The organism is Methylobacterium sp. 1A (genome assembly GCF_058072805.1).
In genome coordinates, this window is the sequence record NZ_JBYQVE010000001.1 from 2869442 (window position 1) to 2922602 (window position 53161).

62 protein-coding genes and 1 pseudogene are annotated in these 53161 nt (G+C 70.3%); 36 read left to right on the top strand and 27 right to left on the bottom strand.

From position 1 onward, the window contains the following. The first annotated feature begins 259 nt into the window (after positions 1 to 259). The 7 genes from flgB (at position 260) to ACX9MN_RS14040 (ending at position 6717) form a co-directional block, all read left to right on the top strand. Positions 260 to 661, top strand: a complete 402-nt coding sequence (gene flgB / locus ACX9MN_RS14010; RefSeq protein ID WP_489724733.1) for a flagellar basal body rod protein FlgB — start codon at positions 260 to 262, stop codon at positions 659 to 661. Between the two features lie 65 nt (positions 662 to 726). After that, positions 727 to 1134, top strand: a complete 408-nt coding sequence (flgC, locus tag ACX9MN_RS14015; protein WP_020094248.1) for a flagellar basal body rod protein FlgC — start codon at positions 727 to 729, stop codon at positions 1132 to 1134. A gap of 44 nt (positions 1135 to 1178) precedes the next feature. Further along, positions 1179 to 1493 (top strand): flagellar hook-basal body complex protein FliE, encoded by a 315-nt coding sequence (fliE, locus tag ACX9MN_RS14020; RefSeq protein ID WP_012319201.1) that lies wholly within the window; start codon positions 1179 to 1181, stop codon positions 1491 to 1493. A gap of 48 nt (positions 1494 to 1541) precedes the next feature. Next, on the top strand, positions 1542 to 1808 hold the full coding sequence (fliQ, locus tag ACX9MN_RS14025; protein ID WP_012319200.1) for a flagellar biosynthesis protein FliQ: 267 nt from the start codon (positions 1542 to 1544) through the stop codon (positions 1806 to 1808). Between the two features lie 51 nt (positions 1809 to 1859). Beyond that, positions 1860 to 2621, top strand: coding sequence for a flagellar biosynthetic protein FliR (fliR, locus tag ACX9MN_RS14030; protein WP_042675345.1), 762 nt, complete (start codon positions 1860 to 1862; stop codon positions 2619 to 2621). Between the two features lie 53 nt (positions 2622 to 2674). Then, positions 2675 to 3742, top strand: coding sequence for a flagellar biosynthesis protein FlhB (gene flhB / locus ACX9MN_RS14035; RefSeq protein WP_020094251.1), 1068 nt, complete (start codon positions 2675 to 2677; stop codon positions 3740 to 3742). Positions 3743 to 3921: 179 nt separating this feature from the next. Next, positions 3922 to 6717 (top strand): ATP-binding protein, encoded by a 2796-nt coding sequence (locus tag ACX9MN_RS14040; RefSeq protein ID WP_489724734.1) that lies wholly within the window; start codon positions 3922 to 3924, stop codon positions 6715 to 6717. A 123-nt stretch (positions 6718 to 6840) separates the two neighbouring features. Here the strand turns inward: ACX9MN_RS14040 and recA are convergent, their stop codons facing one another. The 16 genes from recA to rpsL form a co-directional block, all read right to left on the bottom strand. Then, positions 6841 to 7902: a recombinase RecA gene (gene recA / locus ACX9MN_RS14045; RefSeq protein ID WP_373866322.1), complete on the bottom strand. Its 1062-nt coding sequence runs from the start codon at positions 7900 to 7902 to the stop codon at positions 6841 to 6843. Between the two features lie 516 nt (positions 7903 to 8418). Beyond that, positions 8419 to 8682 (bottom strand): 30S ribosomal protein S17, encoded by a 264-nt coding sequence (gene rpsQ / locus ACX9MN_RS14050; RefSeq protein WP_020094254.1) that lies wholly within the window; start codon positions 8680 to 8682, stop codon positions 8419 to 8421. Positions 8683 to 8703: 21 nt separating this feature from the next. Then, positions 8704 to 8919: a 50S ribosomal protein L29 gene (rpmC, locus tag ACX9MN_RS14055; RefSeq protein WP_020094255.1), complete on the bottom strand. Its 216-nt coding sequence runs from the start codon at positions 8917 to 8919 to the stop codon at positions 8704 to 8706. Between the two features lie 12 nt (positions 8920 to 8931). Further along, positions 8932 to 9345, bottom strand: coding sequence for a 50S ribosomal protein L16 (gene rplP, locus ACX9MN_RS14060; RefSeq protein WP_012319193.1), 414 nt, complete (start codon positions 9343 to 9345; stop codon positions 8932 to 8934). Positions 9346 to 9356: 11 nt separating this feature from the next. Then, the gene (gene rpsC, locus ACX9MN_RS14065) at positions 9357 to 10103 is read right to left on the bottom strand and encodes a 30S ribosomal protein S3 (RefSeq protein WP_012319192.1); all 747 of its coding nucleotides are present in this window, start codon (positions 10101 to 10103) and stop codon (positions 9357 to 9359) included. 10 nt (positions 10104 to 10113) lie between these two features. After that, on the bottom strand, positions 10114 to 10500 hold the full coding sequence (rplV, locus tag ACX9MN_RS14070) for a 50S ribosomal protein L22 (RefSeq protein ID WP_012319191.1): 387 nt from the start codon (positions 10498 to 10500) through the stop codon (positions 10114 to 10116). Position 10501: 1 nt separating this feature from the next. Continuing rightward, positions 10502 to 10780 (bottom strand): 30S ribosomal protein S19, encoded by a 279-nt coding sequence (gene rpsS, locus ACX9MN_RS14075; RefSeq protein ID WP_012319190.1) that lies wholly within the window; start codon positions 10778 to 10780, stop codon positions 10502 to 10504. Positions 10781 to 10785: 5 nt separating this feature from the next. Then, positions 10786 to 11622, bottom strand: a complete 837-nt coding sequence (rplB, locus tag ACX9MN_RS14080) for a 50S ribosomal protein L2 (protein WP_020094256.1) — start codon at positions 11620 to 11622, stop codon at positions 10786 to 10788. 25 nt (positions 11623 to 11647) lie between these two features. After that, positions 11648 to 11944, bottom strand: a complete 297-nt coding sequence (locus tag ACX9MN_RS14085) for a 50S ribosomal protein L23 (RefSeq protein ID WP_020094257.1) — start codon at positions 11942 to 11944, stop codon at positions 11648 to 11650. Beyond that, positions 11941 to 12561: a 50S ribosomal protein L4 gene (gene rplD, locus ACX9MN_RS14090; protein WP_020094258.1), complete on the bottom strand. Its 621-nt coding sequence runs from the start codon at positions 12559 to 12561 to the stop codon at positions 11941 to 11943. Before rplD ends, ACX9MN_RS14085 begins: the two co-directional genes overlap by 4 nt. Then, positions 12561 to 13286 (bottom strand): 50S ribosomal protein L3, encoded by a 726-nt coding sequence (rplC, locus tag ACX9MN_RS14095; RefSeq protein ID WP_020094259.1) that lies wholly within the window; start codon positions 13284 to 13286, stop codon positions 12561 to 12563. The genes rplD and rplC overlap by 1 nt, the downstream gene beginning before the upstream one ends. 51 nt (positions 13287 to 13337) lie before the next feature. Beyond that, positions 13338 to 13646, bottom strand: coding sequence for a 30S ribosomal protein S10 (gene rpsJ, locus ACX9MN_RS14100; RefSeq protein WP_007569268.1), 309 nt, complete (start codon positions 13644 to 13646; stop codon positions 13338 to 13340). 80 nt (positions 13647 to 13726) lie between these two features. Continuing rightward, on the bottom strand, positions 13727 to 14917 hold the full coding sequence (tuf, locus tag ACX9MN_RS14105; RefSeq protein ID WP_020093754.1) for an elongation factor Tu: 1191 nt from the start codon (positions 14915 to 14917) through the stop codon (positions 13727 to 13729). A gap of 44 nt (positions 14918 to 14961) precedes the next feature. Then, positions 14962 to 17037, bottom strand: coding sequence for an elongation factor G (gene fusA, locus ACX9MN_RS14110; protein WP_020096272.1), 2076 nt, complete (start codon positions 17035 to 17037; stop codon positions 14962 to 14964). A 30-nt stretch (positions 17038 to 17067) separates the two neighbouring features. Beyond that, complete coding sequence (rpsG, locus tag ACX9MN_RS14115) at positions 17068 to 17538, bottom strand: 30S ribosomal protein S7 (protein ID WP_012319183.1); 471 nt, start codon at positions 17536 to 17538, stop codon at positions 17068 to 17070. 128 nt (positions 17539 to 17666) lie between these two features. Next, the gene (rpsL, locus tag ACX9MN_RS14120; RefSeq protein WP_007557568.1) at positions 17667 to 18038 is read right to left on the bottom strand and encodes a 30S ribosomal protein S12; all 372 of its coding nucleotides are present in this window, start codon (positions 18036 to 18038) and stop codon (positions 17667 to 17669) included. A gap of 774 nt (positions 18039 to 18812) precedes the next feature. Here rpsL and ACX9MN_RS14125 point away from each other — a divergent pair. From ACX9MN_RS14125 to ACX9MN_RS14205, 17 genes are all read left to right on the top strand, one after another. Then, complete coding sequence (locus ACX9MN_RS14125; protein ID WP_489724735.1) at positions 18813 to 19616, top strand: ABC transporter substrate-binding protein; 804 nt, start codon at positions 18813 to 18815, stop codon at positions 19614 to 19616. 19 nt (positions 19617 to 19635) lie between these two features. After that, on the top strand, positions 19636 to 20373 hold the full coding sequence (locus tag ACX9MN_RS14130) for an amino acid ABC transporter permease (protein WP_489724736.1): 738 nt from the start codon (positions 19636 to 19638) through the stop codon (positions 20371 to 20373). After that, a complete protein-coding gene (locus ACX9MN_RS14135; protein ID WP_489724737.1) occupies positions 20370 to 21065 on the top strand; it encodes an amino acid ABC transporter permease in 696 nt (231 codons plus the stop codon). The genes ACX9MN_RS14130 and ACX9MN_RS14135 overlap by 4 nt, the downstream gene beginning before the upstream one ends. Positions 21066 to 21258: 193 nt before the next feature. Next, positions 21259 to 21636, top strand: coding sequence for a hypothetical protein (locus ACX9MN_RS14140; protein WP_091683603.1), 378 nt, complete (start codon positions 21259 to 21261; stop codon positions 21634 to 21636). A gap of 402 nt (positions 21637 to 22038) precedes the next feature. Next, positions 22039 to 22407, top strand: a complete 369-nt coding sequence (rplN, locus tag ACX9MN_RS14145; RefSeq protein ID WP_010686182.1) for a 50S ribosomal protein L14 — start codon at positions 22039 to 22041, stop codon at positions 22405 to 22407. Beyond that, positions 22407 to 22721: a 50S ribosomal protein L24 gene (gene rplX, locus ACX9MN_RS14150; protein WP_012319178.1), complete on the top strand. Its 315-nt coding sequence runs from the start codon at positions 22407 to 22409 to the stop codon at positions 22719 to 22721. Before rplN ends, rplX begins: the two co-directional genes overlap by 1 nt. Then, the gene (rplE, locus tag ACX9MN_RS14155) at positions 22714 to 23280 is read left to right on the top strand and encodes a 50S ribosomal protein L5 (RefSeq protein WP_020096277.1); all 567 of its coding nucleotides are present in this window, start codon (positions 22714 to 22716) and stop codon (positions 23278 to 23280) included. The genes rplX and rplE overlap by 8 nt, the downstream gene beginning before the upstream one ends. 40 nt (positions 23281 to 23320) lie before the next feature. Next, on the top strand, positions 23321 to 23626 hold the full coding sequence (gene rpsN, locus ACX9MN_RS14160; protein ID WP_010686179.1) for a 30S ribosomal protein S14: 306 nt from the start codon (positions 23321 to 23323) through the stop codon (positions 23624 to 23626). A 10-nt stretch (positions 23627 to 23636) separates the two neighbouring features. After that, entirely contained in the window at positions 23637 to 24032 is a 396-nt protein-coding gene (gene rpsH, locus ACX9MN_RS14165; RefSeq protein WP_010686178.1) for a 30S ribosomal protein S8, read from the top strand. Between the two features lie 22 nt (positions 24033 to 24054). Next, positions 24055 to 24588 carry a 50S ribosomal protein L6 gene (gene rplF / locus ACX9MN_RS14170; protein WP_020096278.1) on the top strand — a complete coding sequence of 178 codons (534 nt, stop codon included), beginning with the start codon at positions 24055 to 24057 and terminating at the stop codon, positions 24586 to 24588. A gap of 10 nt (positions 24589 to 24598) precedes the next feature. Further along, positions 24599 to 24961 (top strand): 50S ribosomal protein L18, encoded by a 363-nt coding sequence (rplR, locus tag ACX9MN_RS14175; RefSeq protein WP_020096279.1) that lies wholly within the window; start codon positions 24599 to 24601, stop codon positions 24959 to 24961. A gap of 104 nt (positions 24962 to 25065) precedes the next feature. Next, positions 25066 to 25653 (top strand): 30S ribosomal protein S5, encoded by a 588-nt coding sequence (gene rpsE / locus ACX9MN_RS14180; RefSeq protein WP_012319173.1) that lies wholly within the window; start codon positions 25066 to 25068, stop codon positions 25651 to 25653. A gap of 11 nt (positions 25654 to 25664) precedes the next feature. After that, complete coding sequence (gene rpmD, locus ACX9MN_RS14185) at positions 25665 to 25856, top strand: 50S ribosomal protein L30 (RefSeq protein WP_056531230.1); 192 nt, start codon at positions 25665 to 25667, stop codon at positions 25854 to 25856. 10 nt (positions 25857 to 25866) lie between these two features. Further along, entirely contained in the window at positions 25867 to 26370 is a 504-nt protein-coding gene (rplO, locus tag ACX9MN_RS14190) for a 50S ribosomal protein L15 (protein ID WP_091683605.1), read from the top strand. 145 nt (positions 26371 to 26515) lie between these two features. Further along, the gene (gene secY / locus ACX9MN_RS14195; RefSeq protein ID WP_020096282.1) at positions 26516 to 27862 is read left to right on the top strand and encodes a preprotein translocase subunit SecY; all 1347 of its coding nucleotides are present in this window, start codon (positions 26516 to 26518) and stop codon (positions 27860 to 27862) included. 170 nt (positions 27863 to 28032) lie between these two features. Further along, positions 28033 to 28635 carry an adenylate kinase gene (locus ACX9MN_RS14200; protein ID WP_020096283.1) on the top strand — a complete coding sequence of 201 codons (603 nt, stop codon included), beginning with the start codon at positions 28033 to 28035 and terminating at the stop codon, positions 28633 to 28635. Between the two features lie 95 nt (positions 28636 to 28730). Beyond that, positions 28731 to 28961, top strand: a complete 231-nt coding sequence (locus tag ACX9MN_RS14205) for a hypothetical protein (RefSeq protein ID WP_020096284.1) — start codon at positions 28731 to 28733, stop codon at positions 28959 to 28961. A gap of 31 nt (positions 28962 to 28992) precedes the next feature. On the opposite strand, the gene ACX9MN_RS14210 is transcribed toward ACX9MN_RS14205, so the two are convergent. Next, on the bottom strand, positions 28993 to 29349 hold the full coding sequence (locus ACX9MN_RS14210; protein WP_489724738.1) for a hypothetical protein: 357 nt from the start codon (positions 29347 to 29349) through the stop codon (positions 28993 to 28995). Positions 29350 to 29599: 250 nt separating this feature from the next. On the opposite strand from ACX9MN_RS14210, the gene rpsM reads away from it, so the two are divergent. From rpsM to rplQ, 5 genes are all read left to right on the top strand, one after another. Further along, positions 29600 to 29968, top strand: coding sequence for a 30S ribosomal protein S13 (gene rpsM, locus ACX9MN_RS14215; protein ID WP_010686168.1), 369 nt, complete (start codon positions 29600 to 29602; stop codon positions 29966 to 29968). 173 nt (positions 29969 to 30141) lie between these two features. Then, a complete protein-coding gene (rpsK, locus tag ACX9MN_RS14220) occupies positions 30142 to 30531 on the top strand; it encodes a 30S ribosomal protein S11 (RefSeq protein WP_010686167.1) in 390 nt (129 codons plus the stop codon). Between the two features lie 25 nt (positions 30532 to 30556). Continuing rightward, a complete protein-coding gene (locus ACX9MN_RS14225; RefSeq protein WP_427510831.1) occupies positions 30557 to 31429 on the top strand; it encodes an MBL fold metallo-hydrolase in 873 nt (290 codons plus the stop codon). Positions 31430 to 31538: 109 nt separating this feature from the next. Further along, positions 31539 to 32558, top strand: coding sequence for a DNA-directed RNA polymerase subunit alpha (locus ACX9MN_RS14230; protein WP_010686165.1), 1020 nt, complete (start codon positions 31539 to 31541; stop codon positions 32556 to 32558). A 200-nt stretch (positions 32559 to 32758) separates the two neighbouring features. Beyond that, the gene (rplQ, locus tag ACX9MN_RS14235; protein WP_020096288.1) at positions 32759 to 33169 is read left to right on the top strand and encodes a 50S ribosomal protein L17; all 411 of its coding nucleotides are present in this window, start codon (positions 32759 to 32761) and stop codon (positions 33167 to 33169) included. A 411-nt stretch (positions 33170 to 33580) separates the two neighbouring features. On the opposite strand, the gene ACX9MN_RS14240 is transcribed toward rplQ, so the two are convergent. The 8 genes from ACX9MN_RS14240 to ACX9MN_RS14275 are packed head-to-tail and all read right to left on the bottom strand — an operon-like array spanning position 33581 to position 44846. After that, the gene (locus ACX9MN_RS14240) at positions 33581 to 35467 is read right to left on the bottom strand and encodes a response regulator (protein ID WP_489724739.1); all 1887 of its coding nucleotides are present in this window, start codon (positions 35465 to 35467) and stop codon (positions 33581 to 33583) included. Beyond that, positions 35464 to 37182, bottom strand: a complete 1719-nt coding sequence (locus ACX9MN_RS14245) for a response regulator (protein ID WP_091683613.1) — start codon at positions 37180 to 37182, stop codon at positions 35464 to 35466. The genes ACX9MN_RS14240 and ACX9MN_RS14245 overlap by 4 nt, the downstream gene beginning before the upstream one ends. Next, a complete protein-coding gene (gene cheB, locus ACX9MN_RS14250; RefSeq protein ID WP_026605430.1) occupies positions 37179 to 38246 on the bottom strand; it encodes a chemotaxis-specific protein-glutamate methyltransferase CheB in 1068 nt (355 codons plus the stop codon). The genes ACX9MN_RS14245 and cheB overlap by 4 nt, the downstream gene beginning before the upstream one ends. Next, on the bottom strand, positions 38243 to 40513 hold the full coding sequence (locus ACX9MN_RS14255) for a hybrid sensor histidine kinase/response regulator (RefSeq protein ID WP_489724740.1): 2271 nt from the start codon (positions 40511 to 40513) through the stop codon (positions 38243 to 38245). The genes cheB and ACX9MN_RS14255 overlap by 4 nt, the downstream gene beginning before the upstream one ends. 13 nt (positions 40514 to 40526) lie before the next feature. Beyond that, on the bottom strand, positions 40527 to 42200 hold the full coding sequence (locus tag ACX9MN_RS14260; RefSeq protein WP_489724741.1) for a methyl-accepting chemotaxis protein: 1674 nt from the start codon (positions 42198 to 42200) through the stop codon (positions 40527 to 40529). Positions 42201 to 42236: 36 nt separating this feature from the next. Further along, complete coding sequence (locus ACX9MN_RS14265) at positions 42237 to 42812, bottom strand: chemotaxis protein CheW (RefSeq protein ID WP_091684002.1); 576 nt, start codon at positions 42810 to 42812, stop codon at positions 42237 to 42239. Beyond that, positions 42812 to 44344 carry a CheR family methyltransferase gene (locus ACX9MN_RS14270; protein ID WP_489724742.1) on the bottom strand — a complete coding sequence of 511 codons (1533 nt, stop codon included), beginning with the start codon at positions 44342 to 44344 and terminating at the stop codon, positions 42812 to 42814. Before ACX9MN_RS14270 ends, ACX9MN_RS14265 begins: the two co-directional genes overlap by 1 nt. Positions 44345 to 44351: 7 nt before the next feature. Continuing rightward, a complete protein-coding gene (locus tag ACX9MN_RS14275) occupies positions 44352 to 44846 on the bottom strand; it encodes a chemotaxis protein CheW (protein WP_489724743.1) in 495 nt (164 codons plus the stop codon). A gap of 207 nt (positions 44847 to 45053) precedes the next feature. Here ACX9MN_RS14275 and ACX9MN_RS14280 point away from each other — a divergent pair, with 207 nt between their 5' ends. The 7 genes from ACX9MN_RS14280 to ACX9MN_RS14310 all read left to right on the top strand — a co-directional run bounded on the left by ACX9MN_RS14280 (position 45054) and on the right by ACX9MN_RS14310 (position 52156). Then, the gene (locus ACX9MN_RS14280) at positions 45054 to 45296 is read left to right on the top strand and encodes a hypothetical protein (protein ID WP_026605287.1); all 243 of its coding nucleotides are present in this window, start codon (positions 45054 to 45056) and stop codon (positions 45294 to 45296) included. Positions 45297 to 45574: 278 nt separating this feature from the next. Continuing rightward, positions 45575 to 46396, top strand: a complete 822-nt coding sequence (locus ACX9MN_RS14285) for a DeoR/GlpR family DNA-binding transcription regulator (protein ID WP_489724744.1) — start codon at positions 45575 to 45577, stop codon at positions 46394 to 46396. A gap of 83 nt (positions 46397 to 46479) precedes the next feature. Beyond that, positions 46480 to 48012, top strand: a complete 1533-nt coding sequence (gene glpD / locus ACX9MN_RS14290; protein ID WP_489724745.1) for a glycerol-3-phosphate dehydrogenase — start codon at positions 46480 to 46482, stop codon at positions 48010 to 48012. 55 nt (positions 48013 to 48067) lie between these two features. Beyond that, positions 48068 to 49573 carry a glycerol kinase GlpK gene (glpK, locus tag ACX9MN_RS14295; RefSeq protein WP_100252358.1) on the top strand — a complete coding sequence of 502 codons (1506 nt, stop codon included), beginning with the start codon at positions 48068 to 48070 and terminating at the stop codon, positions 49571 to 49573. Positions 49574 to 49832: 259 nt separating this feature from the next. Continuing rightward, positions 49833 to 50564 (top strand): MIP/aquaporin family protein, encoded by a 732-nt coding sequence (locus ACX9MN_RS14300; protein ID WP_020095417.1) that lies wholly within the window; start codon positions 49833 to 49835, stop codon positions 50562 to 50564. A 134-nt stretch (positions 50565 to 50698) separates the two neighbouring features. Further along, the gene (gene lipA / locus ACX9MN_RS14305) at positions 50699 to 51682 is read left to right on the top strand and encodes a lipoyl synthase (protein ID WP_489724746.1); all 984 of its coding nucleotides are present in this window, start codon (positions 50699 to 50701) and stop codon (positions 51680 to 51682) included. Positions 51683 to 51697: 15 nt separating this feature from the next. Beyond that, positions 51698 to 52156 (top strand): type II toxin-antitoxin system RatA family toxin, encoded by a 459-nt coding sequence (locus ACX9MN_RS14310; RefSeq protein ID WP_020095415.1) that lies wholly within the window; start codon positions 51698 to 51700, stop codon positions 52154 to 52156. 278 nt (positions 52157 to 52434) lie between these two features. Here the strand turns inward: ACX9MN_RS14310 and ACX9MN_RS14315 are convergent. Beyond that, positions 52435 to 52583 (bottom strand): annotated as a pseudogene (locus tag ACX9MN_RS14315) (FAD-dependent oxidoreductase); the annotation flags it as partial. Between the two features lie 77 nt (positions 52584 to 52660). Beyond that, positions 52661 to 53158 carry a CinA family protein gene (locus tag ACX9MN_RS14320; RefSeq protein ID WP_331298866.1) on the bottom strand — a complete coding sequence of 166 codons (498 nt, stop codon included), beginning with the start codon at positions 53156 to 53158 and terminating at the stop codon, positions 52661 to 52663. Between the last annotated feature and the right edge of the window lie 3 nt (positions 53159 to 53161).

Here is a 53161-nt window from a genome sequence, read left to right on the forward strand (position 1 = left end):
TCCATACCACGCCGGAGGGGCGGCAAGGCAAACGACGTTAAGAGTTCGTTAACAGACCTTTTAATTGAGCGCGCGCAAGACAATAGGTCGGGACTGCGCCGCCGGCCCGGCCGAACCGGGGGTTCACTCCCCCGCGGCGCGAGCTGACGCGGGCACCGGCCGACCCGGAGATCGGGCTTAACGCGCCGTTAACCATGCAGGCGGCAGATTTTGCCGAGCCCGCTCGTCCCGGCGCGGCCACGCCATCCCGGAGGCGACCATGGCCCTCACCGATCTGCCCGTGCTGAGCATGCTGCGCACGCGGATGCAATGGGCGCAGGCGCGCCAGGGCGTGATCGCCGAGAACGTCGCCAACGCCGACATGCCGGGGTTCAAGCCCCGCGACCTCGTGGAGCCGCGCTTCGACCGGGCGACCGGCGCCCTCGCCACCAGCGGCTCCGGCCTGACACTCACGAGCGCGGGCCACATGGCGTCGCCTGGCCAGACGGTCGGCGCCGACTCCAAGCGCGCCAAGGGCTTCGAGGTCCGGCCCAGCGGCAACGGCGTCAACCTCGAGGACGAGATGATGAAGGCCGGCGAGAACCAGGCGGACTACCAGCTCGCCGCCTCGCTTTACCAGCACAGCCTGACCACCCTGAAGATCGCGATCGGCAAGAGCTGACGCGCGACGACCGAATGTGGAGCGCCGACGGCCGCGGGGTCGCGGCAGCGGGAGGGTCCTGAGCCATGGAATTCACGAAGTCGCTGGCGGTGGCGGCCGCGGGCCTCAAGGCCCAGTCGGGCCGGATGCGCATCATCGCCGAGAACATCGCCAACGCCGATTCCGCGCCGGCCTCCGCCGGGGCGCAGCCCTACCGCCGCAAGATCCCGACCTTCACCAGCCACCTCGACGACGAGACCGGTGCCAAGCTCGTCGAGGCGGGGCGCGTCAGGCGCGACCCGTCGGCCTTCCGGACCAAGTACGAGCCCGGCAACCCCGCGGCCGACGCCCAGGGCGTGGTGCAGATGCCCAACGTCAACGCGCTGATCGAGAACATGGACCTGCGGGAGGCCCAGCGCTCCTACGAGGCGAACCTCAACATGATCAGCGCCACCCGCAAGATGCTGGCGCAGACCCTCGGCATCCTGAAGTGACCCCCGAAGCCCGCGGCAGGACCGCTTAGCAAGGACGCATGGCGATGGCTTCGAGCAACTTCGCGGCGGGTGCCTACGCGGCCGTCCAGGGCCTCGCCGGCGGCCGGCCCGCCCCCCGGGTGCAGCCGACGACCGGCACCGGCACCGACTTCATGCAGATGCTCGGGCAGACCCTGGACAGCGTCGGCGATGCCGGCCGTCGGGCCGATTCCCAGGCCGTCTCCGCGGCCGCCGGCAAGGCCAACGTCGTGGACGTGGTCACCGCGGTCGCCGAGAGCGAGACGGCCCTGCAGACCATGGTGGCGGTGCGCGACCGCATGATCTCCGCCTACGAGGAGATCATGCGGATGCAGATCTGACCGGCCGACCGTTTCCCCGCCCGCTCCCCCCGCACTGAGCGCACCCCCATGACCGGTCTCGCCATCCTCGACATCGCCCGCGACGGCATCTTCGTGTTCCTCAAGGTGGCCGGGCCCCTGATGCTGGTCGCGCTCGCGGTCGGCCTCGCCGTGTCCCTGGTCCAGGCCCTGACGCAGATCCAGGAGCAGACGCTGATCTACGTGCCCAAGGTCGTGGCGGTGTTCGCCGCGCTCCTGCTGATGCTGCCCTTCATGGGCGACGCCATGGCCGGCTACATGACCCGCATCGCCGCCCGCATCGCGGCCGGCGGCTGATGCGCCCGCCGGCCGGGACAGGCGCGGCCCCCGCGTGCCATAGGGGCCGCGATGAACCTGCTCCTGCCCGGCATCGCCTCGGCCTACCTGATCACCTTCGCGCGCATCGGCACGCTGATCATGCTGATGCCGGGGATCGGCGAGCAGACGGTGTCGCCGCGCCTGCGCCTCGCCTTCGCGCTGCTCACGTCCCTGGTGCTGTTCCCGACCGTGCGCCCGCTGCTCGGCGGCACGGAGGGCGTGGCCGGCCCGCGGCTGATCGGGCTCCTGTTCGGCGAGACGATCATCGGGCTGGTGCTCGGCCTCACGGTGCGGATGATCCTCGCCGCCCTTCAGACCGCCGGAGTGATCATCTCGGCACAAGTCGGGCTGTCCTACGCGATGACGGTGGATCCGAGCCAGGGCGGCCAGCAGGTGGCGATCGGCAACTTCCTGTCGTTGCTCGGGATCACGCTGATCTTCGCCGCGGACCTGCACCATCTCGCCATCGAGGGCGTGGCCCGCAGCTACGTGGTGCTGCCCCCCGACGGCGTGCCGTCCTTCTCGGACGCGCTGATGCTGGCCACGAAGGCGCTGGCTCGGGGCTTCACCCTGGCGGTGCAGATCGCCGGCCCATTCATCGCCTTCGGGATCCTGTTCAACCTGGGTCTCGGCGTGCTGTCGCGGCTGATGCCCCAGATGCAGGTGTTCTTCCTGGCGGTCCCGGCCTCGGTGCTGATCGGCATGCTGCTGCTGATGGGCTGCCTCGGCGTCATGATGGGCGTCTTCCTGGACGACCTGGGCCGGTATCTCGGGGATTACGTCGGCCGCTGAGCGGCCGGATCGCCCTTACCCCGACGATGTCCCCGCTCTGAGCCCGACGCGCGATGGCCGACGATACCGACGACGAGGACAAGACCGAGGAGCCGTCCCAACGACGGCTCGATCAGGCGATCGAGCGCGGCGACGTCGCGACCAGCACCGAGATCAACACCTTCGCGATACTGGCCGCGTTCACCCTGGCGCTGCTGGTCGCGGCCCCGACCATCGCCACGAACCTGCTGCACGGGCTCAAGGCCTACCTCGCCAACGCCCATACCCTGCCGGACGACGCCACGGCCATGAAGGCGGCCATGACGCGCGGCTTGTGGCTGTGGCTCCAGGCGGTGGCGGTGCCGGTCGGGCTGGCGGTCGTGGCCGGGCTGGCCGCGGGGCTCCTGCAGCACCCGCTGGTCTTCTCCGCCGAGACGCTGATGCCGAAATTCTCGCGCCTCTCGCCGATGGCGGGCGTGAAGCGGCTCCTCGGCGTCGAGGCCCTGTTCCAGTTCGGCAAGGGGCTGGCGAAGATCGCCGCCGTGGGCGTGGTCGGCGCGGTGATGCTGTGGAACGACCGCGACCGGCTGGAAGTGTTCGCCCAGCTGGACCCGGCCGCCTCCATGCCGGCGATCCTGTCCCTCAGCCTGAAGCTGCTCGCCGGCATGCTGTGCATGCACCTCGCGATCACCCTCGGTGACGCGCTCTACGCGCGGTTCCGCTGGCGCAAGCGCCACCGGATGTCGAAGGAGGAGCTCAAGCAGGAGATGAAGGAGTCGGAGGGCAATCCCGAGGTGAAGGGGCGCCTGAAGCAGCTCCGGATGGCCCGGGTGAAGAAGCGCATGATGGCCGCGGTTCCCACCGCCACCGTCGTGGTGACGAACCCCACCCACTACGCGGTGGCGCTGCGCTACGAGACCGGCATGGCCGCGCCGGTCTGCGTCGCCAAGGGCGTCGACGCGCTCGCCCTGCGCATCCGCGCGGTGGCGGCCGAGCACGGCGTCGCGGTGATCGAGAACCCGCCGCTCGCCCGGGCGCTCCACGCCACCGTGGAGATCGACCGGGAGATCCCGGCCGAGCACTATCGCGCGGTGGCGGAGGTCATCGGGTTCGTGCTGCGCCTGCGGAGACGTGCAGCGTAGCCCCGCGCGATCCGCGCGCCGCGCCGTCTCGCCGAACGCCCGGTGGGGCGAAAGCCACGCTTCCTCCACCTTTTTTCGCGAGGCTGTGTCAAGGCTTGGCGCGACGAGACTGATGCCGCGCCCCGCATGTCCTGATATGGCCGGCGGACTAACCGGGTGACTGTTCTGGAATGAAGCCGATGGCCGACGTCACTGGACCTCCGGCGCCCGCCGCGGGCCCGCAGAATTCGGGTCCCCCGGTCGCGCAGGCCTCGTCCCTGCTCGGAACGGGCTCGATCGACCGCTCGGAACAGCCGGGCCGGGTCGGCCTGCTCCTCGTGCTCGCTGGCCTGCTGGTCGGCGCGGCCATCGGCCTGTCCTTCGTGGCCAACGAGCAGGCCCAGTCGCTGATCGTCTGGCTGCTGGCCCTGCTGGCCATGGCGGGCGTGTTCTTCCTGTTCGCCCTCGCCATCGGGGCGCTCCAGCTCAGCGGCAGCGCCGCCCGGGACGACATCACAAAGGGCATCGTCGACGCCTCGCCGGACGGCCAGCTGGTCGTCGAGGACGGCGGCCGGCTGATCTACGCCAACGAGGCCTATCTCCGGATCGCCAGCGGCGACACCTTCTCCAACCTCGTGCCGGTGGAGCGCATCCTCGTCGGCTCGCCGGAGGTCTCCGAGGCGGTCTACCGCCTGTCGCAGGCCTCGCGCGACGCCCGGGCCCACACCGAGGAGGTGCGGATGTCGCCGCCCCTCGGGCCCACGGCCGGCGAGCGCGGCTTCGGCTGGTACCGGGTCTCGGTGCGGCCCCTCGCGCGCCCGCGCCGGGCGGCCTCCCTCTGGACGGTGGCCGACATCACCGCCGAGCGGGAGCGGCAGGAGAACGTCTTCCAGGAACTCCAGCACGCCATCGACTACCTCGACCACGCCCCGGCGGGCTTCCTGTCGATCGATCCGGCGGGCGCCATCGTCTACATGAACGCGACCCTGGCGGCCTGGCTCGGCTACGACCTCGCCAGCGTCGGCCCCGGCGGCCCGCACCTCACCGAGATCGCCCCGGAGGCGGACGTGCTGGTGCGCACGGCCGGCCTGCCGGGCGAGGTCCGCACCGACCGCTTCGACCTCGACCTGCGCCGCCGCAACGGTCACACCCTGCCGGTCCGGCTCTACCACCGGGTCGCCTTCGGCAAGGACGGCAAGCCCGGCTCGTCGCGGACCTTCGTGATCAACCGCTCCGCCGGAGCCGAGACCGACGAGCCGCAGCGCGCCGCCGAGGTCCGGCTCGCCCGCTTCCTCAACAACTCGCCGATCGCCATCGCGACCCTCGACAGCGGCGGCCGGATCGCCCGCGCCAACGCCTCGTTCACGCGCCTGTTCGGCACGGTCCCGCGGCAGGCCGACGACGGCGCCCCGGACGGGGAGGGTGTCCCGCGGGTCGAGCCCAACGTCGCCGACTCGGTGGCCGACCGGACCGCCCTGGAGGCCGGGCTCGCCCGCGCCGCGAGCGGGCGGACCGACCCGGAGCCCATCGAGGTCCAGCTCAACGGGCCCGGCGGCCGCTCGGCCCGGGTCTGGCTCAGCCCGGCCGACGGCGGCGATGCCGGCCAGCAGACCGACGAGGCCGAGCGGGTGATCCTCTACGCCCTCGACACGACGGCGCAGCGCCAGCTGGAACAGCAGGTCGCCCAGGCCCAGAAGATGAACGCGGTCGGCCAGCTCGCCGGCGGCATCGCGCACGACTTCAACAACGTCCTGCAGGCGATCATCGGCTACTCGGACCTGCTGCTCGCGAGCCACCGGCCGACCGATCCGGCCTTCCAGGACATCATGCAGATCAAGCAGAACGCCAACCGGGCGGCGGGCCTCGTCCGCCAGCTCCTGGCGTTCTCCCGCCGGCAGACGCTGCGCCCGGAGGTGATGAATGTCGGGGAGGCGCTCTCCGAGCTGACCCTCCTCCTCAAGCGGCTGCTCGGCGAGCGCGTCGCGCTGGAGCTGAAGCACGGCCGCGAGGTCTGGCCCGTGAAGGCCGACGTCAACCAGTTCGAGCAGGTGATCGTCAATCTCGCGGTCAACGCCCGCGACGCCATGCCGGAGGGCGGCAAGCTGATGATCCGCACCGAGAACGTCTCCGATCCGGGGGCGGCCGCCGGGGCGGAGGGGCGCGGCGGGGCGCCGGCGGGCGACCACGTGCTGATCGAGGTGCGCGACACCGGCCAGGGCATCCCGCCCGAGCTGATGGAGAAGATCTTCGAGCCGTTCTTCACCACCAAGGAGATCGGCAAGGGCACCGGCCTCGGACTCTCGACGGTGTTCGGCATCGTCAAGCAGTCCGGCGGCACCATCGACGTGCAGTCGAAGATCGGGGAGGGCACGGCCTTCCGCATCTACCTGCCGCGTCACGTGCCCGTGGCGGAGCCCGAGGAGGTGCCGGTCGCGGCGGCCGAGCCGGCACTGCCGCGCGCGGAGCCGCTCGCGCCGGCTTCCACCACCGCCCATCCCGATTCCGGGTCGGACGCCAAGCCGGTCACCGCGCCGGCCGCGGGCGGCGACGCCGCTGTGCCGAAGGGGGAGACGCCGCCCGCCAAGGTCGACAAGCCGGCGCCGCGCAAGCCCGCCGCCGATCATACGGGGCAGGGGACCATCCTGCTCGTCGAGGACGAGGACCCGGTGCGGGCGGTCAACAGCCGGGCGCTCTCGGCCCGCGGCTACACGGTGCTGGAGGCGGCCTCGGGCCTCGAGGCCCTGGCGATCGTCCGCGAGGGCGCGCAGACCATCGATCTCGTCGTCTCCGACGTGGTCATGCCCGAGATGGACGGCCCGACGCTCCTGCGGGAGGTGCGCAAGCATCAGCCCGACCTGAAGGTGATCTTCGTGTCCGGCTACGCCGAGGACGCGTTCCGCAAGAACCTGCCCGAGGGTGAGACCTTCAACTTCCTGCCCAAGCCCTTCAGCCTGAAGCAGCTCGTCGAGACCGTGAAGAAGACGATGGCGGACTGACCGGCCTGTCGCGTCCGGTCACCGTCGCTCAACGAAGAGCGGCCCCGGAGAGACTCCGGGGCCGCGCATCTTCGAACGTCGCAAGGTCCGCCGCGCGCCGTCGCCGGCCCGCGGCGGCGCGACCTACGCCTCGCCCTCGTCGAGATCGTCCGCCGTCGGGGCGGCGTTCTCCAAGATCTTCTCGGCGACCAGACCGGAATTCTGCCGGATCGAGCCCTCGATCTCGGCGGCGATCTTCGGATTGTCGCGCAGGAAGCCCTTCGAGTTCTCGCGGCCCTGGCCGAGGCGCTGGCTGTTGTACGAGAACCAGGCGCCCGACTTCTCGACGATCCCGGCCTTCACGCCGAGGTCGATCAGCTCGCCGACCTTCGACACGCCCTCGCCGAACATGATGTCGAACTCGACCTGCTTGAAGGGCGGGGCGACCTTGTTCTTCACCACCTTGACGCGGACCTGGTTGCCGATCGCCTCATCGCGGTCCTTGAGCGTCGAGATGCGGCGGATGTCGAGGCGCACCGAGGCGTAGAACTTGAGGGCGTTGCCGCCCGTGGTCGTCTCGGGGCTGCCGTACATGACGCCGATCTTCATCCGGATCTGGTTGATGAAGATGACCATGCAGTTCGAGCGCGAGATCGAGCCGGTCAGCTTGCGCAGGGCCTGGCTCATCAGGCGGGCCTGGAGGCCGGGCTGGCTCTCGCCCATCTCGCCCTCGATCTCGGCCCGCGGGGTCAGCGCGGCCACCGAATCGACCACCAGCACGTCGATGGCGCCGGAGCGCACGAGCGTGTCGGTGATCTCGAGCGCCTGCTCGCCCGTGTCGGGCTGGGAGATCAGCAGGTCGTCGAGGTTCACGCCGAGCTTGCGGGCGTAGACCGGGTCGAGGGCGTGCTCGGCGTCCACGAACGCGCAGACGCCGCCCTTCTTCTGGGCCTCCGCGATCGTGTGGAGCGCCAGCGTCGTCTTGCCGGACGATTCGGGACCGTAGATCTCGATCACGCGGCCGCGGGGAAGGCCGCCGACGCCCAGCGCGATGTCGAGGCCCAGCGAGCCGGTCGAGACGGTCTCGACCTCTTGGACCTTGTCGCTCTTGCCGAGCCGCATGATCGAGCCCTTGCCGAAGGCGCGCTCGATCTGAGACAGGGCGGCGTCGATCGCCTTGGACTTGTCCTTGTCCACCGGGGGCATGTCGACCACTTTCAATGCGGGCTGGGCCATCTGGCGGGCTCCTTATGAAGGGGTTGGACGCAGTTCACAACGCGCGTCGCCACCGCCTCTATGTACCCGTTTTGTTCTCAACCAGCAAGGCCGGAACGCGGTTTTGCAGCATGCAGGTCACGAAATCCCGGCTCGAGCCCCGGATGCCCCGCGACAGCAATCCAATCCGGTAATCGGCCGCGAGGACCCGTACGAACGCCGACACAATGCGCCGAACGGGACGACCGCCAGCCGCAATGGCGACGCCGCGCGCGGTCCCGCAGCAGGCTCGGCCCGCCGGCGACCGGGACCCAACCGCCACACAGGCGGCCGAAAACGACGACGCCCGGCACGAATCCGGCTCTCGCGAGTCGAATTGCGTCCGGGCGTTCGTCGTACCGGTCACCGGGCATCCCCGGGATGGTCACCCCAGAGATAGCACCATCCCGCGACGCCGCGGGCCGGGATCTGGCGGACGCGGAGACCGCAGCCGCCGGGATCCCGGGATCAGGCGGCCTCGCCGGCCTCGGCCTGGGCGGCCTCGCCCTCGACCAGCTTCCAGGTCTTGGTCTTGGAGAACGGACGGCACTCCTCGATGAACACCGTCTGCCCGACCTTGGCGACGTTGCCCTCGTCGTGCGCGTGGTAGTTCTTCGACCGCCGCACGGTCTTCTTCATCACCGGGTGCGTGAAGCGGCGCTCCACCTTCACCACGATGGTCTTCTCACCCTTGTCGCTGACGACGGTGCCCTGCAGGATGCGCTTCGGCATGGTTGTCTCCTAAAACCCGCCTCAGCCCTTGGCCTGCTGCAGCGTCTTGGAACGCTGCAGAGTCCGGACACGGGCGATGTCGCGACGGACCTCGCGGACGCGGGCGACGTTCTCGAGCTGGCCGGTGGCCCCCTGGAAGCGCAGGTTGAACTGCTCCTTCTTGAGGTTGATCAGCTCGTCATTCAGCTGATCCGGCGACAGCGCCTTCAGATCAGACAGTCTCTGGGTCGACTTCACGATATCCTCCGTTCAGTCGGCGATGCGCTGGACGACCCGCGTGCGGATCGGGAGCTTCGCGGCGCCGAGGCGGAGCGCCTCCTTGGCGATGTTCTCGGCAACGCCGTCGACCTCGAACATGATCCGGCCGGGATGGACCCGGGCCGCCCAGTAATCCGGGGCGCCCTTACCGGAACCCATGCGGACCTCGGTCGGCTTCGACGACACCGGGACGTCCGGGAACACCCGGATCCAGACGCGGCCCTGGCGCTTCATCTCGCGGGTGATCGCGCGGCGGGCCGCCTCGATCTGGCGGGCGGTGACGCGCTCGGGCTCCACCGCCTTCAGGCCGAACTGGCCGAAGTTCAGCTCGAAGCCGCCCTTGGCCGCACCGTGGATGCGGCCCTTGAACTGCTTGCGGAAGCGGGTCTTTTTCGGTTGCAGCATGGCTTCCTACCTTACGCGTGCTCGCGCTCGCGGCGTCCGCGCTCGCGGCCGCCCTCGCCATCGCGCTCACGGCGTCCGCCGGAGCGGCCGCCCTCTTCCTGGGCCTTCTTGTCCTGGGCCATCGGGTCGTGCTCGAGGATCTCGCCCTTGAACACCCACACCTTGATGCCGCAGGTCCCGTAGGTCGTGAACGCCGTGGCGGTGCCGTAGTCGACGTCGGCGCGCAGCGTGTGCAGCGGGACGCGGCCCTCGCGGTACCATTCCTGACGGGCGATCTCGGCGCCGCCGAGACGGCCCGAGCAGTTGATCCGGATGCCCTCGGCGCCCAGACGCATGGCCGACTGCACGGCCCGCTTCATAGCGCGCCGGAAGGCGACGCGGCGCTCGAGCTGCTGGGCGATCGAGTCGGCCACCAGGGTGGCGTCGATCTCGGGCTTGCGCACCTCGACGATGTTGATGGTCACGTCGGCCTTCGTCATCGTGCCGACGAGCTTGCGCAGCTTCTCGATGTCCGCGCCCTTCTTGCCGATCACCACGCCCGGACGACCCGAGTGAATGGTGACCCGGCACTTCCGGTGCGGGCGCTCGATGACGATCTTGGAGACCGCCGCCTGCTTGAGCTGCTTCATGAGGGCGGCGCGGATCGCGACGTCCTCGTGCATGAGCTTCGCGTAGTCGCCCTTGTTGGCGAACCAGCGGGAATCCCAGGTCCGGTTGATGCCGAGCCGGAGACCGATCGGGTTGACTTTCTGACCCATCAGATCCTCCTCAAGCCGCTTCGGCTTGGCGGACTTCGCGAACCACGATGGTGAGGTTCGAGAAGGGCTTCAGGATGCGCGCGCCGCGGCCGCGGGCGCGGGCGTGGAAACGCTTGAGAACCAGCGCCTTGCCCACGAAGGCCTGGGACACGACGAGGTCGTCGACGTCCAGGTCGTGGTTGTTCTCGGCGTTGGCGATGGCGCTCTCGAGGCACTTCTTGACCTCGGTCGAGATCCGCTTGCGCGAGAACTGCAACTCGGCGAGCGCCGTGTCGACCTTCTTGCCGCGGATCATCTGCGCCACGAGGTTGAGCTTCTGCGGGCTGACGCGCAGCATGCGCGCGACGGCCTTCGCCTCGTTCTCGGGGAGCGCGCGGGGGGTGGCTTGCTTGCCCATCTCAGCGCCTCTTCGCCTTCTTGTCGGCCGCGTGGCCCGGGAAGGTGCGGGTCGGCGAGAACTCGCCGAACTTGTGCCCGACCATCTCCTCGGTGACGTAGACCGGGATGTGCTTCTGCCCGTTGTGCACACCGAAGGTGAGCCCGACGAACTGCGGGAGGATCGTGGAGCGGCGGCTCCAGATCTTGATGACCTCGGAGCGCGAGGAGCCCCGCGCCGCCTCGGCCTTCTTGAAGAGGTAGCCGTCGACGAACGGCCCCTTCCAGAGAGAGCGTGCCATAGCGATTACTTCTTGCGGTTGTGGCGGCTGGACAGGATGAACACGTCGGTCCGCTTGTTGGACCGGGTCTTCTTCCCCTTGGTGGGCACGCCCCAGGGCGTGACCGGGTTGCGGCCGCCCGAGGTGCGACCCTCGCCGCCGCCGTGCGGATGGTCGACCGGGTTCATCGCCACACCGCGGTTGTGCGGGCGCTTGCCGAGCCAACGGTTGCGCCCGGCCTTGCCGAGCGAGATGTTCATGTGGTCCGGGTTGGAGACCGCGCCGACGCTGGCGAAGCACTGGCCGTGGACCAGGCGCTGCTCGCCCGAGTTCAGGCGGAGCGTCACGTAGCCCTGGTCGCGGCCGACGATCTGCGCGTAGTTGCCGGCCGAACGGGCGATCGCGCCGCCCTTACCGATCTTCAGCTCGACATTGTGGACGATCGTGCCCACCGGCATCGAGCCGACCGGAGCGGCGTTGCCCGGCTTGATGTCGACGCTCTCGCCGGCCACCACCTTGTCGCCCGGCTGCAGGCGCTGCGGGGCCAGGATGTAGCTCTGCTTCCCGTCGGGGAAGTTGATCAGCGCGATGAACGCCGTGCGGTTCGGATCGTACTCGATCCGCTCCACCGTAGCGGCGACGCCGAGCTGCTCGCGACGCTTGAAGTCGACGTTGCGCAGCACGCGCTTGTGGCCGCCGCCGCGGAAGCGGACGGTGATGCGGCCGAGATTGTTGCGGCCGCCGGAGGACGACTTGCCCTCCGTCAGCGCCTTCACCGGCTTGCCCTTGTAGAGCTCACGGCGGTCGACGAGCACGAGCTGGCGCAGGCTCGGCGTGACCGGTTTGAATGTCTTCAAGGCCATCGGCTTGGATCCCTAAATCCCGTCCTCAGAGCCCGGTCGTGACGTCGATCGAGTGGCCCTCGGCCAGGGTCACGATCGCCTTCTTCACGTCGGAGCGCTGTCCGCGGAGACCGCGGAAAATCTTCTTCTTACCCTTGGTGACAAGGGTGTTCACGGCCGTGACCTTCACGTCGAACAGCTTCTCGACGGCCTCCTTGATCTGAGGCTTCGTCGCCTTGGGGGCGACGCGGAAGACGACCTTGTTCTGCTCGGTCAGGTTGGTCGCCTTCTCGGTGATGACCGGGGAGACGACGATGTCGTAGTGGCGCGGATCGGCACTCATTTGAAACGCTCCTCCAGCGCGTCGACGGCAGCCTTCGTCAGGACGAGCGTGTCGCGGCGCAGGATGTCGTAGACGTTGATGCCCTGCACGGGCAGCACGTCGATCTGCGGGATGGCGCGGGCGGCCCGGCCGAAATTCACGTCGACCTCGGCACCGCCGATGATCAGCGCGTTCGAGAGGCCCATCTTGCCGAAGCGCTCGATGAGACCCTTGGTCTTGTGATCCTCGATCTTGATGTCGTCGACGACGATCAGGGTCGAGGCCTTGGCCTTGGCCGACAGGGCGTGGCGCAGGGCCAGCGCGCGGACCTTCTTGGGCAGGTCATGGCTGTGGTCGCGCGGCACGGGGCCGAAGGCGCGCCCGCCGCCGCGGAACTGCGGCGCCGAGGCCGCGCCGTGGCGGGCGTTACCGGTGCCCTTCTGCTTGTAGAGCTTCTTGCGGGTCCGGTTCACGTCCGAGCGGTTCTGCACGGCGTGGGTACCGGCGCGCCGCTTGGCGAGCTGCCAGCGGACCATGCGCTGCAGCAGGTCGGCGCGCGGCTCCAGGCCGAAGATCTCTTCATTCAGCTCGACCGAGCCGGCGCCGGCACCGTCGAGGGTTTTGATATCGAGCTTCATCACGCGGTCTCCTCAGCCGCAGGGGCCTCGGTCGCCGGGGCGGAGGCGCCGTTCTCGCGGAACTTGCCCGGCAGCGGAACGTCGGCGGGGAGCTTGCGCTTCACCGCGTCGCGGATCTGGATCCAGCCGCCGGCGACGCCCGGGACCGCGCCCTCGACCAGGATCAGGCCGCGCTCGGGATCGGTGCGCACGACGCGCAGGTTCTGGGTGGTGACCCGCTCGACGCCGAGGTGACCCGGCATCTTCTTGTTCTTGAAGGTCTTGCCCGGGTCCTGGCGGCCGCCGGTCGAACCGATCGAGCGGTGCGAGATCGACACGCCGTGGGTGGCGCGCAGGCCGCCGAAGTTCCAGCGCTTGATACCGCCGGCGAAGCCCTTACCGGTCGTGGTGCCGGTGACATCCACGAACTGGCCGGGGATGAAGTGGTCCGCGGTGATCTCGGCGCCGACCGGGATCAGCGCGTCCTCGGACACGCGGAACTCGGCGAGCTTCTTCTTCGGCTCGACCTTGGCGACCGCGAAGCGACCCCGCTCGGCGGCCGAGACGTTCTTGACCTTGGCCTTGCCGACGCCGACCTGCAGCGCGACGTAGCCGTTCTTCTCGACGGTGCGGTGGGCAACCACCTGGCACTGATCGATCTTGAGCACGGTGACGGGGACATGCTCCCCCGCGTCCGTGAAGACGCGGGTCATGCCGACCTTCTGTGCGATGACGCCTGAGCGCATAGGTTCTCTCCCTCGCGCGATGAAACGGTAAGCTCTAAGTCCTCAGCGGACTCAGAGCTTGATCTCCACGTCCACGCCAGCGGCGAGGTCGAGCTTCATCAGCGCGTCCACGGTCTGAGGCGTCGGATCGACGATATCGAGCACCCGCTTGTGCGTGCGCATCTCGAACTGCTCGCGCGACTTCTTGTCGATGTGGGGCGAGCGGTTCACGGTGAACTTGGCGATGTGCGTCGGGAGCGGGATCGGGCCGCGGATGGTCGCGCCCGTACGCTTGGCCGTGGAGACAATCTCCTTGGTCGACGCATCGAGGATGCGGTGATCGAACGCCTTGAGGCGAATGCGGATGTTCTGACCGTTCATGATCCTGGAACCTTGAGAGGGACGGCGGGGTACGCGAGGCCTTCACCCCGCCGCGCCCTGCTAAGGATGCTTGCTCGAGCTCAGTCGTTGATGGCGGCGACGACGCCGGCGCCGACGGTGCGGCCGCCCTCGCGGATGGCGAAGCGCAGCTTCTCCTCCATGGCCACCGGCACGATCAGCGCCACGTCCATGGTCACGTTGTCGCCCGGCATCACCATCTCGGTGCCCTCCGGCAGCGTGCAGATCCCGGTCACGTCCGTGGTCCGGAAGTAGAACTGCGGCCGGTAGTTGGTGAAGAACGGCGTGTGGCGGCCGCCCTCCTCCTTGGTCAGGATGTACGCCTCGGCCTTGAACTTCGAGTGCGGCTTCACCGAACCCGGCTTGCACACGACCTGGCCGCGCTCCACGTCCTCGCGCTTCGTGCCGCGCAGCAGCACGCCGACGTTGTCGCCCGCCTGCCCCTGGTCGAGCAGCTTGCGGAACATCTCCACGCCCGTCACCGTCGTCTTGGTGGTCGCCCGGATGCCGACGATCTCGACTTCCTCGCCCACCTTCACGATGCCGCGCTCGACGCGACCCGTCACCACCGTGCCGCGGCCCGAGATCGAGAACACGTCCTCGATCGGCATCAGGAACGGCATGTCGATCGGACGCTCCGGCTGCGGGATGTAGCTGTCCACGGTCGCCATCAGCGCCAGGACCGCCTCCTTGCCGATCTTCGGCTCCTTGTCCTCGAGCGCCATCAGCGCCGAGCCCTTGGTGATCGGGATGTCGTCACCGGGGAAGTCGTACTTCGACAGCAGCTCGCGCACCTCCAGCTCGACCAGCTCCAGGAGCTCCTCGTCGTCGACCATGTCGACCTTGTTGAGGAACACCACCAGCGCCGGGACGCCGACCTGGCGGGCCAGCAGGATGTGCTCGCGGGTCTGCGGCATCGGGCCGTCGGCCGCCGACACCACCAGGATCGCGCCGTCCATCTGCGCCGCGCCCGTGATCATGTTCTTCACGTAGTCGGCGTGGCCGGGGCAGTCCACGTGTGCGTAGTGACGGTTCTGCGTCTCGTACTCCACGTGCGCCGTCGAGATCGTGATCCCGCGCGCCTTCTCCTCAGGCGCCTTGTCGATCTGGTCGTAGGCCGTGAACGTCGCCCCGCCCGTCTCGGCCAGGACCTTCGTGATCGCCGCCGTCAGAGACGTCTTGCCGTGATCGACGTGGCCGATCGTGCCAATGTTGCAGTGCGGCTTGGTGCGGGAGAACTTTTCCTTGCCCATCAGAGCCTCCTAGATTCGAATTCGCGTTGCGGAAGAAGAGATGCTTAGGCGTACTTGGCGATGACCTTGTCGGCCTCGCCGCGCGGCACCTCTTCGTAGTGATCGAACTGCATCGTGAAGTTGGCGCGGCCCTGCGAGAAGGAGCGCAGCTGGTTCACGTAGCCGAACATGTTGGCCAGCGGCACCATCGCGTTGATGACGTTGGCGTTGCCGCGCATGTCCTGACCCTGGATCTGGCCGCGGCGGGCGTTCAGGTCGCCGATGACCGAGCCGGTGTACTCCTCCGGCGAGACGACCTCGACCTTCATCACCGGCTCGAGCAGGACCGAGCCGCCCTTCTGCAGCGCCTCGCGGAAGGCGGCGCGGGAGGCGATCTCGAAGGCGAGCGCCGAGGAGTCGACGTCGTGGTAGGCGCCGTCGACCAGCTCGACCTTGACGTCGACCACCGGGAAGCCGGCGAGGACGCCCGCGCCGAGGACCGAGTTGAGGCCCTTCTCGACGCCCGGGATGTACTCCTTGGGCACCGCGCCGCCGACGATCTTCGACTCGAACGAGAAGCCGGCGCCCGGCTCGTTCGGCTCGACGACGAACTTCACGCGGGCGAACTGGCCGGTACCGCCGGTCTGCTTCTTGTGCGTGTAGTCGATCTCCTGACGGCGCGTCAGCTTCTCGCGGTAGGCGACCTGCGGCTGGCCGATATTCGCGTCGACCTTGTAGGTGCGGCGCAGGATGTCGACCTTGATGTCCAGGTGAAGCTCGCCCATCCCCTTGAGGATGGTCTGGCCGGATTCCTGGTCGGTGGAGACGCGGAAGGACGGGTCCTCGGCGGCGAGCTTCGAGAGCGCGATGCCGAGCTTCTCCTGGTCGGCCTTCGACTTCGGCTCGACGGCGATCTCGATGACGGGCTCGGGGAACTCCATCTTCTCGAGGATCACGGCCTTCTGCGGGTCGCAGAGGGTGTCGCCCGTGCGGGTGTCCTTGAGGCCGGCCAGCGCGACGATGTCGCCCGCGAAAGCCTCCTTGATGTCCTCACGGTTGTTGGCGTGCATCAGGAGCATGCGGCCGACGCGCTCCTTCTTGTCGCGCGACGAGTTCAGCACGTTGGCGCCGGTCTCGACCTTGCCGGAGTACACGCGGCAGAAGGTGATCGTGCCGACGTGGGGATCGTCCATGATCTTGAAGGCGAGCATGGAGAAGGGATCCGCATCCGACGGGTGACGGACGGTCTCTTCCTCGGTCTTGAAGTCGATGCCCTTGATCTCGCCGCGATCGGCCGGGGAGGGCAGGTAGTCCACGACGGCGTCGAGGAGCGGCTGCACGCCCTTGTTCTTGAACGCCGAGCCGCAGAGCACCGGGTGGAAGGCGCGCAGCTGGACAGCCTTGCGCACCAGGACGCGCATGGTGGCCTCGTCGGGCTCGTTGCCGTCGAGGTAGGCGGCCATGGCGTCGTCGTCGAGCTCGACGCAGGCCTCGACCAGCTTGGTGCGGTACTCGACGGCCTGGTCCTTGAGGTCGGCCGGGATCTCGGTCTCGTCGAAGTTGGCGCCGAGCGCCTCACCCGACCAGACGATCGCCTTCATCTTGATGAGGTCGATCACGCCCTGAAAGCTCGACTCGGCGCCGATCGGCAGCTGCAGGCAGACGGGCTTGCCGGCGACGCGGTCGATGATGTCGGCGACGCATTTGAAGAAGTCGGCGCCGATCTTGTCCATCTTGTTGACGAACACGACGCGCGGCACGTCGTACTTGTCGGCCTGACGCCACACGGTCTCGGTCTGCGGCTCGACGCCCTGGTTGCCGTCGAGCACGCACACGGCGCCGTCGAGGACGCGGAGCGAGCGCTCGACCTCGATGGTGAAGTCGACGTGGCCGGGGGTGTCGATGATGTTCAGGCGCTTGTCGCGCCAGAAGCAGGTCGTCGCAGCCGAGGTGATCGTGATGCCACGCTCCTGCTCCTGCGCCATCCAGTCCATCGTGGCGGCGCCCTCATGGACCTCGCCGATCTTGTGGGACTTTCCGGTGTAGTAGAGGATCCGCTCGGTCGTCGTGGTCTTGCCGGCATCGATGTGGGCCATGATGCCGAAGTTGCGGTAGTCCTCGATCGCGTGCGTGCGGGGCATCGAATTGCTCCTGAGAGACGGCGGAACCGCTTACCAGCGGTAGTGCGAGAAGGCGCGGTTGGCTTCCGCCATCCGGTGCGTGTCTTCGCGCTTCTTGACGGCGTTGCCGCGGTTGTTCGCGGCGTCGAGCAGCTCGGCCGAGAGGCGCTCGACCATGGTGCGGTCGTTGCGCGAACGCGCGGCCTGGATCAGCCAGCGGATCGCGAGAGCCTGACGGCGCTCGGTGCGGACCTCGACGGGGACCTGGTAGGTCGCGCCGCCGACGCGGCGGGAGCGGACCTCGATCATCGGGGCGACGTTGTCGAGCGCGGCGCGGAACACCTCGATCGGGTTGGCCCGGGCGCGGTTCTCGACGATGTCGAAGGCACCGTAGACGATCCGCTCGGCGGTCGACTTCTTGCCCTCGTACATGATGGAGTTCATGAACTTCGTCAGCACCACGTCCCCGTACTTCGGGTCCGGGATGATCTCACGCTTCTCGGCAGAGTGACGACGGGACATCTTCTGAGACTCTCGAACGAAAAGATCTTAAGCGCCCCGCGCAGGCCGCCTTAGCCCTGAGGCCGGCGACATCCTTGCGAGGCCGTGGAAACGCGTACCGGCGCCCGGGAAATATCCGGGCGTCCGACTTACTTCGGACGCTTGGCGCCGTACTTCGACCGGCGCTGCTTGCGGTTCTTCACGCCCTGCGTGTCGAGCACGCCGCGCAGGATGTGGTAGCGCACACCCGGAAGATCCTTCACGCGGCCGCCGCGGATCATCACCACGGAGTGCTCCTGAAGGTTGTGACCCTCGCCCGGGATGTAGCCGATCACCTCGAAACCGTTGGTGAGGCGCACCTTGGCGACCTTCCGGAGCGCCGAGTTCGGCTTCTTCGGGGTCGTCGTGTAAACGCGGGTGCAGACGCCGCGCTTCTGCGGGCAAGCGTCGAGCGCCGGAACCTTGTTGCGGCTCCGCTGGATCTTCCGCGGCTGGGCGATCAGCTGGTTGATCGTCGGCATCCTGTGCCCTCTTCCTCGGTCACCTAGTCCGAACTGCGCAGGGCAGTCCGCAAAACGAATATGCGCCGGAGGGCCTGTCACGGACCCTCGGCGCGGTGTGGGCAGAGGAGCACGCCCGAAACGAACGCGCTCGTACCTACGGATCTGACTTACAGCGTCAGGCGATTTGAACCCTCGGAGCGCTCGGGGCGATGGCGGCGGCTTCCGGGGTTGCGCCCAAGGGCCGTCGGCAGCCGATGGCCGTCCGAAGTGGCGCGCTTCTAGACGCCGTTGCGCCGCAGGTCAATGCGGTCACGGCAGAAAACTGCACCGCGGCGGAGGTTAAGGATCGGTCAAGGGCGCGCACGGCGCCCGCGATCGGCGAGCCTTCGCGACGGCGGAGCCGAGGGACCGCTATCGCGCACGGCGCCTTGTCCCGTCAACGGAAGCCGGGGCAGGCCGGTCAAGTCGCGGCGGGACTTCGGCGCAGCCTCGGGCCGTGCCCGGGCGCGGCAGGAAAATCTGCCCCGCAGCCGCCAGATCTTTCGGCGAGCGGCGCCCACCCGCGAGGAAAAAATAGAATCTTTCTCCGTTGATTTTCGCGTTCTCCAAAGATGAAAATGTGGCGGCGGTCGAGATAAATCCGACTGGCATCCTCTGACTTTGCGCAAAGAGCGAAGACAAGATCGATTTATACCTCAACTCAGGAGTCCGACGCGGTTTAGACTGCAATATTCGCGATATTTGATCATCGCTCTGCCTGTACCGGCCCCGAACCATTCGACGGAGTCACCCGTGCGCCGCCTCTTCGCCCTCGTTCTCGCGACCCTCCTGTCGGTCGGCCCCGCAACGGCCGACCGTCTGGACGACATCAGAAAGGCCGGCGTTCTCCGGGTCGCCGCCTTCGACAGCAACCCGCCGTTCGGCTTCGTCGATCCCGCGAGGAAACGGATCGCCGGCCTCGACGTCGACTACGCGCAGGCCATCGCCGACGCGCTCGGCGTCAAGCTGGAGATCCGGCCCACCAACCCGGCGAATCGTATCCCGCTGCTGACCTCCGGCAAGGTCGATCTGGTTCTGGCGAACTTCACTATCACGGACGAGCGGGCCAGGCAGCTCGATTTCAGCATCCCGTACTTCGCCTCCGGCCAGCAGTTCCTGGCCAAGAAGGGCACCCTGTCGTCGCCGGAGCAGCTCAATGGGCTTCGAATCGGTGCAGACAAGGGCACCACCAACGAGATCGTCCTGCGCCGCGACTTCCCGAAGGCGGTCGTGGTCGCCTTCGACGACACGCCCTTCGCATTCACGGCCCTGCGCAACGGCAATGTCCAGGCGATCACGCAGGACGGCCCGAAACTGGTCGGGCTGCTCGCGAAGGTGCCGGACCGGCAGAACTACGAGATCCCCGCCTTCAGCATCTCCAACGACTATATCGGCGTCGGCATCCCGAAGGATGAGGCGCGGCTCCGGGACCGCGTGAACGAGACCCTGCGCGGCCTGGAGTCGAGCGGCAGGGCGGCGGCGATCTACGATCGCTGGTTCGGGCCCGCGACCGAGCAGCCGCTGCCGCGCCTGTTCCGGATCGGGGACCGTCCCTGACCGGGGCGGCACGACGACGATGGCCGCGCTGTTCGGCGATCCACTCGCGCCGCGCTACCTCGTCTGGCTGCTGCAAGGCTTCGGGACGACCCTGACCTTGTCGGCGGCCACCTGTCTTGCCGGCGCGGTGCTGGGCCTCGCGGCGTGCGGGCTGCGCGAGGCGGGCGGGCGCGCGGGGCGCGGCGTCGTGGCCGTCTCCGTCGGCATCGTCCGCAACACACCGCTGCTGGTGCAACTCTTCGTCTGGTACTTCGCGGTGGCCGCCGCCCTGCCGCAGGGCGTGACGGCCTGGCTCAACGCGCCGCACGTCCTGGACCTGGGATTCGGGATCCTGCGCTGGCCCGCTTACGAGAGCCTCGCCGGGTTCTGCGGGCTCACGCTCTACGCGGGCGCCTACATCGCCGAGGAACTCCGCGCCGGCATCAGGGCCGTCCGGCCCGCTCAGCGGGCGGCGGCCCTGGCCCTCGGCCTCACGCCCGTCCAGGCGTTCCGCCACATCGCTCTGCCCCAGGCCCTGCGCGTCGCCTGGCTGCCGATCGTCGGCCAGTACCTCAACACGCTCAAGAACACGTCACTGACCATGACGATCGGCCTCGCGGAGCTGTCCTACGCGTCGCGGCAGGTGGAGACCGAGACCTTCCAGACCTTCCAGGCCTTCGGCATCGCGACGCTGCTCTACGTCGGCGCGGCCGCCGCGGCGGAGACGACCGGGCAGATGCTCGACCGCCGCGCCCGTCGACCGGGCCGGCACCGATGAATCCATCGGTCATCATCGACAATCTCGGCTACCTGATGGTCGGGGCCTGGCCCGACGGGCCGGTCGGCGGGCTGGCCCTGACGCTGATCCTCTCCGGCCTGTCCGGCCTGGCCTCGGCCGCGCTCGGGCTCGTCCTCGGCATCGCCCTGGCCGTGAGCGCGGGCGCGGCCCGGGCAGCGCTCACCGCCGGGCTCGGCTTCTTCCGCGCCGTGCCGGTCGTGATGCTGATCTTCTGGACCTACTTCCTGCTGCCGATCCTGTTCGGCGTGTCGATCCCCGAGATCGGCACGGTCGCGGTGGCGCTGTCGCTCGTCGGAGGCGCCTACCTGTCCCACGGGGTGGCGGCGGGCATCGCGAGCGTCGGCCGTGGTCAGTGGGAGGCCGGCCTCGCGCTCGGCCTCGACCTCTGGCGCACCCTGCGCTTCGTCGTCCTCCCGCAGGCGCTGCGGGCCATGGCACCGTCCTTCGTCAACCAGTGGACCACGCTCATCAAGGACACGTCGCTCGCCTACGTGATCGGCGTGCCCGAACTCGCCTTCGTGGCGGCGCAGGTGAACAACCGCGCGATGGTCTACCCGGCCGAGATCTTCCTCTTCGTCGGTGCCGTGTACGGCATCCTCTGCGCCGGTCTCGACGGGCTGGCCTCCCGGCTGACGAATACCGGCAAGGTCGCGGCACATCGCACCCCGTGACGGAGCGGCCGGCCGACGCGCCCGAGCCGGCTCGCGGGACACGACCGATTTACCGGGGCACACGTGCAAGGCGTACCGGATCGGGGCAGGTGCGCGCCGGCACGGTCTACGGAGAATTAAAGCGATCCATCGAATTGTCGCGCACATCGGGCGGCCAACTCGCCGCCGCAGGTTCGCGTCGAGGGTGTTGCGTATGGGTTGCGTCGCGGTCAGCAACGTCGTTCCGTTCCGGCGGCCGATTCCCGCCCAGGCCCCCGGCGAGCGGGAGGCGCGCAACCGTCGCCGCAGCGAGCAGCGCTCCCTCCTGGACGCTGTCTATGCGACTGGCAGCATGGTCGTCGCCGCGGAGGATCGCGGCCTCAAGCTCACCGCCTCGCGGCTGCAGGTCTACGGCTTCCTGGCGATCGAAGAGGTCGGCGAGGACGGCCTGATGCGGCGGCTTCGCCCGTCCGAGGCGATTCGCGCCCGGTCGGAGCGGCCCTGGCGCCTGTCGAGGCCCGCGAGCGGAGCCTCGGTCACCATCCCGAGCCTCGACGGATTCCTGTTCGAGACGGCCGGCCAACCGATCTGATCGACCCCGAACGCTGCACGTCAACCGACCGGCGCGCCGAGAGGCGCGCCGGTCGTCGCACGTTCAGCGCTCGCGTTCCGCGGCCGGACGGGCGGGCACCGCAGCGATCGAGCCGCGCGGCGCCGCGGACCAGCCCCGAAGCCGGATCAGCCCCCCTATGCGGCGGCGACGATTTCCCGCCGCTCCGCTTGCCATCACCCGCGGCCCGTAGTATGCGCCCGGCCTTCGCGACATTTCCGATGGGTGCTCGCACCCCGTGAACGCGGTGACCGCGCCGGTGTCTGACGACACCGCCAGCGCGGTCGAACACATGAGCCGGGGACGTCAGGTCCCCATCAGGCGTCGTCCGCCGGGCAATACCGTCCGTGTGCGGAAACCCGCCTGAAACAAGGAGTCACGCACGTGATCCAGATGCAGACGAATCTGGACGTCGCCGACAACTCGGGTGCACGCCGTGTGATGTGCATCAAGGTTCTCGGCGGGTCGAAGCGCAAGTATGCCGGCGTCGGCGACGTGATCGTCGTCTCCGTTAAGGAGGCGATCCCGCGCGGTCGCGTCAAGAAGGGCGACGTCATGAAGGCGGTCGTCGTCCGCACAGCGAAGGACGTGAAGCGCGCCGACGGTTCGGTGATCCGCTTCGACAAGAACGCCGCGGTCCTGATCAACAATCAGAAGGAGCCGATCGGCACCCGTATCTTCGGACCGGTGCCGCGCGAGCTCCGCGCCCGCAACCACATGAAGATCATCTCCCTGGCTCCGGAGGTGCTGTAATGGCCGCCAAGATCAAGAAGGGCGACAAGGTCGTCGTGCTCACCGGCCGTGATTCGGGCCGGTCGGGCGAGGTGATCCAGGTTCTGCCGAAGGAAGGCCGGGCCTTCGTGCGCGGCATCAACCTGGTGAAGAAGCACCAGAAGCAGACCCAGAACCAGGAAGGCGGCATCATCTCCAAGGAGGCCGCCATCCAGCTCTCGAACATCGCGGTCGCGGATGCCAACGGCAAGCCGACCCGCGTGGGTTTCCGCATCCTCGAAGACGGGCGCAAGGTCCGGTTCGCCAAGACCACGGGGGATCAGATCGATGGCTGAGGCCGACAAGAACGCCTACACCCCGCGCCTGCGCAAGCACTACGACGAGGTGGTTCGCCAGAAGCTGATCGAAGAGTTCGGCTACAAGAACCCCATGGAAGTGCCGCAGATCACGAAGATCGTGATCAACATGGGCGTCGGCGAGTCCACCGCGGACTCGAAGAAGGCCTCGGTGGCGGCGGGCGACCTCGCCCTGATCGCCGGCCAGAAGCCGGTCATCACCAAGGCCCGCAAGGCCATCGCGACCTTCAAGGTCCGCGAGGGCATGCCGATCGGCTGCAAGGTGACCCTGCGCAAGCAGCGCATGTACGAGTTCATGGACCGGCTGATCACCATCGCGCTGCCGCGCGTGCGTGACTTCCGCGGCCTGAACCCGCGCTCGTTCGACGGCCGCGGCAACTACGCCCTGGGTCTCAAGGAGCACCTCGTGTTCCCGGAGATCTCCTACGACAAGGCCGAGCAGATGTGGGGCATGGACATCGTCGTGGCGACCACCGCCAAGACCGATGCCGAGGCCAAGGCGCTGCTCGCCGCCTTCAAGTTCCCGTTCCGGCAGTGAGGCCCTCGGGTCTCAGACGCGGACACCGGAGATAGACGACATGTCGAAGAAAAGCTCAGTCGAGAAGAATGAGGCCCGCAAGGCGCTGGTGAAGCGCTTCGCGGCCAAGCGGAAGGCGCTCCTCGAGATCGCCAACAACGACGCCCTCGAGATGGAGGAGCGCTTCGAGGCGCGCCTCAAGCTCGCGGAACTGCCGCGCAACTCGTCGGCCACGCGCATCCGCAACCGTTGCGGCATGACCGGCCGTCCGCGCGCCTACTACCGCAAGATGGGCATCTCGCGCGTGGCGCTGCGCGAGCTTGGCAACCGGGGCCTGATCCCCGGCCTGGTCAAGTCGAGCTGGTAAGGAGGTCCCCATGGTCAACGATCCCGTGGGCGACATGCTCACCCGCATCCGCAACGGCCAGCTGCGCCGTCGCAACGTCGTCCAGACGCCCGGCTCGCGCCTGCGCGCCAGCGTCCTCGACGTCCTGAAGTCCGAGGGCTACATCCGCGACTACGCGGCGACCGACCTCGGCAACGGCCGCACCGAGTTCGCCATCGAGCTCAAGTACTACGACGGGCGCCCCGTGATCCGCGAGATCAAGCGCGTCTCGAAGCCGGGCCGCCGGGTCTACTCGTCGGTCGGCGAGTTGCCGCACGTGGCCGACGGCCTCGGCGTCACCATCGTCTCCACCCCGCAGGGCGTCATGGCCGACCACGAGGCGCGTGAGCGCAACGTCGGCGGTGAAGTGCTCTGCACCGTGTTCTGATCGGGACGGAGGAGGTTATCCCATGTCTCGCGTAGGCAAGAAGCCGGTCCCCGTACCGGCCGGCGTTACCGCCACGGTCACCGGTCAGACGGTGAAGATGAAGGGTTCGAAGGGCGAGCTGTCGTTCGTCGTTCCGTCGCTCGTCAACGTGGCGATGAAGGACGGCGCCATCGAGGTGCAGCCCGTCAACCAGTCCAAGCCGGCGCGCTCCCTGTGGGGCACGTCGCGGGCGCAGATCGCCAACATCGCCGAGGGTGTTTCGAAGGGCTTCGAGAAGAAGCTCGAGATCACCGGCGTCGGCTATCGCGCCGCGATGGCCGGCAAGGCGCTCAAGCTGTCGCTCGGCTACAGCCACGACATCGAGTACGCGATCCCGGCCGGGATCACGATCGTTACCCCGAAGCCCACCGAGATCACGATCTCCGGGATCAACCGCCAGCAGGTCGGTCAGGTCGCCGCCGAGATCCGCGACTACCGCGGACCCGAGCCCTACAAGGGCAAGGGCGTGAAGTACGCGGGCGAGTTCATCTTCCGCAAGGAAGGCAAGAAGAAGTAAGGAGGGCATCATGTCTCGCAAGCTCGAAGCCCTCGATCGCCGCAAGGCGCGCGTCCGCCGCGCGCTGCGGGCGGCCGCCAACGGCCGTCCGCGGCTCTCGGTGTTCCGCTCGTCGAAGCAGATCTACGTGCAGGTCATCGACGACGTCGCCGGCAAGACGCTGGCCTCGGCCTCGTCGATCGACAAGGCGCTCAAGGGCGAACTGAAGACCGGCGCCGATGTCGCCGCCGCCAAGGCGGTGGGCAAGCTCGTCGCCGAGCGCGCCAAGGCGGCGGGCGTCACGAAGGTGATCTTCGACCGCTCCGGCTACATCTACCACGGCCGCGTCGCCGCCGTGGCCGAAGCCGCCCGCGAGGGTGGCCTGGAGTTCTAAGTCACGACGGCGGGCCGGGCGGATCCTCTTCGCCCGGCATATCCGAAACCCGATCGAGCGAGCGGCCCCGCCGGCCGCGTCAGTGAGATGGACAGGTAGACAACATGGCACGTGAACGTGAAGGCGGGGGCCGCGGCCGCCGCGAGGATCGCGAGGAGCGCGACAGCGAGTTCGTGGACAAGCTCGTCCACATCAACCGCGTCGCCAAGGTCGTCAAGGGCGGCCGTCGCTTCGGCTTCGCCGCCCTCGTCGTCGTCGGCGACCAGAAGGGCCGCGTCGGCTTCGGCCACGGCAAGGCCCGCGAGGTGCCGGAGGCCATCCGCAAGGCGACCGAGGCCGCCAAGCGCGGTCTGATCCGCGTCTCCCTCCGCGAGGGCCGGACCCTGCACCACGACGTCAACGGCCGCCACGGGGCAGGCAAGGTGATCCTCCGCGCGGCCCCGCAGGGCACCGGCATCATCGCCGGCGGCCCGATGCGCGCCGTGTTCGAGACGCTCGGCATGCAGGACGTCGTCGCCAAGTCGCTGGGTTCGTCGAACCCCTACAACCTCGTGCGCGCCACCTTCGAGGCGCTCAAGAACGAGGACAGCCCGCGCTCCGTGGCGGCCCGCCGCGGCATCAAGGTGTCGACGCTGCAGTCGCGTCGCCGCGATGCCGATCCGGCCGACCAGTCCGAAGCCGCGGTCGCGTAAGGGAGGGTCCGATGGCACAGAAGACCGTCCGCATCGAGCAGATCGGCTCGCCGATCCGCCGCGAGGCCAGCCAGCGCCAGACGCTGATCGGCCTCAAGCTCAACAAGCTCCACCGCGTGGCCGAGCTGGAGGACACCCCCTCCGTGCGCGGCATGATCCGCAAGGTTGCGCACCTCGTGCGCGTCCACGGCGACGTGGCGTGAGGAGGTCCCGATGAAGCTCAACCAGATCAGCGACAATCCCGGCGCCACCAAGGACCGGATGCGCGTGGGCCGGGGCATCGGCTCCGGCAAGGGCAAGACCGCGGGCCGCGGCGTGAAGGGTCAGAAGGCCCGGACCGGCGTGTCCATCAAGGGCTTCGAGGGCGGTCAGATGCCGCTGCATCGTCGCCTGCCGAAGCGCGGCTTCAACAACCTCTACGCCCAGGACCTGAACGAGGTGAACCTCGGCCGGATCCAGGAGGCCGTCGACGCGGGCAAGCTCGACAAGGCCGCCACCGTGACGGTGGAGAGCCTGGTCGCCGCCGGCATCATCGCCCGTCCCCGCGACGGCGTGAAGCTGCTCGGCGTCGGCGAGCTGACCGCGAAGCTCAGCTTCGAGGTGACCCGCGCCTCCAAGTCCGCCGTCGAGGCGGTCGAGAAGGCCGGTGGCTCGGTCAGCACCGTCTACGCCCAGGGTGCCTCCACCCGCGGCGGCAGCGAGGCGGCCACGGCCTGACGGGAGCGACTCCGGAACCCGTTGCACGGGCTCCGCGCACCCTTTAAGCCGATCCTTCGAGCGGCGGCCCTGCGACCACGCGGGCCGCCGTTTTCATTTCATCCGGGCGCCGGTCGCTCGGCGACACTTCCAGGACGCGACGCTTATGGCCTCAGCCGCCGAGCAGCTTGCCGCCAATCTCAATTTCGGTGCGATCGCGAAGGCCGATGAGCTGAAGAAGCGCATCTGGTTCACGCTCGGCGCCCTCGTGGTGTTCCGGCTGGGCACGTACATCCCGATTCCCGGCATCGATCCGGAGCAGTTCGCCCGGAACTTCCAGCAGCAGGCGGGCGGCGTGCTGGGCCTGTTTAACATGTTCTCGGGCGGCGCCGTGGAGCGCATGGCGATCTTCGCCCTGAACATCATGCCCTACATTTCGGCCTCGATCATCGTGCAGCTCCTGACCTCGGTGATCCCGAGCCTGGAAGCGCTCAAGAAGGAGGGCGAGTCGGGCCGCAAGGTCATCAACCAGTACACCCGCTACCTGACGGTGGTGCTGGCGCTGGTTCAGTCCTGGGGCATCGCCATCGGCCTCCAGGGCTCCTCGGCCGCCATCGATCCGGGTCCCTTCTTCCTGGCCTCGACGGTGATCACCCTGACGGGCGGAACCCTGTTCCTGATGTGGCTCGGCGAGCAGATCACCTCGCGCGGCATCGGCAACGGCTCGTCGCTGATCATCTTCGCCGGCATCGTGGCCCACCTGCCGGTGGCGATCGCGGGCGCGCTCGAGCTCGGCCGCACCGGCGCCCTGTCCCCGGCGATCATCCTGGGCGTCGGCGTCGCCGCCGTCGCGCTCGTCTACTTCATCGTGTTCATGGAGCGCGCCCAGCGCCGGCTCCTGATCAACTACCCGAAGCGCCAGGTCGGCAACCGGATGTACGAGGGTCAGACCTCGTTCCTGCCGCTCAAGCTCAACACCTCGGGCGTGATCCCGCCGATCTTCGCCTCGTCGCTGCTGCTGCTGCCGGCGACCGCCGCGAGCTTCTCGGCCAACGGGGGCGCCACGGGCTGGCTCGGCACGGTCACGGCCTATCTCGGCCACGGCACCCCGCTGTTCATGGTGCTCTACGCGGCGCTGATCATCTTCTTCACGTTCTTCTACACCGCAGTCGTCTTCAATCCGCAGGAGACGGCCGACAATCTGAAGAAGCATGGCGGCTTCATCCCGGGCATCCGTCCGGGCGAGCGCACCGCGGCCTTCATCGACAAGGTGCTGACCCGCATCACGGTGATCGGCGCCCTGTACCTGACCCTCGTGTGCCTCTGCCCGGAGATCCTGTCGTCCTACGCCGCGGCCAGCCTCGGCTTCGGCGGCACGTCCCTGCTCATCGTGGTCTCGGTCACGATGGACACGGTGGCGCAGGTCCACGGGCACCTGATGGCCCATCAGTACGAGGGCCTCGTGAAGAAGGCCAAGCTGCGTGGCGCGTCGACCACGCAACGGCGGCGCTGAGCCTGCTACAGAGGCGGCCGGACTCCGAGGACGCTCCCGCCTCTGGCCCAAAGGTCTGGATGCCTCACCGGCCCGGACCGGCTAGAAAACCCCGAACCCGGCGATGCCAGGGAGGCTTCGCCACCACGGCTTGTGCCCACTGAGAGAGTGGGCCGAACGAGGACAACGCCATGCGCATCATTCTGCTCGGGCCGCCCGGTGCGGGGAAGGGGACGCAATCCGAGCGGATCGTACAGCGCTTCGGCATCCCGCAGCTGTCGACGGGGGACATGCTGCGCGCCGCGGTGGCCGCCGGCACGCCGGTCGGCCTCGAGGCCAAGGCGGTGATGGAATCCGGCGGTCTCGTCTCCGACCGGATCGTGGTCGGCATCGTCGCCGACCGGATCGAGGAGCCGGACGCCCGCCGCGGCTTCATCCTCGACGGCTTCCCGCGCACGGTCGCGCAAGCGGAAGCGCTCAGCGAGATGCTGGCGAGCAAGGGCTTGAGCCTCTCCGCCGTCATCGAGCTGAAGGTCGACGAGAACGCCCTGGTCGGCCGCATCGAGAAGCGCGCCGCCGAGACCCTGGCCCGCGGCCAGGCCGTGCGGAAGGACGACACCCCCGAGGTGTTCAAGCAGCGGCTCGAGGCATACCGCGCCCAGACGGCGCCCCTCTCCGCCTATTACGCGCAGAAGGGCATGCTGGAGACCATCGACGGCATGCAGCCGATCGACAAGGTCACGGCCGACCTGATGGCGACACTGGAGCCGCACGAGGAGCGCGTCGCCTCCTGAGGGCGATCGCGGCGCGCTGACCGACCGTTTCGGCGCGCCCGTGAACCCGGCGGTGTCCCTGGGGGTTATGGGGCGGGTCCACGATCGGAAACGCCATGACCGTCCGCCTCCTCGCCACCGCCTCCCTCCTGCTCGCGGTGGCCCTCCCGCCGCTGCCGGCCTTCGCGCAGAGTCCGGCCCAGTCCTTCGTTTACGGCCAGAAGCGGTTCCGCAACGCCTGCCGGCCGCCGCTGAAGTATCTGGCGGGGACTTGCGCCCGCCGCTGCCCGGCGGGCTACCAGGACATGGGCCGCACGTGCCGGCTGCGGAATCAGGGCTTTCGCTGAGGCGCGGGCGGCCGCCCGTCGGGGGCGTGGCTCAGATCCGCCCCTCCCTGCGGAGGCTGCCGAAGAAATTGACGACGTCCATCTGGAGCGACCGGTGGCCGAACAGCCGGAGCGGGTAGCCCTCCGCGGTGCCGTCGCGCAGCTCGATCATCGCCGTCATCGTGTTGTAGTGGAACACCATGCGGCGACCGGCGAAGGTCGCCCAGAGCAGGGGCGGACCGTCATCCGCGTCCTGCAGCGCGACCGAGCCGGGCTCCGCCTCGGCGAGAACGCCGCCGATCACCGCCAGCGTCACCGGCATGACCTCCTCCAGGGTCTCCTCGGCGGCGCGCAGCACCGAATCGGCGAACGCCCGCAGGGTCGCGCCGTCGCTCGTCAGAACCGCCATCTCCGCTCCTCGACCAGATCCCAGGGCGCCCCGACGCGCGCGTGACGGGGCGAGGCCGTGCCGACCCGTCGTTGACAACGGGCCGCCCGCGCGCTAGCAGGCCCTCCTTCGTCCAACCGAACGATGGTCCGAGGTGCCCTGTCCAGGGCCGCCCGCGGGCCGCGTCGTCGTTTCACGTGCGCAGGGGCCGGCCTCCACCGGACGCGCGCGATAGCGGCCCGGATCCCCGGGTCCCATATGGAGAGTGATCGTGGCCCGTATCGCAGGCGTCAACATCCCGACCAACAAGCGCGTCGTCATCGCGCTCCAGTACATCCACGGCATCGGCGCCAAGAAGGCCGAGGAAATCACCCAGAAGGTGAACATCCCCGCCGAGCGTCGCGTCAACCAGCTGACCGACGCCGAGGTTCTGTCGATCCGCGAGACGATCGATCGCGACTACCTCGTCGAGGGCGACCTGCGCCGCGAAGTCTCGATGAACATCAAGCGCCTGATGGATCTCGGCGCCTATCGCGGTCTGCGTCACCGCAAGCAGCTGCCGGTCCGCGGCCAGCGCACCCACACCAACGCCCGCACCCGCAAGGGCAAGGCGAAGCCGATCGCCGGCAAGAAGAAGTAAGTTTTTGGAACTGGGAGGCCGTGCTCCGCTCGGCCTCCTTCCCGTCGCGCCAGGTGTCCCGCAACGGGTCCGGCGCCGGCTCGACCGCCCTGCACGGGTGCTCCGGCCAAGTCCCAAAAAGAATCCCGAGCGCCTGGTGTTACGGGCGTGTCTGAAGGAAGAGTGAGACCAGAATGGCTAAGGAACCGCAACGCGTCCGCCGCCGCGAGCGCAAGAACATCGTGTCGGGCGTCGCCCACGTGAACGCCTCGTTCAACAACACGATGATCACCATCACGGACGCGCAGGGCAACACGATCTCGTGGTCGTCCGCCGGTGCGATGGGCTTCAAGGGCTCGCGCAAGTCGACCCCGTACGCCGCCCAGGTCGCCGCCGAGGATGCTGGCCGCAAGGCCGCCGAGCACGGCATGCGCACCCTCGAGGTCGAGGTGTCCGGTCCGGGTTCGGGCCGCGAGTCGGCGCTCCGCGCCCTGCAGGCCGCGGGCTTCACGGTGACCTCGATCCGCGACGTCACCTCGATCCCGCACAACGGCTGCCGGCCGCGCAAGCGCCGCCGCGTCTGATCGAAGCCTCTTGACGGAGAAGTTCATGACGGGATCGAAGCCGCTTCCGGGCGTGCTGCGTTGGAACCTCGGGGACCTCACGGTCACCGCGCTCAATGACGGCTGGTTTCAGGCCAGCCTCGATCTCGTCACGGGCATCTCCAAGGAGGAGGCTGGGCGGCTCCAGGTGGCGGGCTTCCGCACCGAGCAACCCAAGATCACGCTGAACGCCTTCCTGATCACGGGCCCCGGCCTCAAGCCGACCCTGATCGACACGGGCTACGGCGATCTCGCGCCGGCGCCGACCCTCGGCCGGGCCGGGGCGGCGCTCGCGTCGACCGGCGTCGCGCCGGAGGAGATCGGCACGGTGCTGGTCAGTCACCTGCACCCCGACCATGTCGGCGGTCTCGTGAAGGACGGCGCGGCGCGCTACCCGAACGCCGAGATCGTGCTGCACGCCGACGAGGCGGCACACTGGCTTCCGGACGAGGCCCTGGCCAAGGCGCCGGAGGCCGCGAAGCCCTACTTCGAGGGCGCCCGCAAGTCCCTGACTCCCTACGCCGGCAAGGTGCGCGAGCACCGCGGCGGCGAGGTCCTTCCGGGGATCACGGCGGTCCATCTGCCCGGCCACACGCCGGGCCATTGCGGTTTCCGCATCGTCTCCGGTGGACAGGCGCTGATGATGTGGACCGACGTGGTGCACCTGCCGGCGATCCAGTTCAAGAACCCGGAGGCCGGCGTCGGCTTCGACGTCGACGGCGACCAAGCGCGGGAGACGCGCAAGCGGATCCTGGACGAGGTGGCTCGCGAGCGCACGCTCATCGCCGGCGGCCATCTCGAGTTCCCGGCGCTCGGCTACGTGGATCGGGATGGGGCTGGCTACAGCTTCGTGCCGGTGCTGTGGGTCGGCGGCGAGTAACGGCGGATACGGATTTCAGGGACCGTTCGGGGCGCCAGGGGGCGGCACCGAGTGGCCGAAGCGCGGGGACGGGCGTCGCGGATCCCGGGCAAGGACGAGAGGTAGGATCGTGGTCATTCAGAAGAATTGGCAGGAACTGATCAAGCCGAACAAGCTGCAGGTCACGACCGGCGACGACCCGAAGCGGGTCGCCACGGTCGTCGCCGAGCCGCTCGAGCGCGGCTTCGGCACGACGCTGGGCAACGCCCTGCGCCGCGTGCTCCTGTCGTCGCTCCAAGGCGCCGCCGTGACCTCGGTGCAGATCGACGGCGTTCTGCACGAGTTCTCGTCGATCCCGGGCGTGCGCGAGGACGTCACCGACATCGTCCTCAACATCAAGACCATCGCGATCCGCTCGCAGACCGACGCGCCCAAGCGCATGACCCTGCGCAAGACCGGCCCGGGCCTCGTCACCGCCGGTGACATCGGCACGGTCGGCGACATCCAGATCCTGAACCCCGACCTCGTGATCTGCACCCTCGACGACGGCGCCGAGATCCGCATGGAGTTCACGGTCGCAACCGGCAAGGGCTACGTCCCGGCCGAGCGCAACCGTCCCGAGGACGCGCCGATCGGCCTGATCCCGGTCGACTCGCTGTTCTCGCCGGTCACCAAGGTCAGCTACCGCGTCGAGACGACCCGCGAGGGCCAGGATCTCGACAAGGACAAGCTGACCATGACGGTCGAGACCAACGGCGCGGTCTCGCCGGAGGACGCGCTCGCCTACGCGGCGCGCATCATCCAGGACCAGCTGCAGGTCTTCGTGAACTTCGAGGATCCGCGCAAGGAAGAGGCCGCGCCGCTCGCGCCGCAGCTGCCCTTCAACCCGGCGCTGCTCAAGAAGGTCGACGAGCTGGAGCTGTCGGTCCGCTCGGCGAACTGCCTGAAGAACGACAACATCGTCTACATCGGCGACCTCATCCAGAAGTCCGAGGGCGAGATGCTGCGGACCCCGAACTTCGGCCGCAAATCGCTCAACGAGATCAAGGAAGTGCTCGCTGGCATGGGCCTGCATCTCGGCATGGACATCCCCGGCTGGCCGCCGGAGAACATCGAGGATCTCGCCAAGCGCTTCGAGGAACACTACTGAGAGGCGAAGCCGCCTCGAGCTGAACCGGGCGGCGCCGCACCGCGCCGCCGGTTCGGCCCATCCAGGCCCGGGACCCGCGGCGACGACGCCAAGTCCCGAACGAATCCCGCCGCGGGGTTACGCGGACATCAACCGCCCCGTTCCCGGGGCACCCGGCCGTACCGTGGCACGGCGGCCGAGACGAGAAGGAAGCCAGCACCATGCGTCACGCCTACCGCGGCCGCCGTTTCAACCGTACCGCCGAGCATCGCAAGGCGATGTTCGCCAACATGTCCGCCGCGCTGATCAAGCACGAGCAGATCATCACCACCCTGCCGAAGGCGAAGGACCTGCGTCCGGTCGTCGAGAAGCTGATCACGCTGGGCCGCATCGACAGCGTGCACACCCGCCGCCTCGCCATGGCGCAGCTCCGCGACGCCGACATGGTCAAGAAGCTCTTCACCGTCCTCGGCCCGCGCTACAAGGGCCGTCCGGGCGGCTACTGCCGGATCATGAAGGCGGGCTTCCGCCAGGGCGACAACGCCCCGCTCGCGGTGATCGAGTTCGTCGACCGCGACGTCGAGGCCCGCGGCAAGGATTCCGGTCCGAGCCAGGTCTCCGAAGCCGCCTGATCGGCACGGAGCGTCCCGTCGCTCCTAGTCTTTGAGAAGCCGTCCCGGACCCTCCGGGGCGGCTTCTCGCGTTTCGGCTCCTCGCCGCGATCGCCATGACGACGCGCGAACAACAAAAAACCCGCCGGCTCGCGCCGACGGGTCTGAAGCAGGGTCCACGTCTCGGATGGTCGCGGGAGCTCGCCCTGGCGGCCCGTCTCAGACAGGCCGGGAACTCCACCGCGCCGCGCTCCGAAAACCCCTATCCCTGCCGGGACTCGTCCGGTGGACCGTCCTGGTCGAGATCGTTGTCACGCCTGCGGCGCGGGAAGATGCCGTGATTGCTCATGGTCCACCTCCTCTTCGTAACCCGGGGCCTGCGGGGCCCACGAGGAGAGAATGAGCCGGCAACCGATTGGTTGCAAGCCCCCGTCAGCCGACGGGTCCGGCTCCGCCGTCGAGCAGCGTGGCGACCCGGGCCGCGAGGTCCGCGGAGCGGAACGGCTTCGTGAGCACCGGCAGGTCGTCGGGGATCTGCATCGCCTCGGCATGTCCGGTGAGGATCAGGACCGGCAGGCGCGGATCGCGCTCGCGGATCTCGGCGGCCAGCTCGATGCCGCTCATGCCGGGCATGGCGAGGTCGGCGACGACGATGTCGTAGCGGTCCGCCTCGAGGAGCCGGAGCGCGGCCTCGCCGTCGCCGGCTTCCGTGGTGCTGTGGCCGAAGCCGGTGAGGAACGAGGCCGTCACGTGGCGCACCTGCGAATCGTCGTCGACGATTAGGACGCGGGCCCGCCGGCCGGCGACCGGGACGGTGCCGGCGGCCTCGGGCGCCTGCTCGGGCGCCTGATCGGCGAAGGGGAGGGCGAGCTCCACGCGGGTGCCCCGACCGACCACGCTGTCGATCGCCAGCCGGCCCTTGGATTGCTGCGCGAGGCCGAACACCATGGCGAGGCCGAGCCCGGTGCCCTGGCCGACGGCCTTGGTGGTGAAGAACGGCTCGCAGACCCGGCGCAGGATCTCCTCCGGGATGCCGGTGCCCTCGTCGGTGACGCTGATGCCGAGATAGGTGCCGTCGGCGATCTCGGGATCGCCGCTGATCGCGAGCCGGCGCGTCGCGACCGTGATCGCGCCTCCCTCCGGCATGGCGTCGCGGGCGTTGATGCAGAGGTTGAGCACGGCGAGTTCGAGCTGGTCCGGATCGACCTGGACCGCCGGCAGGCCGTCCGCGAGGTCGGTCCGGACCGTCACGAGGCCGCCGAGGCTGCGCCCGAACAGGTCGCTCATCCCGGAGATCAGGGTGTTCACGTCGACGGCGCGCGCCTGGAGGTCGTGGGCGCGGCTGAAGCTCAGGAGGCGCTTGGTCAGGGACGCCCCGCGCTCGGCGGCGCCCCGGGCGTTCTCGATCAGGCGCTGGACCCGCGGCTGGTCGGCGACCTTCGGGCCGGCGAGCTCGAGGCTGCCGAGGATCGCGGTCAGCAGGTTGTTGAAATCGTGCGCGATGCCGCCCGCGAGGGTGCCCAGCGCCTGCATCTTGTCGGACTGGCGCAGGCGCGCCTCCAGGGTCCGCTGCTCGGTCACGTCGCGCTCGATCGTCGCGAGGTGGCTGATCGCCCCGCCCGCGTCGCGGATCGGCACCCGCGTCACGTGGCTCCACTGCTCGGCGCCGGTCGGGCCGTCGCTGATCAGGCTCTCGGCCACCGCCCCGGACCGGATCGCGGCCGCGTCCGCCGCCGTCACGGGCTCGGCCTTCGGGCCGAGAAGTTCGTCCTCGCGCCGCCCGAGGCTGGCGGCGACGTCGTGGCCGAGGAGGGCTGCCTTGCGGCCGTTCAGCCGGACGAAGCGGCCCTCCGCGTCCTTGAAGCTGATCGCGTCCTGGGCGTGGTCGAGGAGGCCGCGCAGGAGAGCCCGCTCTGTGGCGAGGTCCCGGCCGAGGCGGTGGCGCTCGAAGGCCTGCCGGACGGTGGAGCGGAGCAGGCCCGCGTCCCAGGGCTTGGTGACGTAGCCGACGATGCCGCCGCGGTTGAGGGCGGCAATCACCGCGGTGATGTCGGCGTAGCCGGTCAGCAGGATCGCCTGCGCGTCGTGGAAGGTGCGGGCCTCGGCGAGGAGCGCGTCGCCGGTGAGGCCCGGCATCCGCTGGTCCGAGAGCACGACGGCGATGTCGGGTTCGGCGCGCAGGATCTCCAGCGCCTCGGCCGGGCGCGAGGTCGTCAGAACCCGGTAGGAATCCTCGAACAGGTCCTCCAGGGCGATCAGGATGTCCGGCTCGTCGTCGACGGCCAGGATCGTCCCTACACCTGCCGTACCGTCACTCATGCACTGGCCGCCTGCCGCGGGATCCCGATCACGAAGCAGGCTCCCCCACCCGGGGCCGTCTCCACGGTGAGCGAGCCGCTATGCGCTTGAACGACGCTGTAGGCAATCGCAAGACCCAGGCCCGTGCCGGATCCGACCGGTTTCGTCGTGAAGAACGGCTCGAAGATCTTCTCACGCAGCGTATCCGGGATGCCGGGCCCGGTATCGCTGATGCGAATCTCGTCGAGTTCGGGGTTCGACTGGGTCGTGATCCGGATCGTGCCGCCCTCCGGCATGGCGTCGGCGGCGTTGCCCAGGATGTTCATCACCACCTGGTTGAGCAGCGCCGGGGTGCAGTGGATCTCGGCGCGGCCCGTGAAGCTGCGCTCCACGGCGATGCGCTCGCCGAGCTTGTGTTGGATCAGCGCGAGCACCGTCTCGATCGCCTCCGGCACGTTGACCAGGGCGCGCTCGCCCTCGTCGAGGCGCGAGAACTTCCGGAGGTTCAGCACCAGATCCTGGATGCGGGTCAGCCCCATCCGCATCGAGCCGACCCGCTGCCGGGCCTTGTCGATGGCGCGGGTGGCGGCCTCCGGAGCGGCGCCCGGCAACTCGCCGAGCAGGCGCTCAACGGTGCCCTGGTGGGCCAGGATGAAGGCCAGGGGATTGTTGATCTCGTGGGCGATCCCCGCCACCAGCTCGCCGAGCGAGGCCATCTTGGCGGCCTGGACGAGCTTGGACTGCGCCTCGGTGAGCTGGCGGTTGGCGTCGGCGAGGTCGCGGTTGGCCCGCTCCAGGGCGTCAGCGAGGCCCGCTCGGGCCTCGGCTGCGTCGGCCTCCGCGCGGGCGCGCTCCACCGCCCGCTCGCGCTCGCCGAACTGGCCGGCGATGCGCCGGTCGTCCTCCTCCAGGAGCCGCCGCCGCACGAAGCCGCGGACCCGCAGGGCCAGGACCTCGGCGTCGGTCTTCGAGACCACGTCGTCGGCGCCGGCCGCGTAGGCTTCGACGAGGAAGTCCTTGGCGGGATCGCTGCCGGCGATGCCGACGAGGTGGAAGCCCGCGCCGGCCGCCTGTCCCGAGCGCCGCTGGCTGATCGCCCGGCACAGGGCGAGGCCGTCATAGGCGTGCCCCAGGAGATCGACCGTCACGCAGTCGAAGGCCTCGTCGCCGGCGGCCGCGTCCAGGGCGGCCAGGGCCGCCTCCGGCCCGTCGACGCTCGCCACGTGGTGGCCGTCCTGGCCCATCACGCCGGCGAGGAAGGTCCGGTAGGTGGCGCTGCCGTCGATCACCAGGACCCGCCCGCGCCGGAACGCGGCCGCGCCCGGCCCCTCGCCGTCGGTCGTCGGCCGGCGCTCGCGCAGCAGGGCGCGGATCCGCAGGATCATCAGGTCGCGGTCGGCGGATTTCGGCAGGTAGGCGTCGGCGCCGCTCTCCAGGCCCTGGCGCTCGCCGCCGCTGCCGCCGGTCAGCATCAGCACGGGCAGGGCCCGGGTGCGCAGGGACAGGCGCATCTGCCGGATCAGCTCGTCGCCGTTCATGCCCGGCAGGTGGTAATCGGCCACCACGAGGTCGGGCTGGCTGCGATTGAGGTGATCGAGGGCGGTCTCGGCGGAGGCGCAGCGCTCCACCGCGAAGCCGTGCGCCTCCAGCAGCAGGCGCAGTTCCAGGGCCTGCGTCTCCGAATCCTCGACCAGCAGGATCCGGGCCGGCACCTCCGCCGTGCCGGCCTCGCTCACGGCCGCGCCCCCGCATCCACGAGGCGCAGGACGTGGTCGGCGACGCGGTCGAGGGGCAGGACGGCGCGGGCGGCCCCGAGACGCACGGCCGCCGCCGGCATGCCGTAGACGACGGCGGTGCTCTCGTGCTCGGCCACGGTCTGGGCGCCGGCCCGGTGCATGTCGGCGAGGCCCAGGGCCCCGTCCTCGCCCATGCCGGTCAGCAGCACGCCGATGCCGGAGGGTCCGGATTGCCGGGCCATGGACCGGAACAGCACGGTGGCGGCCGGGCGCTGGCCGGAGACCGGCGCGGAATCGATCACCCGCAGGATCCGGCCGGAGCCGATCTCCAGGTGGCGGTCGCCCGGGGCCACGTAGACCCGGCCGGGTTCGGCGCGCTCGCCGTCCTGGGCGAGGGAGACCGGGAGGGCGACGACGCTGTCGAGCCAGCTGGCGAACCCGTCCATGAAGGCCGCGCCCATGTGCTGGACGACCAGGACCGGCAGCGGGAAGTCCTTGGGCAGGGCGCCGATCACCCGCGCCAGCGCCGGGGGACCGCCCGTCGAGGCGGCGATGCCCAGGAGGCTCGGGGCCTGCCCGGACAGGTCGGCCAGCGGCGCCTGGGGCGCGACGGCGGAGCGGCCGGCCCACTCGGTGCCGATCGGCCGGCGGCGGATGACCGGAACCTGGGCCATGATCCGCAGCTGCGTGCAGATCTCGCCGGCCACGCCCTCGTAGCCGGCATGGGTCGTAGCCACGGGCTTCTCGACGACCGACAGGGCCCCGGCCCGGAGCGCGTTCATCGAGATGCGCAGCGAGTTATCCTCGACCGAATCTGCGACGACGACGATCGGGGTCGGGTGCTCGGCCATGATCCGGCGGGTCGTCTCCAGCCCGTCGATCCCCGGCAGACGGATGTCCATCGAGATCACGTCCGGCCGCACGGTCCGGAGCTTGTCGAGGGCCTCCTCGCCGGAGGCGACCGCGGCCACGAGCTCGAGGCGGGGATCGCGGGAGACGATGTGGCGCAGCAGCTCGCGCACCACGAGGCTGTCCTCCACGAGCATCACACGGACGGGGGTCATAGGAGCTGCCCGATCGTATCCAGCAGCTGGCGCTGGTCGAACTTCTGCTTGGTCAGGTAGGCGTCGGCGCCGAGATCCAGGCCCCGGGCGACGTCGGCGGCGTCCCCGCGGGAGGTCATCAGGATCGCCGGGAGCCGGGCGAAGCGCTCGTCGGCCCGCAGGGCCTTCAGGAGGCCGAACCCGTCGAGGCGCGGCATCTCCACGTCGGCGAGCACCAGGTTCACGGGCTCGATCTCGGCGCGCAGCCGGTCGAGGGCGTCCTGCCCGTCGACGCAGACGACCACGCGGTAGCCGGCGGCTTCCAAGATTCCCTTCTCCAGAGTCCGGGTGGTGATCGAATCGTCGACGACCAGGATGGTCGCGCGCGCGGACGCGGCCGCCGCGGCGTGAGTCGTCGAACGTGGAGCCGGCGCCATCGTTCCGAGCGCGCCGCCCGTTGTCCCGGCCTGGGCGCGCGAAGCGAGCCCCTCGGGGTCGAGGACCAGCACCGGCACGTCCCCGTTCAGCACCGCCGTGCCGGCGATCAGACCCGGATCGGCGCCGAAATCCGGCGCGGGCAGGACCAGGAACGGACGGACGTCGTGCAGGCGGTCGACCGCCAGGGCCAGACGGCCGCCGCCGGTCCGCAGGACGACGGCGGTCAGCGTGCCGGGATCGGCCGGGTCGGCGACCTGTCCGAGGATCGCGGCGAGGTCCGTCACCGGGTGGCTCGTCGCGGCGTCCCCGTCACCGAGGCGCACGATCGTCCGGCCCATGGCGACCGGCAGGTCGTCGCGCCGCAGGCGCAGGAGGCGCTCCACGGCGCCCCCGGGGAGGGCGTAGCTGCGCCCGGCCGCCTCGACCAGCAGCAGGCTGCGCCGGGCCGCCGAGAGCGGCAGGCTGAAGATCAGGGCGGTGCCGGCCGGGTCGCGCGGCTCCAGGCGGACGCTGCCCATGAGCTGGCGGGCGGCGTCCGCGGCCACCGAGAGGCCGTAGCCGCGCCCCGACAGGGTGTCGACCGCCTCGGCGGTGGAGAAGCCGGGCTCGAACACGAGGCGCAGCAGGGTGTCGGGTTCGGCCGCGGAAGCGGGGCCGAGAAGGCCGCGCTCGCGGGCCGCCGCCTCGATCCGGGCGAGGTCGGGGCCGGGCCCGTCGTCGAACACGGTGACCTGCAGGCGGGCGCCGCGCACCGCGACCTCCAGCCCGAGGCCCAGGGCCTCCGGCTTGCCGGCCGCGCGCCGCACCTCCGGCGCCTGCCAGCCGTGGCTGAGGGCGTTGCGCAGGGCGTGGAGCAGCGGATCCTTCAGCGCCTGCAGCGTGCCGCGCTCCACCGGCAGGTCGAGGCCCCGCAACGTGAGATCGACCTCGCGGCCCTGCTCCCGGGCGGTCTCGCGCAGCGACCGGGCGAGGGGGGCCAGGACGGTCTCGGCCGGGACCAGGGCGAGGCGCTCGGCGGCGGCGCGGACGCGGGTCGCGGCGCCCTCGACCGCGCTGGTCGCGGAGGCCTGGCGCCGCGACAGGTCCGCGGCCTCCCGGGCGAAGGCGCCCGCGCGCGCCGCGAGGGCGCGCCACTCGGGCCGCTCCGCGCCGGCCCCGGCCGCGAGGGCCTCGGCGCCGACGCGCAGGTCGCGGGCCAGGCGGGCGAGCCGGGCGAGGCCGTCGGCCGCGGGCGCCTGGCCGGCCAGGGTGCTGGCGAGATCGTGGCTCGCCCGGGCCAGCGCCTCGACGGCCTCCGCCGGCACCCGCAGGATCGCCGCGGAGGCCTCCGGCGGCTCGGAGCCGGGTTTCGGCGCGGGGTCAGCCTGTGTCGGCGCGGCGGGGGGCCCCGGTGGCGGGCTCGGACTCGGATCCGGCAGCGGAGCGGGGGGCGGTGCGGCAGGCGGGGCGGGTGATGAGGGTTGTGCCGGCGGCGTCTCGCCCGGGAGCCGGAGGACGTGGCCGAGGGCCGCCAGGGCGTCGGCCGGCATGTCCGGACCGGACCCGTCCGTGAGGCCGGCGACGTAGGACTCGATCCGGTCGAGGGCGAGGTGGACGGCGTTGGCCGCCTCGCGGTCGAGGGCGGTGGTGCCGGTGCGCACGCCCTCGAACAGCGTCTCGAGACGGTGGGCCACCGCCTCGACCGCCGGGAGATCGACGGCGCGGGAGGCGCCCTTCAGGCTGTGGGCGCGGCGAAAGACGTCGTTCCAGTCCGGCGTGGCGCTGCCGAGCGCCCCGCGGATCGCCGCGACGTGCTCCCGGTGCTCGACGTCGAAGGCGGCGAGCAGGAGCTTGCGGATATCCTCGGCCAACGGGGCGCCCGCCTCAGTGCCGGTATCGTTCGGCCAGGGCCATGAGGGCCTGGGCGAGTTCGGTGAGGTTGGCGGAGGCGGCCTCGACCTGCCGCGTGCCGGCCGCGGTCTGCTGGCTGGCCTGGCGGATGTTCTGCAGCGCCCCCATCACCTGCTCGATGCCCAGCTGCTGCTGGTTGGTCGAGGCCACAATCTGCTGGAACGTCTGCACGTTCTCCTCCACCCGCGCGGTGATCTCCTCGATCGTGCGCTGCGTCGTGTCCGAGCGCGTCTTGCCCGCCGCCGCGCGCTTGACCGCCTCCTCGGTCAGCATCACCGACGTGTTGATGCCCCGCTGGATCTCGCCCAGGATCCCCCGCACCTGCCCCGTGGCCGCCTTGGCCTGGTCGGCCAGGAGCTTCATCTCCGAGGCCACCACCGAGAAGCTGCGCCCGCTCTCGCCGGCCGCGGCCGCCTCGATGGCGGCGTTCAGCGCCAGCAGGTGCGTGCGCTCCGAGATGTCGTTGACCGTCTCGATGATGTCGCCGATCGTCTGGGTCTTCTCCGACAGGCTGACGATGTTGCCGGCCACCGCCTCCGCCTGCTCGCGGATCGCGTCCATGGCCTTGGCGGTGTCGGACACCGCGCGCAGGCCCTGGCGCGAGGTCTGGGCGGTGGCCTGGGCGGTGGCGATCACCTCGGTGGCGCGCTTGGAGATCTGCGCCCCCGAATGGGTGATCTCGTCCACCGTGGCGGCGGTCTCCTGCACGGCGGCGAACTGCTGCTCGACCGAGGCCGCCTGCTCCTGCGCCGAGGCGCGGATCTCGGCCGCGGCCGCGTTCAGGTCCGCCGTCGCCGCCCGGTTCGTCCGCGCAAGGTCCGACAGACCCGAGACCATCGTGTTCAGCGTCGTGCTCAGACGGCCGATCTCGTCGCGCCCGCCCGCCGCCAGCTGGCCGGACAGGTCACCCTCGCCGACGCGGCCGACGAAGGCCATGACCGTCTCGAGCGGCCGCACCACCGCGCGGCTGATCAGCCACGTGATCAGGATCGCCAGCAGCACCGCGGCGGCCAGGGTCAGGTAGATCGAGAGGCGCGAGCGCTCGTAGACCTCCTGCGCGGCGCGCTGGCCCAGCGCCATGCCGCCGTCGAGCTGCGAGCGGAGGTTCTTGATCCCCTCGAGGAAGGGTGCCTGCAGCCGCGCGATCTCCGCGTTGCGGGCCTCGACCGCCGCGACGTCCTGCTGGGCGATGGCGGCGAACTGCGCCTCGCCCTGCGCCCTGACCTCGCGGAACGAGCCCTGGACCGCGGTCGCCGCCGCGGCGATGCGGTCCCAGGCCGCGACGCGCTCGGCGGATACGACCTGCGTCCGGTACTGGGTGGCGAGCTGGATCGTCGTGGCGAGCCGGTTCTCGACCTGGGCCGCGGTCTGGCGCCAAGCCGCCAGGGTGTCGCCGGCCTGGGTCGCGCGCCCCTGGGCCTGCATCAGCATCGTGATCACGGCCGTGCGGCGCAGGAGACCGAGGTCGCGCGCGTCGTTCCCGAGATCGTCGAGCTGGCGCAGGATCGTCATGTCCCGCCGGACGATCGCGTCGGTCGTGTCGCGCACCGCGCCGATCTGCTCCAGGGCGTAGAGGCCGAGCGCCACCACCACCACCGTGATGGCGAAGAAGCCGAGGAGGATGCGTTTTCCGATCGAGAGCGACACGGGCGGGGATGGCTCCGGTTGTGGCAGGCGGCCCGGTCAGGGCAGCGCGCGGCGCAGGAGGCGGGGGAGGTCGATGACGACGAAGTCGGGACGGCCGTCGCCCGCCGCCCCGGAGGCCGGGGCATAGACCGAGGCGGCCTCGTTGCCCAAGCGGTCGGGATCGGCCGCCTCGGCGCCGGCCGCGGCGACCGCGCCAGGGGCCCGGGCGATGCCCAGGACCCGGTCCACAGCGAGGGCGAGGGGCTGGGGGTGGACGCCGCGCAGCACGATCATGTGGCCCGCCGCCGCGTCGGCGTCGGACGCAGGATCCGGCCGGCCGAGGGCCCGGGCGAGGCTGAGCACGCCGACGATCCGCCCGGACAGGGCGACGAGACCGTCCAGCGCCGGCACCGCCCCGGGCATCGGCGTGGCGGGGCGCGACGGCAGGACCTGGGCGACAGCCGCCAGCGGCACGCCGTAGCGCTCGCCGCCGCAGGCGCAGACGAGGTGATCGACGCCCGAATCGGTCGCGGCCGCCGCGGCACCGCGCCGGGCGAGGGCGGCGGCGCGCTCGGCGCGCAGGTCCCGCTCCGGCCGCGGACGGCCGCCCTGTGCACTCGGGCCTGCGCCCATCAGGACCTCCTGCTGCCGGCGCCGCCGAGCGCGGCGCGGGCCGCGGCCGCGCTGGCCGCGATCTCGCCCGCGGAGGCGCCGTCGCCCTCGGGCAGCGCCGTGTCCGGCCCGAGGGCTTGACTCAAGGCGACGGCGTTGTCGAGGGCGCGGAGCGCCTCGTGCGGCCGTCGCAGCGCGATCAGCAGCAGGCCGAGGTGGTAGTGGGCCATCACGAAACCGCGGTCGAGGTAGAGCGCGGCCCGCAGCGCCCGCTCGGCCTCGGCGTCGCGTCCGAGGGTGCGGGCCAGGAGGCCCTCGTAGAAGCGCAGGGCGGTGTCGGTCGGATCGCGGTCGAGGGCGCCCCGCAGCGCCCGCCAGGCCGCTCCGGTCTCGCCGGAATCGGCCAGCGCGCGGATCCGGTCGAGGTCGATGGCGTCCTCCTCTTCCGGCCGGTCCTCCCGGCTCTCGGGCGCTGCGGGAGCCGGACCGGTGCCGGGTGCGGCGACCGGGTCCGGGGCGGGAACGGCCGCGGCGTCGGCCTCTGCGGCCCCGGACTGGCCCGGGTCAGGATCCGCCGGGGGCGGCTCCGTCGCCTGTCGCGCCGGAGGGACGGGGTCCGGTGCGGGCCCACCGGACAGGTCGACCGATGGCGCGACCGGCGGCGCCTCGGCGCGCGGTCGGTAGGCCACGGTCCCGGGCAGGCTGACGGCGTCGAGGAAGCTCGCGAAGGCGGGACTCGGCTCGGCGTGGCCGAGGAGCAGCCAGCCCTCCGGCCGCAGCCTGCGGCCCAGCCCGCGCACCACCGCGGCGACCGTCCGGGCATCGAAGTAGATCAGCACGTTCCGGCAGAGGATCAGGTCGAAGGGCTCGCCCTGCGGCGGCCCCGGCTCGACGAGGCTCAGCAGGTTGCCGCGCTCGAACCGGACCGGACCGCGGTATTCGGGCCGGAGGGCGTAGCCGCCCTCGCGCCGGATGCCCGGCGCGGGCGGCAGCCGGGTGAAGTAGCGGAGCCGGTCCTCCGGCGGCATGGTCCGGAGCGCCCAGCGGCCGTACTCGGCGGCGCGGGCCGTGGCGAGCGCCTCGACGCTGATGTCGGTGCCGAGGATCGCCACCCGCCACTCGGGCAGGGCGTCGCCGAGCAGCTCGTGCACCAGGATCGCCAGGGAATAGGCCTCGGCCCCGGTGGAGCAGCCCGCGCTCCAGATCCGCAGGACGCGCTCGGACGCCCGCGCCGCGATCAGCGCCGGCAGGATCATCGCGCGCAGCGCGCTGAACTGCTCGGCGTAGCGGAAGAAGAACGTCTCGCCGACGGTGATCTCAGCTTCCAGCCGGGCCCATTCCGCCTCGCCTTCCGCGCCGCTCGACAGGAGGGCCGCGTAGGCGGCGCAATCGCCTACGGCGGCGGCGCGGAACCGGCGGTGCAGCCGCTCGATCAGCAGCTCGTCCTTGTCGGTGTAGTAGTGGTGGCCGGTGCGCGCGATGATCCGCGCCTTGAGCGGCGCGTAGGCGGGATCGGCACTCAGGTCGGGACGGGGATTCCCCGGTCGGGCCATCGCGCGGTCAGACGGCGTGCGGCAGCGCGGCGAGACGTTCGGCGGCCGCCCGGGCCAGGGCGTCGACGCGGGCCCGTTCCTGCACGGTCAGGAGGCGCTCCGGCGCCAGAGCGTGGACGAGGCGCTCGCCGAGGACGAGCTCGGCCGCGACGCAGCCGTTGAGCGTGTCGGCCGCCTCGGCCGGCCGGATCGCGGAATCCGGGACGGTCGCGAGGTCCGCCACGCGATCGACGAGGTACGCGACGGCCTCGCCCTGCATCAGCGCGAGATGGGCGTAGAGACCGGGCGTCGCGCCGGCCGGGCGCAGGCCGAGCAGCGCCGCGAGGTCGACGACCGGGACCGGCGTGCCGCCGAGATTGAGGAATCCGGTGAGCCAGCTGCCGGAAGCGGGCGGCGCGTGCAGATCCGGCAGCGGCAGGATCTCGGCGACCGCACCGCGGGGCAGGGCGCAGGCCGTGCCGGCGAGATCCAGCAGGAGATAGGCCGAACCGCTGCTGGCCACCGCCACCCGCTCCCCTGTTGCTCGGTCGCGGCCGGGCCGGGACGGGTCGCGACATAGGCCGAGTTAACGCTGCCGGCAATTGTGCGCCGCACGGGCGCGATGACGCGGAACCAAGTCTCGCCTGAGCCGCTTATTTTCCGACGCAGCGGCAACGCGCCTGACGAGGCGCGGCGCTTTGCCTGCGCCGGTCTACGCCAGGGATTGACGATGAGGAAACTTCTGTTGGCCGCCGCGTCGCTGACGCTCCTCGCGGGCTCCGCCTACGCCCAGGGCAACTCGCCCTACAACGCCTCGGGCGCGCAGGCCGGCGGCCCGCGTGGCGGCCTGGAGCGCGCCGGCGAGGCGGCCGCGATGGAGCAGGGAGCCGCTCCGGCTGCGCGTCCGATGATGCGCAAGCGCATGAAGCACAAGCGGATGAAGCATCATCGCCGGATGCGCCACCACATGTGAGTGGCGAACACCGGGACGCGCCGCAGGCGTCGTCCGGGTGGCTCGGCCTGTCGCACCCGCGGCAGGCCTTTTTTATGCCCGGTCGCAGGCGAAGTGCCCGTCGTGCGGGCCTGAAGCATAGTGCAGTCCGGTCGACGCGTGCCGTCCGACTGTTGCCGGCCGGCGCGGCGCGGTCCAGAGTTGTGCGAAAGCCGCGACGCCCGAACATGTTCGCAAACGAACATCGTCCGGCAATCAGTACAGCGGTGCGACGGCCTCACGAAGGCGAGGGAGTATCGATGTCACGACCGCTCGACCGGAGATCCGACGACAGGATCGAGGCGACCGGTGTCGAGGGGCGGCGCAGCGCGATCGTCGCCTCGGTCCGCCAGCGCGGCTTCGTGACGATCGAGGCCCTGGCGGCGCAGTTCGGCGTCACCGTCCAGACGATCCGGCGCGACCTCAACGAGCTGAGCGCCGAGGGGCGGCTGGAGCGCTACCGCGGCGGCGGCGGCCTGCCCTCCAGCGTCGAGAACATCGATTACGCCGACCGGCGGGTGACCCTGCTGCCGGAGAAGAGCCGGATCGGCCGCCTCGCGGCGAGCCGTATCCCGTCGCACTGCTCGGTCTTCATCAACATCGGCACGACACCGGAGGCCGTCGCCCGCGAGCTGACCCGACACGACGATCTCAGCATCATCACCAACAACCTCAACGTGGCGATCTCGCTCGCCGAGACGACCGAGTTCCGCATCGTCGTGGCGGGCGGCACCGTGCGGAACCGCGACGGTGCGGTGCTGGGTCAGCTCACCTGCGACACGCTCAGCCAGTTCCGGGTCGACGTGGCGGTGATCGGCATCAGCGGCATCGACGGCGACGGGGCGCTCCTCGACTACGATTACGAGGAGGTGCGGGCGACCCAGACCATCCTGGCCCATGCCCGGAAAACCTTCCTGGTGGCCGACCACACCAAGTTCACGCGGCGGCCCATGGTCCAGGTCGGGCGCCTGGAGCAGGTCGACACCTTCTTCACCGACCGGGCGCCACCGGCCGAGATCGTCACGCTCATGGAGCGCCTGGGCGTCAACTTGGCGGTCGCCGACAGCGCTGACGAACCGTAACGAACATCGATTTTTCGCTTGCGAAAGCCGACCGCCGCGTCAATATAGTGCCGAACCGCCACCAAGGCGGCCCAGGAGGAACCATGGCGGCTGCACCGCGACAGCGCGAGCCGTCCGACGCCTACGATCTCCTGATCATCGGCGGCGGCATCAACGGCACGGGCATCGCCCGGGACGCGGCCGGCCGGGGTCTGTCGGTCCTGCTGGCCGAGCGCGGTGACTTGGCCGGCTTCACCTCCTCGTCGTCGACGAAGCTGATCCACGGCGGCCTGCGCTACCTCGAATACTACGAGTTCCGCCTCGTTCGTGAGGCGCTCGCCGAGCGCGAGCGGCTGCTGCGGCTCGCCCCGCACGTGATCTGGCCCCTGCGCTTCGTCCTGCCCCACGACGAGGGCCTGCGCCCGGCCTGGATGCTGCGGCTCGGCCTGTTCCTCTACGATCACCTCGCGCGGCTGCGCACGCTCCCGGGCTCGCACGGGGTCGACCTGCGCAGCTCCGCCTACGGGGCGCCGCTGCAGCGGCGCCTGACGCGCGGCTTCGTCTATTCCGACTGCTGGGTCGAGGACAGCCGCCTCGTGGTGCTCAACGCCATGGACGCCCGCGAGCGCGGCGCCACGGTGATGACCCGCACCGGTGTCGTCTCGGCCCGGCGCGAGGGTGACGGCTGGGTCGCGACGCTGCGCGACGAGCGCGGCGGCACCGAGCGGACGATCCGCGCGAAGGCCGTCGTCAACGCCGCCGGCCCGTGGGTCAGCGAGACGCTCGGCGGCACGCTCGGCATCAACAGCCGCGCGGCGGTGCGGCTGATCAAGGGCAGCCACATCGTGGTCAAGCGCCTGTTCGCGGGCGATCAGGCCTACATCCTGCAGCAGCCCGACAAGCGCATCATCTTCGCGATCCCCTACGAGCGCGACTTCACGCTGATCGGCACCACCGACGTCCCCTACGAGGGCGAGCCCGGCCCGGTCTCGATCTCCGAGAGCGAGACCGACTACCTCTGCGGCTGCATCAACCGCTCCTTCGACACGACGATCACCCCGGCCGACGTGGTCTGGAGCTACTCGGGCGTGCGCCCGCTCTACGACGACGCGGCCGAGAACGCGTCGGCCGTGACCCGCGACTACGTCCTCGACGTGGAGGACCAGGGCGGGGCGGCTGCGGTGCTGTCGGTCTTCGGCGGCAAGATCACGACCTACCGGCGGCTCGCCGAGCACGCGCTCGAGAAGCTGAAGCCCTACTTCCCGCACCTTGGGAAGTCCTGGACCGGCGACGCGGTCCTGCCGGGCGGCGCCATGAAGGACGCCGATTTCGACCAGTTCCTCGCCAAGCTGCGGGCCGAGACGCCGTTCCTGCCGGAGGAGACCGCCCGCCGCCTCGCCCGCGCCTACGGCATCCGGGCCCGGGACATCGTCGGGACGGCGCAGTCCCTGGCGGATCTCGGCGAGGCCTTCGACGGCGGCCTCACGGCGGCCGAGGTCGACTACCTGCGCACCGAGGAGTGGGCGGTCACCGCCGAAGACATCCTGTGGCGGCGCTCCAAGCTCGGTCTGCGCACCGGCGCGGAGAGCGCCGCGCGCCTCGCCGCCTACCTCGACCGCAGGGCCGAGGCCGCCTGACGCATTCGAACCCGATCCGGCGACAGACCGGTCGGGCCATCTAGGGGAGGGAACGATGAGCCGTTACGTCGGGGCCATCGACCAGGGCACAACCAGCAGCCGCTTCATCGTGTTCGACCGGGAGGGCAGCGTGATCGCGCTCGCCCAGGCCGAGCACGCGCAGATCTACCCGGCTCCCGGCCACGTCGAGCACGACGCCACGGAGATCTGGACGAAGACCCAGAGCGTGATGCGCGAGGCCCTGGAGAAGGGCGGGCTCCAGCCCTCCGACCTCGCGGCAGTCGGCATCACCAACCAGCGCGAGACCACGCTGATCTGGGACCGGACGACCGGCAAGCCCCTGCACAACGCCCTGGTCTGGCAGGACACCCGCAACGACCGGCTGGTGGGCGAGTTCGCCCGCGACGGCGGCCGCGACCGGTTCCGCGATCTCACCGGCCTGCCGCTGGCGAGCTACTTCTCCGGCCTCAAGCTGCGCTGGCTGCTCGACCACGTCGAGGGCGCCCGGCAGAAGGCCGAGGCCGGGGACGTGCTGTTCGGCAACATCGACACGTGGCTCGTCTGGAACCTGACCGGCGGCACCGAGGGCGGCCTCCACGTCACCGACGTGACCAACGCCAGCCGCACGCAGCTCATGTCGCTGAAGACCCTCGACTGGGACGAGGGCATGCTGTCGACCTTCGGCATCCCGCGGGCGATGCTGCCGAAGATCGTCTCGTCGAGCGAGGTCTACGGCGAGACCAGGGCTCCGTTCGCGGGCGTGCCGATCGCCGGCATCCTGGGCGACCAGCAGGCGGCCCTGTTCGGCCAGACCTGCTTCGCGCCGGGCGAGGCCAAGAACACCTACGGCACCGGCTGCTTCGCGCTGATGAACACCGGCGAGGAGCCGGTCCCGTCGAAGGCCGGCCTCGTCACCACGCTGGCCTACCGCCTGGACGGCCAGAAGCCGGCCTACGCGCTGGAGGGCTCGATCGCCATCACGGGCGCCCTGGTGCAGTGGCTGCGCGACAACCTGCACATGATCAAGGATTCCGCCGAGGTCGAGACGCTCGCCACGACGGTCGAGGACAACGGCGGCGTCTACTTCGTGCCGGCCTTCTCGGGCCTCTACGCGCCGCACTGGAACGAGGGCGCCCGCGGCCTGATCATCGGCCTGACCCGCTACGTCAACCGCGGCCACATCGCCCGCTCGGTGCTGGAGGCGACCGCCTTCCAGACCCGCGAGGTGCTGCAGGCCATGGCCAAGGATTCGGGCATCCCCGTCAAGGAGTTGCGGGCCGACGGCGGCATGGTCGCCAACAACACCCTGATGCAGTTCCAGTCCGACCTGCTCGACGTGCCGGTGGTGCGCCCGAAGGTGGCCGAGACCACGGCGCTCGGCGCCGCCTACGCGGCGGGTCTCGCGGTCGGCTACTGGAAGGGCCTCGACGACCTCAAGCGCAACTGGGGCGTCGACAAGCGCTGGACGCCGAAGATGGATGCCGGCCAGCGCGAGAAGATCGCCGCCGCCTGGAGCCGGGCGGTGCAGCGCTCCTTCGACTGGAAGACCGACGAGGATTGAGACGGGCTCGGGGCGCACACGCCCCGCGCAGTCCCACTCGCGCCCGCATCCGGAGCCGCTGCGCGGCGGCCTCGAAGAAGCGCTCCAGATCGCCGCGGGATCCCCGGAGGCCTTCGAAGAGGCCTCCGGGGCGCTCCGATACCGCAGGAGAGGGCGCCGCCCCGGATCTGCGTAACCATTCGGTGACCGCCACCGGCGTTCACGCGCTCGCCAAAGCTTTGAACTTTCACAAAAAGCAGCGAACGGGGGAGACGAGACGATGACATCACCCTTCCTGGGCGAATTCCTGGGCACGATGACCCTGATCGTGCTCGGCGACGGCGTCGTGGCCGGCGCCCTGCTCAAGCATTCCAAGGGCGAGAATGCCGGCTGGATCGCCATCACGGCGGGCTGGGCCTTCGCGGTCCTCGCGGGCGTCTTCGTGGCCAACGCCACCGGCAGCGCCGACGCCCATATCAACCCGGCCGTCACCGTGGCGGGCGCGGTCAGTTCCGGCGATTTCAGCAAGATCCCCGTCTACATCCCGGCCCAGATGCTCGGCGCCTTCGTGGGCGCCGTGCTGGTCTGGCTCCACTACCTGCCGCACTGGGGCGCGACCCAGGATCCCGGCCTCAAGCTCGCCTGCTTCTGCACCGGCCCGGCGATCCGCGACGCGAAGGCCAACTGGATCTCCGAGATCATCGCGACCTTCTTCCTGATCCTGACGATCTCCGCCCTCGTGACCACCACCCTGGGCTCGGCCGGCGCGATCCCGCGGGCCGTCGCGCCCTACATGGTCGGCATGCTGGTCTGGGGCATCGGCCTGTCGCTCGGCGGTACCACCGGCTACGCCATCAATCCGGCCCGCGACCTCGGGCCGCGCGTCGCCCACGCGGTGCTGCCGATCGCCGGCAAGGGCAGCTCCGACTGGGGCTACGCGCTGATCCCGGTGGCCGCGCCCCTGGTCGGGGCGGTGCTGGCCGGGCTCTTCGTCCGGGCGTTGGGGATCTGACGGAACGGCCGCACCCTCAACCACCGCGGGGCGGCCCGGCGTCGCGGCGGTTTGCGGCGCGCGGCCTTGGGCCTTAAGTCAGGGCGATCCCGACCGCGCCCCTGGGGCGCTTGCCCGCGGTGTGCCCCCGACCCATGGCCGTCGTCCTCGACACCCTGAAGAACGATCCGCGGCCGGTCCGCCTGCGCCACCCCGAGAAGGCGCACCGGCCCGACCAGCCCGTCCAGGCCAAGAAGCCGGACTGGATCCGCGTGAAGGCGCCGGGCTCCAGGGCCTGGTCCGAGACGCAGAAGATCGTGCGCGAGCACGGTCTGGTCACGGTCTGCGAGGAGGCGGGCTGCCCGAATATCGGCGAGTGCTGGGAGAAGCGGCACGCCACCTTCATGATCATGGGCGACACCTGCACGCGGGCCTGCGCCTTCTGCAACGTGCGCACCGGCCTGCCCGACGCCCTCGACCTGGGCGAGCCGGACAAGATCGCCGATTCGGTGGCCAAGCTCGGCCTGCACCACGTGGTCATCACCTCGGTGGACCGGGACGACCTGAAGGACGGCGGCGCCGAGCACTTCGCCCGGACCATCGCGGCCATCCGGCTCGCGAGCCCCGGCACGACCGTCGAGATCCTGACGCCCGACTTCCTGCGCAAGGACGGGGCGCTGGAGGTCGTGGTCGCCGCCAAGCCCGACGTGTTCAATCACAACCTGGAGACGGTGCCGGCCAAGTACCTCACGGTGCGGCCGGGTGCCCGCTACTTCCACTCGGTGCGCCTGCTGCAGCGGGTGAAGGAGCTCGACCCGACGATCTTCACCAAGTCCGGCATCATGGTCGGGCTCGGCGAGGAGCGGAACGAGGTGCTCCAGCTCATGGACGACCTGCGCTCGGCCGACGTCGACTTCCTCACCATCGGCCAGTACCTGCAGCCGTCGAAGAAGCACCACGAGGTCGTGCGCTTCGTCCCCCCCGACGAGTTCAAGGCCTACGAGACCACCGCCTACGCCAAGGGTTTCCTGCTGGTCTCGGCCACGCCGCTCACGCGCTCGTCGCACCATGCCGGCGAGGATTTCGCGCGTTTGCAGGCGGCGCGCCTGGCCAAACTGTCGCCCGCGCTCTCGGCCTGAGGATATCCGAAGACCATGCCGTCCTTCCGGGTCACCCGCGCGGTGAAGCACACGCCGCAGCAGATGTACGACCTCGTCGCCGACGTGGAGCGCTACCCCGAGTTCCTGCCGCTCTGCGAATCCCTGCGGGTGATCCGCCGGCAGGACATGCCCGAGGGCGGCCAGGTGCTGATCGCCGAGATGGGCGTCGGCTACAAGGCGATCCGCGAGCGCTTCACCACCCGGGTCACCCTCGATCCGGCGAGTCTCAAGATCGTCGCCGAGTACATCGACGGCCCGTTCCGGCACTTGGAGAACCGCTGGCTGTTCAAGGACGGCCCCGACGGCGGCTGCAACGTCGACTTCTTCATCACCTACGAGTTCAAGAGCCGCACCCTGGGGCTCCTCATGGGCACGATGTTCGACCGCGCCTTCCGCAAGTTCACCGACGCTTTCGAGGGGCGGGCGAACCGGATGTACGGGGCGCGGGCTTAGCCGCCGTCCTCGCGCGCACCGTGAAGCGACCCAGGGAAATGGGACGCCTCCGAATGTGGCGTTGCCCTGGATTGCTTCGCTGCGCTCGCAAAGACGGTGCGCAGGGATGGCGTCAGGCCCGCAGCGACACGCGCACGTGCTCGGGCCGCACATCCATCCCGATCCTCCGCGCCGGCAGGGCCTGAAGCCGCGGCAGGGTGTCGAGGAGGCGCAGGGCGAGCGGCGCCCGGAGCGGCACGTCGGCCGCCAGCGACGCGGCGATCACGCGGGACTGAATGGGGGAGGGCGCGGAAGCGCTCGGTGAAGCCCGGCTCGTCCATCGGCCGGAGGGGTGGATGGTCTCGCCGCAGAAGTCGCGCAGGAAGTCCGCGTGCTTCTCCAGAACGGTGACGTCGAGGCTCGCGCGGACGAAGAGCAGGCCCGCCATCGTCCGGGCGGGGCCCCCGCCGACGAGGCAGAGGCGGGTCGTCACCGTACCCGTGGGCCGTCCTTCCCGTGCCGCGATCAGTCGCCGAGGGCGTCCTCCAACAGACCGAGCGCGTCGGCCACGGCGGCGCGGCGGATGCCCGCGCGCCCGAGATCGCCGTAGCGCCGCTCCAGGTGGCGCGTCTCGCCATCTCGCCGACTGAGGCCGAAATGCACCAGCCCCACCGGCTTCTCGGTGCTCCCGCCCCCCGGGCCGGCGATGCCGGTGATCGCGACAGCGACGGAGGCCCGCGACGCGGCCAGCGCCCCGGCGGCCATCGCCCGCGCCACGGGCTCGCTGACCGCGCCGTGCCGGCGGATCAGGTCGATGGGCACACCGATCGCCTCGGCCTTCGCGTCGTTCGAGTAGGTGACGAAGCCGCGCTCCAGGACGGCCGACGAGCCCGGCACCGCGGTGAGCAGCCCGGCCACGAGGCCGCCCGTGCAGGATTCGGCGGTGGCGACGGTGCGCCCGTCCGCCGCGTAGGCGTTAACCAGCGCCTCGGCCCGGGCGAGAAGCTCTGCGTCGTCGACCATCGC

Bases quoted from the DNA above. Each gene is read 5' to 3' on its own strand.
- flgB (WP_489724733.1), top strand. From the start codon at position 260: ATGGCCCTCACCGATCTGCCCGTGCTGAGCATGCTGCGCACGCGGATG.
- flgC (WP_020094248.1), top strand. From the start codon at position 727: ATGGAATTCACGAAGTCGCTGGCGGTGGCGGCCGCGGGCCTCAAGGCC.
- fliE (WP_012319201.1), top strand. From the start codon at position 1,179: ATGGCTTCGAGCAACTTCGCGGCGGGTGCCTACGCGGCCGTCCAGGGC.
- fliQ (WP_012319200.1), top strand. From the start codon at position 1,542: ATGACCGGTCTCGCCATCCTCGACATCGCCCGCGACGGCATCTTCGTG.
- fliR (WP_042675345.1), top strand. From the start codon at position 1,860: ATGAACCTGCTCCTGCCCGGCATCGCCTCGGCCTACCTGATCACCTTC.
- flhB (WP_020094251.1), top strand. From the start codon at position 2,675: ATGGCCGACGATACCGACGACGAGGACAAGACCGAGGAGCCGTCCCAA.
- ACX9MN_RS14040 (WP_489724734.1), top strand. From the start codon at position 3,922: ATGGCCGACGTCACTGGACCTCCGGCGCCCGCCGCGGGCCCGCAGAAT.
- recA (WP_373866322.1), bottom strand. From the start codon at position 7,902: ATGCCCCCGGTGGACAAGGACAAGTCCAAGGCGATCGACGCCGCCCTG.
- rpsQ (WP_020094254.1), bottom strand. From the start codon at position 8,682: ATGCCGAAGCGCATCCTGCAGGGCACCGTCGTCAGCGACAAGGGTGAG.
- rplP (WP_012319193.1), bottom strand. From the start codon at position 9,345: ATGCTGCAACCGAAAAAGACCCGCTTCCGCAAGCAGTTCAAGGGCCGC.
- rpsC (WP_012319192.1), bottom strand. From the start codon at position 10,103: ATGGGTCAGAAAGTCAACCCGATCGGTCTCCGGCTCGGCATCAACCGG.
- rplV (WP_012319191.1), bottom strand. From the start codon at position 10,500: ATGGGCAAGCAAGCCACCCCCCGCGCGCTCCCCGAGAACGAGGCGAAG.
- rpsS (WP_012319190.1), bottom strand. From the start codon at position 10,780: ATGGCACGCTCTCTCTGGAAGGGGCCGTTCGTCGACGGCTACCTCTTC.
- rplB (WP_020094256.1), bottom strand. From the start codon at position 11,622: ATGGCCTTGAAGACATTCAAACCGGTCACGCCGAGCCTGCGCCAGCTC.
- ACX9MN_RS14085 (WP_020094257.1), bottom strand. From the start codon at position 11,944: ATGAGTGCCGATCCGCGCCACTACGACATCGTCGTCTCCCCGGTCATC.
- rplD (WP_020094258.1), bottom strand. From the start codon at position 12,561: ATGAAGCTCGATATCAAAACCCTCGACGGTGCCGGCGCCGGCTCGGTC.
- rplC (WP_020094259.1), bottom strand. From the start codon at position 13,286: ATGCGCTCAGGCGTCATCGCACAGAAGGTCGGCATGACCCGCGTCTTC.
- rpsJ (WP_007569268.1), bottom strand. From the start codon at position 13,646: ATGAACGGTCAGAACATCCGCATTCGCCTCAAGGCGTTCGATCACCGC.
- tuf (WP_020093754.1), bottom strand. From the start codon at position 14,917: ATGGGCAAGGAAAAGTTCTCCCGCACCAAGCCGCACTGCAACATTGGC.
- fusA (WP_020096272.1), bottom strand. From the start codon at position 17,037: ATGCCCCGCACGCACGCGATCGAGGACTACCGCAACTTCGGCATCATG.
- rpsG (WP_012319183.1), bottom strand. From the start codon at position 17,538: ATGTCCCGTCGTCACTCTGCCGAGAAGCGTGAGATCATCCCGGACCCG.
- rpsL (WP_007557568.1), bottom strand. From the start codon at position 18,038: ATGCCGACGATCAACCAGCTGATCGCCCAGCCGCGGAAGATCCAGCGG.
- ACX9MN_RS14130 (WP_489724736.1), top strand. From the start codon at position 19,636: ATGGCCGCGCTGTTCGGCGATCCACTCGCGCCGCGCTACCTCGTCTGG.
- ACX9MN_RS14135 (WP_489724737.1), top strand. From the start codon at position 20,370: ATGAATCCATCGGTCATCATCGACAATCTCGGCTACCTGATGGTCGGG.
- ACX9MN_RS14140 (WP_091683603.1), top strand. From the start codon at position 21,259: ATGGGTTGCGTCGCGGTCAGCAACGTCGTTCCGTTCCGGCGGCCGATT.
- rplX (WP_012319178.1), top strand. From the start codon at position 22,407: ATGGCCGCCAAGATCAAGAAGGGCGACAAGGTCGTCGTGCTCACCGGC.
- rplE (WP_020096277.1), top strand. From the start codon at position 22,714: ATGGCTGAGGCCGACAAGAACGCCTACACCCCGCGCCTGCGCAAGCAC.
- rpsN (WP_010686179.1), top strand. From the start codon at position 23,321: ATGTCGAAGAAAAGCTCAGTCGAGAAGAATGAGGCCCGCAAGGCGCTG.
- rpsH (WP_010686178.1), top strand. From the start codon at position 23,637: ATGGTCAACGATCCCGTGGGCGACATGCTCACCCGCATCCGCAACGGC.
- rplF (WP_020096278.1), top strand. From the start codon at position 24,055: ATGTCTCGCGTAGGCAAGAAGCCGGTCCCCGTACCGGCCGGCGTTACC.
- rplR (WP_020096279.1), top strand. From the start codon at position 24,599: ATGTCTCGCAAGCTCGAAGCCCTCGATCGCCGCAAGGCGCGCGTCCGC.
- rpsE (WP_012319173.1), top strand. From the start codon at position 25,066: ATGGCACGTGAACGTGAAGGCGGGGGCCGCGGCCGCCGCGAGGATCGC.
- rpmD (WP_056531230.1), top strand. From the start codon at position 25,665: ATGGCACAGAAGACCGTCCGCATCGAGCAGATCGGCTCGCCGATCCGC.
- rplO (WP_091683605.1), top strand. From the start codon at position 25,867: ATGAAGCTCAACCAGATCAGCGACAATCCCGGCGCCACCAAGGACCGG.
- secY (WP_020096282.1), top strand. From the start codon at position 26,516: ATGGCCTCAGCCGCCGAGCAGCTTGCCGCCAATCTCAATTTCGGTGCG.
- ACX9MN_RS14200 (WP_020096283.1), top strand. From the start codon at position 28,033: ATGCGCATCATTCTGCTCGGGCCGCCCGGTGCGGGGAAGGGGACGCAA.
- ACX9MN_RS14205 (WP_020096284.1), top strand. From the start codon at position 28,731: ATGACCGTCCGCCTCCTCGCCACCGCCTCCCTCCTGCTCGCGGTGGCC.
- ACX9MN_RS14210 (WP_489724738.1), bottom strand. From the start codon at position 29,349: ATGGCGGTTCTGACGAGCGACGGCGCGACCCTGCGGGCGTTCGCCGAT.
- rpsK (WP_010686167.1), top strand. From the start codon at position 30,142: ATGGCTAAGGAACCGCAACGCGTCCGCCGCCGCGAGCGCAAGAACATC.
- ACX9MN_RS14225 (WP_427510831.1), top strand. From the start codon at position 30,557: ATGACGGGATCGAAGCCGCTTCCGGGCGTGCTGCGTTGGAACCTCGGG.
- rplQ (WP_020096288.1), top strand. From the start codon at position 32,759: ATGCGTCACGCCTACCGCGGCCGCCGTTTCAACCGTACCGCCGAGCAT.
- ACX9MN_RS14240 (WP_489724739.1), bottom strand. From the start codon at position 35,467: ATGAGTGACGGTACGGCAGGTGTAGGGACGATCCTGGCCGTCGACGAC.
- cheB (WP_026605430.1), bottom strand. From the start codon at position 38,246: ATGACCCCCGTCCGTGTGATGCTCGTGGAGGACAGCCTCGTGGTGCGC.
- ACX9MN_RS14265 (WP_091684002.1), bottom strand. From the start codon at position 42,812: ATGGGCGCAGGCCCGAGTGCACAGGGCGGCCGTCCGCGGCCGGAGCGG.
- ACX9MN_RS14270 (WP_489724742.1), bottom strand. From the start codon at position 44,344: ATGGCCCGACCGGGGAATCCCCGTCCCGACCTGAGTGCCGATCCCGCC.
- ACX9MN_RS14280 (WP_026605287.1), top strand. From the start codon at position 45,054: ATGAGGAAACTTCTGTTGGCCGCCGCGTCGCTGACGCTCCTCGCGGGC.
- ACX9MN_RS14285 (WP_489724744.1), top strand. From the start codon at position 45,575: ATGTCACGACCGCTCGACCGGAGATCCGACGACAGGATCGAGGCGACC.
- glpD (WP_489724745.1), top strand. From the start codon at position 46,480: ATGGCGGCTGCACCGCGACAGCGCGAGCCGTCCGACGCCTACGATCTC.
- glpK (WP_100252358.1), top strand. From the start codon at position 48,068: ATGAGCCGTTACGTCGGGGCCATCGACCAGGGCACAACCAGCAGCCGC.
- ACX9MN_RS14300 (WP_020095417.1), top strand. From the start codon at position 49,833: ATGACATCACCCTTCCTGGGCGAATTCCTGGGCACGATGACCCTGATC.
- lipA (WP_489724746.1), top strand. From the start codon at position 50,699: ATGGCCGTCGTCCTCGACACCCTGAAGAACGATCCGCGGCCGGTCCGC.
- ACX9MN_RS14310 (WP_020095415.1), top strand. From the start codon at position 51,698: ATGCCGTCCTTCCGGGTCACCCGCGCGGTGAAGCACACGCCGCAGCAG.
- ACX9MN_RS14320 (WP_331298866.1), bottom strand. From the start codon at position 53,158: ATGGTCGACGACGCAGAGCTTCTCGCCCGGGCCGAGGCGCTGGTTAAC.